General features: G+C 59.5%; 46 protein-coding genes (1 of these 46 only partly in view). 15 read left to right on the top strand and 31 right to left on the bottom strand.

Going from position 1 to position 57,671, the window contains the following annotated elements:
- A protein-coding gene (locus J7E24_RS06190) for a DUF58 domain-containing protein (RefSeq protein WP_215136213.1) crosses the window boundary here: on the top strand, positions 1 to 595 show its end. 758 nt of this gene lie to the left of the window's left edge; 595 of the gene's 1,353 nt are visible here — the last part of the coding sequence; the start codon falls outside the window, past its left edge; its stop codon occupies positions 593 to 595.
- A gap of 226 nt (positions 596 to 821) precedes the next feature.
- Positions 822 to 2,882: a beta-N-acetylhexosaminidase gene (locus J7E24_RS06185; RefSeq protein ID WP_215136211.1), complete on the top strand. Its 2,061-nt coding sequence runs from the start codon at positions 822 to 824 to the stop codon at positions 2,880 to 2,882.
- 11 nt (positions 2,883 to 2,893) lie between these two features.
- Here the strand turns inward: J7E24_RS06185 and J7E24_RS06180 are convergent, their stop codons facing one another.
- The 20 genes from J7E24_RS06180 to J7E24_RS06085 all read right to left on the bottom strand — a co-directional run bounded on the left by J7E24_RS06180 (position 2,894) and on the right by J7E24_RS06085 (position 29,425).
- On the bottom strand, positions 2,894 to 3,568 hold the full coding sequence (locus J7E24_RS06180) for a hypothetical protein (RefSeq protein WP_215136209.1): 675 nt from the start codon (positions 3,566 to 3,568) through the stop codon (positions 2,894 to 2,896).
- A gap of 26 nt (positions 3,569 to 3,594) precedes the next feature.
- Positions 3,595 to 7,539, bottom strand: coding sequence for a hypothetical protein (locus J7E24_RS06175; RefSeq protein WP_215136207.1), 3,945 nt, complete (start codon positions 7,537 to 7,539; stop codon positions 3,595 to 3,597).
- A 157-nt stretch (positions 7,540 to 7,696) separates the two neighbouring features.
- Positions 7,697 to 11,443 (bottom strand): sensor histidine kinase, encoded by a 3,747-nt coding sequence (locus J7E24_RS06170; protein WP_215136205.1) that lies wholly within the window; start codon positions 11,441 to 11,443, stop codon positions 7,697 to 7,699.
- A gap of 110 nt (positions 11,444 to 11,553) precedes the next feature.
- The gene (locus J7E24_RS06165; protein ID WP_251047047.1) at positions 11,554 to 11,973 is read right to left on the bottom strand and encodes a DUF983 domain-containing protein; all 420 of its coding nucleotides are present in this window, start codon (positions 11,971 to 11,973) and stop codon (positions 11,554 to 11,556) included.
- A complete protein-coding gene (locus tag J7E24_RS06160; protein ID WP_215136203.1) occupies positions 11,963 to 12,238 on the bottom strand; it encodes a hypothetical protein in 276 nt (91 codons plus the stop codon). The genes J7E24_RS06165 and J7E24_RS06160 overlap by 11 nt, the downstream gene beginning before the upstream one ends.
- Positions 12,239 to 12,308: 70 nt before the next feature.
- Positions 12,309 to 12,869, bottom strand: a complete 561-nt coding sequence (locus J7E24_RS06155) for a DUF420 domain-containing protein (RefSeq protein WP_215136201.1) — start codon at positions 12,867 to 12,869, stop codon at positions 12,309 to 12,311.
- Entirely contained in the window at positions 12,856 to 13,518 is a 663-nt protein-coding gene (locus J7E24_RS06150) for a hypothetical protein (RefSeq protein ID WP_215136199.1), read from the bottom strand. Before J7E24_RS06150 ends, J7E24_RS06155 begins: the two co-directional genes overlap by 14 nt.
- 3 nt (positions 13,519 to 13,521) lie before the next feature.
- Positions 13,522 to 13,851, bottom strand: a complete 330-nt coding sequence (locus tag J7E24_RS06145; protein WP_215136197.1) for a cytochrome C oxidase subunit IV family protein — start codon at positions 13,849 to 13,851, stop codon at positions 13,522 to 13,524.
- 71 nt (positions 13,852 to 13,922) lie between these two features.
- A complete protein-coding gene (locus J7E24_RS06140) occupies positions 13,923 to 14,696 on the bottom strand; it encodes a cytochrome c oxidase subunit 3 (protein ID WP_215136195.1) in 774 nt (257 codons plus the stop codon).
- A gap of 25 nt (positions 14,697 to 14,721) precedes the next feature.
- A complete protein-coding gene (locus J7E24_RS06135; protein ID WP_215136193.1) occupies positions 14,722 to 15,309 on the bottom strand; it encodes a heme-copper oxidase subunit III in 588 nt (195 codons plus the stop codon).
- A 155-nt stretch (positions 15,310 to 15,464) separates the two neighbouring features.
- Positions 15,465 to 16,316: a heme o synthase gene (gene cyoE / locus J7E24_RS06130; RefSeq protein WP_215136191.1), complete on the bottom strand. Its 852-nt coding sequence runs from the start codon at positions 16,314 to 16,316 to the stop codon at positions 15,465 to 15,467.
- A gap of 56 nt (positions 16,317 to 16,372) precedes the next feature.
- Positions 16,373 to 17,455, bottom strand: a complete 1,083-nt coding sequence (locus J7E24_RS06125) for a COX15/CtaA family protein (protein WP_215136189.1) — start codon at positions 17,453 to 17,455, stop codon at positions 16,373 to 16,375.
- 252 nt (positions 17,456 to 17,707) lie between these two features.
- The gene (locus J7E24_RS06120; protein WP_251047046.1) at positions 17,708 to 19,558 is read right to left on the bottom strand and encodes a cbb3-type cytochrome c oxidase subunit I; all 1,851 of its coding nucleotides are present in this window, start codon (positions 19,556 to 19,558) and stop codon (positions 17,708 to 17,710) included.
- Positions 19,559 to 19,582: 24 nt separating this feature from the next.
- The gene (locus J7E24_RS06115) at positions 19,583 to 20,659 is read right to left on the bottom strand and encodes a cytochrome c oxidase subunit II (RefSeq protein ID WP_215136187.1); all 1,077 of its coding nucleotides are present in this window, start codon (positions 20,657 to 20,659) and stop codon (positions 19,583 to 19,585) included.
- A gap of 93 nt (positions 20,660 to 20,752) precedes the next feature.
- The gene (locus J7E24_RS06110; protein ID WP_317195616.1) at positions 20,753 to 22,117 is read right to left on the bottom strand and encodes a quinol:cytochrome C oxidoreductase; all 1,365 of its coding nucleotides are present in this window, start codon (positions 22,115 to 22,117) and stop codon (positions 20,753 to 20,755) included.
- A gap of 9 nt (positions 22,118 to 22,126) precedes the next feature.
- The gene (locus J7E24_RS06105; RefSeq protein WP_215136185.1) at positions 22,127 to 22,870 is read right to left on the bottom strand and encodes a c-type cytochrome; all 744 of its coding nucleotides are present in this window, start codon (positions 22,868 to 22,870) and stop codon (positions 22,127 to 22,129) included.
- On the bottom strand, positions 22,870 to 23,394 hold the full coding sequence (locus tag J7E24_RS06100; RefSeq protein WP_116940980.1) for a DUF3341 domain-containing protein: 525 nt from the start codon (positions 23,392 to 23,394) through the stop codon (positions 22,870 to 22,872). The genes J7E24_RS06105 and J7E24_RS06100 overlap by 1 nt, the downstream gene beginning before the upstream one ends.
- Entirely contained in the window at positions 23,387 to 24,841 is a 1,455-nt protein-coding gene (gene nrfD / locus J7E24_RS06095) for an NrfD/PsrC family molybdoenzyme membrane anchor subunit (RefSeq protein WP_251047045.1), read from the bottom strand. The genes J7E24_RS06100 and nrfD overlap by 8 nt, the downstream gene beginning before the upstream one ends.
- Before the next feature lie 114 nt (positions 24,842 to 24,955).
- A complete protein-coding gene (locus J7E24_RS06090) occupies positions 24,956 to 27,985 on the bottom strand; it encodes a TAT-variant-translocated molybdopterin oxidoreductase (RefSeq protein ID WP_215136183.1) in 3,030 nt (1,009 codons plus the stop codon).
- Between the two features lie 162 nt (positions 27,986 to 28,147).
- Positions 28,148 to 29,425, bottom strand: coding sequence for a cytochrome c3 family protein (locus tag J7E24_RS06085; protein WP_215136181.1), 1,278 nt, complete (start codon positions 29,423 to 29,425; stop codon positions 28,148 to 28,150).
- A gap of 467 nt (positions 29,426 to 29,892) precedes the next feature.
- Here J7E24_RS06085 and rpsF point away from each other — a divergent pair, with 467 nt between their 5' ends.
- The 5 genes from rpsF to priA all read left to right on the top strand — a co-directional run bounded on the left by rpsF (position 29,893) and on the right by priA (position 36,855).
- On the top strand, positions 29,893 to 30,264 hold the full coding sequence (gene rpsF, locus J7E24_RS06080) for a 30S ribosomal protein S6 (RefSeq protein WP_092738889.1): 372 nt from the start codon (positions 29,893 to 29,895) through the stop codon (positions 30,262 to 30,264).
- 10 nt (positions 30,265 to 30,274) lie between these two features.
- Positions 30,275 to 30,526 (top strand): 30S ribosomal protein S18, encoded by a 252-nt coding sequence (gene rpsR / locus J7E24_RS06075; protein WP_019947036.1) that lies wholly within the window; start codon positions 30,275 to 30,277, stop codon positions 30,524 to 30,526.
- Between the two features lie 96 nt (positions 30,527 to 30,622).
- Positions 30,623 to 31,066, top strand: a complete 444-nt coding sequence (gene rplI, locus J7E24_RS06070) for a 50S ribosomal protein L9 (RefSeq protein WP_215136179.1) — start codon at positions 30,623 to 30,625, stop codon at positions 31,064 to 31,066.
- 294 nt (positions 31,067 to 31,360) lie between these two features.
- A complete protein-coding gene (locus J7E24_RS06065) occupies positions 31,361 to 33,988 on the top strand; it encodes a GSCFA domain-containing protein (protein ID WP_215136177.1) in 2,628 nt (875 codons plus the stop codon).
- Positions 33,989 to 34,308: 320 nt separating this feature from the next.
- Complete coding sequence (priA, locus tag J7E24_RS06060) at positions 34,309 to 36,855, top strand: primosomal protein N' (protein ID WP_215136175.1); 2,547 nt, start codon at positions 34,309 to 34,311, stop codon at positions 36,853 to 36,855.
- Positions 36,856 to 36,890: 35 nt separating this feature from the next.
- Here the strand turns inward: priA and J7E24_RS06055 are convergent, their stop codons facing one another.
- Both J7E24_RS06055 and J7E24_RS06050 read right to left on the bottom strand, forming a co-directional pair.
- On the bottom strand, positions 36,891 to 37,601 hold the full coding sequence (locus J7E24_RS06055) for a hypothetical protein (protein ID WP_215136173.1): 711 nt from the start codon (positions 37,599 to 37,601) through the stop codon (positions 36,891 to 36,893).
- Between the two features lie 297 nt (positions 37,602 to 37,898).
- Complete coding sequence (locus J7E24_RS06050; RefSeq protein ID WP_215136171.1) at positions 37,899 to 38,498, bottom strand: hypothetical protein; 600 nt, start codon at positions 38,496 to 38,498, stop codon at positions 37,899 to 37,901.
- Between the two features lie 234 nt (positions 38,499 to 38,732).
- On the opposite strand from J7E24_RS06050, the gene J7E24_RS06045 reads away from it, so the two are divergent.
- The 3 genes from J7E24_RS06045 (at position 38,733) to J7E24_RS06035 (ending at position 41,437) form a co-directional block, all read left to right on the top strand.
- On the top strand, positions 38,733 to 39,500 hold the full coding sequence (locus J7E24_RS06045; protein ID WP_215136169.1) for a class I SAM-dependent methyltransferase: 768 nt from the start codon (positions 38,733 to 38,735) through the stop codon (positions 39,498 to 39,500).
- A gap of 136 nt (positions 39,501 to 39,636) precedes the next feature.
- On the top strand, positions 39,637 to 40,863 hold the full coding sequence (locus J7E24_RS06040) for an S-adenosylmethionine:tRNA ribosyltransferase-isomerase (RefSeq protein WP_215136167.1): 1,227 nt from the start codon (positions 39,637 to 39,639) through the stop codon (positions 40,861 to 40,863).
- Positions 40,864 to 41,083: 220 nt separating this feature from the next.
- Positions 41,084 to 41,437: a hypothetical protein gene (locus J7E24_RS06035; protein ID WP_215136165.1), complete on the top strand. Its 354-nt coding sequence runs from the start codon at positions 41,084 to 41,086 to the stop codon at positions 41,435 to 41,437.
- 83 nt (positions 41,438 to 41,520) lie between these two features.
- Here J7E24_RS06035 and J7E24_RS06030 read toward each other — a convergent pair whose 3' ends face one another.
- Positions 41,521 to 44,151, bottom strand: coding sequence for a M14 family metallopeptidase (locus J7E24_RS06030; RefSeq protein ID WP_215136163.1), 2,631 nt, complete (start codon positions 44,149 to 44,151; stop codon positions 41,521 to 41,523).
- A gap of 147 nt (positions 44,152 to 44,298) precedes the next feature.
- Between J7E24_RS06030 and J7E24_RS06025 the strand changes: the two genes are divergently transcribed.
- Complete coding sequence (locus J7E24_RS06025) at positions 44,299 to 46,239, top strand: CocE/NonD family hydrolase (protein WP_215136160.1); 1,941 nt, start codon at positions 44,299 to 44,301, stop codon at positions 46,237 to 46,239.
- Positions 46,240 to 46,375: 136 nt separating this feature from the next.
- Here J7E24_RS06025 and J7E24_RS06020 read toward each other — a convergent pair whose 3' ends face one another.
- Positions 46,376 to 46,636 carry a hypothetical protein gene (locus tag J7E24_RS06020; protein ID WP_215136158.1) on the bottom strand — a complete coding sequence of 87 codons (261 nt, stop codon included), beginning with the start codon at positions 46,634 to 46,636 and terminating at the stop codon, positions 46,376 to 46,378.
- Between the two features lie 167 nt (positions 46,637 to 46,803).
- Between J7E24_RS06020 and J7E24_RS06015 the strand changes: the two genes are divergently transcribed.
- Complete coding sequence (locus tag J7E24_RS06015) at positions 46,804 to 47,274, top strand: hypothetical protein (protein WP_215136155.1); 471 nt, start codon at positions 46,804 to 46,806, stop codon at positions 47,272 to 47,274.
- Positions 47,275 to 47,370: 96 nt separating this feature from the next.
- Positions 47,371 to 48,540 carry a ribonuclease D gene (locus tag J7E24_RS06010; protein WP_215136153.1) on the top strand — a complete coding sequence of 390 codons (1,170 nt, stop codon included), beginning with the start codon at positions 47,371 to 47,373 and terminating at the stop codon, positions 48,538 to 48,540.
- A gap of 106 nt (positions 48,541 to 48,646) precedes the next feature.
- Here the strand turns inward: J7E24_RS06010 and J7E24_RS06005 are convergent, their stop codons facing one another.
- Positions 48,647 to 48,973 carry a nucleotide pyrophosphohydrolase gene (locus J7E24_RS06005; RefSeq protein WP_215136151.1) on the bottom strand — a complete coding sequence of 109 codons (327 nt, stop codon included), beginning with the start codon at positions 48,971 to 48,973 and terminating at the stop codon, positions 48,647 to 48,649.
- 43 nt (positions 48,974 to 49,016) lie between these two features.
- Positions 49,017 to 49,457: a D-aminoacyl-tRNA deacylase gene (gene dtd / locus J7E24_RS06000; RefSeq protein ID WP_215136149.1), complete on the bottom strand. Its 441-nt coding sequence runs from the start codon at positions 49,455 to 49,457 to the stop codon at positions 49,017 to 49,019.
- Between the two features lie 112 nt (positions 49,458 to 49,569).
- Between dtd and J7E24_RS05995 the strand changes: the two genes are divergently transcribed.
- A complete protein-coding gene (locus tag J7E24_RS05995; RefSeq protein WP_215136147.1) occupies positions 49,570 to 51,189 on the top strand; it encodes a hypothetical protein in 1,620 nt (539 codons plus the stop codon).
- Here the strand turns inward: J7E24_RS05995 and mltG are convergent.
- The 5 genes from mltG to J7E24_RS05970 all read right to left on the bottom strand — a co-directional run bounded on the left by mltG (position 51,150) and on the right by J7E24_RS05970 (position 55,731).
- Positions 51,150 to 52,184, bottom strand: coding sequence for an endolytic transglycosylase MltG (gene mltG, locus J7E24_RS05990; protein WP_215136145.1), 1,035 nt, complete (start codon positions 52,182 to 52,184; stop codon positions 51,150 to 51,152). The two genes, J7E24_RS05995 and mltG, sit on opposite strands and share 40 nt — an antisense overlap.
- 144 nt (positions 52,185 to 52,328) lie before the next feature.
- On the bottom strand, positions 52,329 to 52,691 hold the full coding sequence (locus J7E24_RS05985) for a hypothetical protein (protein WP_215136143.1): 363 nt from the start codon (positions 52,689 to 52,691) through the stop codon (positions 52,329 to 52,331).
- A 46-nt stretch (positions 52,692 to 52,737) separates the two neighbouring features.
- On the bottom strand, positions 52,738 to 53,160 hold the full coding sequence (locus tag J7E24_RS05980) for a hypothetical protein (protein ID WP_215136141.1): 423 nt from the start codon (positions 53,158 to 53,160) through the stop codon (positions 52,738 to 52,740).
- Between the two features lie 69 nt (positions 53,161 to 53,229).
- A complete protein-coding gene (locus J7E24_RS05975) occupies positions 53,230 to 53,925 on the bottom strand; it encodes a carboxypeptidase-like regulatory domain-containing protein (protein WP_215136139.1) in 696 nt (231 codons plus the stop codon).
- Between the two features lie 318 nt (positions 53,926 to 54,243).
- Positions 54,244 to 55,731 carry a helix-turn-helix domain-containing protein gene (locus tag J7E24_RS05970; protein WP_215136137.1) on the bottom strand — a complete coding sequence of 496 codons (1,488 nt, stop codon included), beginning with the start codon at positions 55,729 to 55,731 and terminating at the stop codon, positions 54,244 to 54,246.
- Positions 55,732 to 56,011: 280 nt separating this feature from the next.
- On the opposite strand from J7E24_RS05970, the gene aceB reads away from it, so the two are divergent.
- Positions 56,012 to 57,637 (top strand): malate synthase A, encoded by a 1,626-nt coding sequence (gene aceB, locus J7E24_RS05965; RefSeq protein ID WP_215136135.1) that lies wholly within the window; start codon positions 56,012 to 56,014, stop codon positions 57,635 to 57,637.
- The last annotated feature ends 34 nt before the right edge of the window (positions 57,638 to 57,671 follow it).

Raw genomic sequence — 57,671 nt, 5'->3', positions numbered from 1 at the left:
GGGCCGGGTAATGCGCATGCCCTTCGAGGGCCTGAGTTTGCTCGATTACGCCATCAACGCCACGCTGGTCGTCAGCAACATTGCCCTGCGCAAGCACGACAAGGCCGGGCTCATCACTTTCTCGCACCAGCCCGGCACGCTGGTGCCCGCCGACCGCCGCAGTGGCCAGCTGCGCCAGCTGCTGGAGGTGCTCTACCGCCAAAAAACCAAGTACCTCGAAACCGATTACGAGCGCCTTTACCTCACGGTGCGCCACCAAATCAGGCAGCGTAGCCTGCTGATTATGTTCACCAATTTCGAGACGCTCTACGGCATGCAGCGCCAGCTGCCCTACCTGCGCCGGCTGGCCAAAAGCCACCTGCTGCTGGTCGTGTTCTTCGAAAACACCGAGCTGAGCGCCTACCTGAACGCCCCCGCTACCACCACCCAGGAGGTGTACAACCAGACCGTAGCCGAAAAATTCGCCCAGGAAAAGCGCCAGATTGTGCGCGAGCTGAACCAGTACGGCATCCACGCCCTGCTCACCGCCCCGCAAAACCTCACGGCTAACACCATCAACAAGTACCTGGAGTTCAAGGCCCGGGGGTTGATTTGAGGGGATTAGGGATTAGGGATTAGGGATTAGGGAAAGAACGTCATTCAGAGCGAAGCGAAGAATCTCGCTTGAGTCGTTTATCGGTAATCGTTCAACGAGCCCGAGCGAGATTCTTCGCTCCGCTCTGAATGACGTTCTCCTAACTGACAACTGGCAACTGACAACTGGCAACTGGCACCCAGCAACTGATAGCCTAACTTCGCAGTACCACCCGCCTGCCTTGCCCATGCGTTCATTTCTGCTGCTGCTTGTATTTCTGCTGGCCCGCCCGGGGTTCAGCCAGCCCACCGCCGATACCCGCAACCTGCTGCCGGTGCCCACCACCGTGCGCTGGGGCACGGCCACGCTGAAGCCCAAAACCGCGCTGCGGCCGCAGTTTCAGGGCCCGCCCGACTCGCTTACCGCCGCCGCCGTAACCCGCACCTTGGCGCGGCTGGGGCTGAACGTGCCAGCCAGAAATCAATCGGCGGCTTCGCTGCCGCTGCAAATCAACTTTGGCAAGGTGGGCCGGGCCGAGCTGTTCGACGAGGAGCGCTACAGCCTGCGCGTAACGCCCAGCGGCATCACGATTGACGCGCCCACCAGCCTGGGCGTGCTGCGGGCGCTGGCCACGCTGGAGCAGCTGCCCCAGGCCACCGGCCGCAACGTAGTGCTGCCCGAAGTGGACATCCAGGACCAGCCGCGCTTTGCCTGGCGGGGGCTGCTGATGGACGTGGCCCGGCACTTTATGCCCGTCAGCGTTATCAAGCGCAACCTCGATGCCATGGCGGCCGTCAAGCTCAACGTGCTGCACTGGCACCTTTCTGATGACCAGGGCTTTCGGGTGGAAAGCAAGACGCTGCCCCGCCTGCACGAAGTGAGCGGGCAGTACTACACCCAGGATGAGGTGCGCGAGGTGCTGCGCTACGCCGCCGCCCGCGGCATTCGGGTGCTGCCCGAGTTCGACGTGCCCGGCCACACCATTGCCTGGCAGGCGGCCTACCCCATTCTGGCCTCCGGCGACACGCTCTACAAAACCGTGTACCAGAGCTGGCGCTTGGCCAACGTGGCCTTCGACCCCACCAAGGAAACCACTTACAAGCTGCTCGATACGCTGTTTGGCGAGATGACAGCCCTGTTTCCCGACCCCTACTTCCACATCGGGGGCGACGAAAACGACGGGCGGCAGTGGCGGGGCAACCCGCGCATTATGGCGTTTGCCAAGGCGAAGAAGATGCTGAAATCCGATGGCAAAACCCTCGACAAGCACGCGCTGCAAACCTACTTCAACCGCCGGGTGCTCACCATCCTCACCAAGTACCACAAGCAGATGGTGGGCTGGGACGAAATCCTGGGCCCCGGCCTGCCCAAGAATGCCGTAATCCAGAGCTGGCGGGGCAAAAAGGGCCTCTACGACGCCGCCAAAGCCGGCAACCCAACCATTCTTTCCAACGGCTACTACCTCGACCTGAACCTGTCGGCCGCCAACGCCTACGGCACCGACCCGCTGCCGGCCGACAACCCGCTGACTCCGGCGCAGCAGAAGCTGATTCTGGGCGGGGAGGCCGCCATGTGGAGCGAGTTTGCCGACAGCGTCATCGTGGATTCGCGTATCTGGCCCCGCGCCGCCGCCGTGGCCGAGCGGCTATGGTCGGCCCGCGACGTGAACAACACCGCCGACATGTACCGCCGCCTGGCTGCCGTGTCGCGGCAGCTGGAGGGGCTGGGGCTGCAACACCGCAGCGCCCCCGAGCAGCTGCTGCGGCAGCTGGCCGGCCCCACCGACGTGGGCCCGTTGCGCACGCTGGCTCAGGTGCTGGAGCCCGTCAAGGAGTACAAGCGCCACTTCCAGGGCTTCACCTACACGCCCAGCACGCCCCTCAACCGCCTCGTCGATGCCGCCCCGGCCGAATCGGACGTGGCCCGCAACTTCAATTGCCGGGTCGATTCGCTGCAGGACGCCATGAAGGCCACCGATGCCCGCGGGCCGGTGTTTGCCATGCTAGCCAGCCGCCGCAACGCCCTGGCCATGCGCCAGCAGCTGCAAACCTGGCAGGCCAACAACTCCCGGCTCATTCCGCTGCTGGCCGCCTCCCCCACTCTCACCGAATACGCCCCGCTCTCAGCCGCCCTAAGCGCCGCCGCCGCCCTGGGCCTGGAGCGGCTGGCGCTGCTGGAGAAGCAGCAGCAACCCGACGCTGAGTGGCAGGCCAGCGCGCTGAAACAACTCAACGCGCTGAATAAGCCGGCCGGCCAAACGGAGCTGGCGGTACTGCCAGTTATTCGGCGGCTGGTGGAGCTGCGGTAGTTAAACTTAGTTTAATCAATGAATATCAGTTGCTTTAACGGATTTTCATTTCTCATAATATATTTTTTATTAATTTGCAAATTACCAATAATATCTTTAAACAAATCACCTTTGCATTTATTCAATCTATCATTTGATAATGCAATTTGATACTTATAAATAAATCTATCATCAACGTAAACTATGCAATAGCCTTTGTAGGCCATTGCATTATAAGTAAATTCAATGTTTCGTTCATATGCAAAATCATGTTGAAAAATTAGCTGTTTCAATGTATCAGCACCTTGAACAGCAAACCCATCAAAGGCTTTTTTACTTATTCCGCGAGCAAAAGCATTGTAATCGAGCGAGTCAATATCTTTTTGAATTCTAGCGAATGTTATACGTTCTATACTATCCCTGCTATTAGGTGGCAAAAGAGCAAGTTCATGTTCTCTAGGTTGAGCCTTCCAACCATAAGGAGCGCATATAATTTCTTGACCAATTTCAAATACGACCCAGTCTGCTAATTCAGGACTTTTTATTTCGTGTTCGACATTAAAAGCAGTTATATCAAGAGTATCACTCGCTGTTTGAGTTTGAACCGGCTGTTCCAATCTCACGTCTGGCCGACATTGTGTTAAAATAGTGAACATGAGTAGGAAGAATGCTCGTCTGGCCCAGCCGTTTAATTTGTTGTAATCCATAAGAGTGCGAGGTTCTATAATTCATCCTAAAACAGCACCGCCACCTGCATGCGGCCGGTGTGGATGGCGCTTAGGCCCTGAGGCTTGCGGCCGTCGTAGGCCAGCGTGATGTTGAGGCCGTTGCTTAGGCGCTGCTCCAGGTTCAGGTTCCAGGTGAAGTTGGTGCCGGGCCGCAGGGCATTGAGAATTTCCAGGCCCACAAGGCTCAGCTGGTTGCCCGTGAAGCCTACGCCTACGTAGCGCCCGGTGGCTGACACAGTACGCTTGCCCACCTGACTGATGCGGGTTTCGAGGCCCAGTTCGTGGAAGGTGCCCTTCGTGCCCACATCGGAGCCGGCCAGGTTGCGCTTGGTGCTGAACAGGTAGGTGGTGGTGAAGCGCCAGACGGTGGACGGCTGGTAGCTTACTTCGGGCGCCAGCTCGTACTGCTCGACCCGGAAATTGCGCGTTTCCAGGTAGCTGGATTGGTTTTCGCGGATGGCGCGGGTGCCGTTGAGCCGGCCCGTGAACGAGCGGGCCAGCGTGCGGCGCAGCAGCAGGTTCTGGCTGGCCAGGTTGCGCGTGTCGAATCCCTGCGTCAGCAGCACTTTCTGCTGGGTTTGCTGCACCGTGAACTCGGCCCCGAAAATGGGGTTCGAGCGGTTGAAGTACAGCGTGTTGCGCAGCAGCTTGTTGAGGCTCAGCAGCAGCGCATCATCAGTCTGAAAGGCGAAGGGGTTGAGGCGGGCGTTAAGCGTATTTTCGGTGCTTTTGCGGTCGAGCGTGACGGTGGTGAGCGTGCTGAAGCGGCCCAGCAGCTCGCGCCAGCCGCTAGCCTCGCGCCACTCGCGCGGAGCCGAGAGCGTGAGGCGGTAGCTGAAGCGGTTGGTGAAGGCGGGCAGGTAGTCGTCGGTGGGCAGAAACACCTTGATGTAGGTGCGGAACTGCGCGTCGGGCGTCTGGGCCTCGAAAAACTCGTTTTTCTGCTGCAAGCCGTCGCCGTCCAAATCGTTCCAGTAGTGGGTGCCCTGGCCGTTGGGCACTGCCAGGTAGGCGAAGTCGCGGCGCAGCTCGCGGCCGGTGGCCACGGCGTAGCTCAGCTCCGAGCGCAGCGTGTTCTGCCAGAAGCTAGCGTTCCAGTCGAGCTTGCCCAGCACCGTCCGGTCGCGCACGAAGCCGGGCGCGGGGGCGCCGGGGCGCGACTGGCCCACGGTGTCGCGGGCGCTCAGGTCGCGGTAGGTGGCCAGGATATTGAGGTCTTGGGTGGCACTCAGGTGCGAGTTGAGCGTAGCCTGCCAGGTGTGGGCCCGGCCCCGCTCGCGCAGCTCCGTGCGGTCGATGTTAGGCGTCTGGTCGCGGCGAAAGCTATAATCAGCCCGAAACTTAATGCGGGCCGTGTCGCGGCTCTGCACAAACAGCGCGTGCTCGTCGTAGTAGTTGGCCGACGTGAGCGAGTCGCCAGCGGGGCGGGCCACCCGGTTTTTGTCGAAGCGGTAGGCGTAGCCGGGCTCCAGGGCGCCGCCCACGTAGCGGGCGGCCGCCTCGCCCCGGGCCCAGCGCGATTCGCGCCGGCCAGCTTCCGAGTTCAGCAGAAACAGGTTGCCCCGCAGCTGCAGGCGGCCAAACTGGTGGGCAGCATCGAGCCAGTGCTGCACGCCGCTCACCTCGCCGGCCCGGTAGCGGCGGCTCAGGCGGTAGCCCAGGGCATTATTGGCATCCTTTATCAGCCCCAGGCCGGCATTAAAGATGTTTTCTTCGCGGGGCGTCTGGTTGTTGCTGATGAGCGTGTTATCGGTGCTCCAGTTGCGGTCAAACTCAATGTCGCGGTACCGGTCGATGGGCGTGAAGCGGCGGCTGGTGTACTCGTAATCGACGTTGCTGCGCAGCCGGTAGCCCGTGAGGCCCGGCAGGTTTACGGCGCGGTTCTGCACCACGTAGCCCACCCGCATGGCCTGGCCTTTCTCGCCCTCGTTGGCAAAACGGTTCAGCTCCAGCTCCGAGGAAGCCAAATCCACGAACACGGTGGCCGTTGAGTCGAGGGCGTAGCTGGTGCCTACCGTTAGCAGTTGCTTTTTGAGCGGCGTGGGCAGCACCCGCACCGGCTCGTAGCTGCCGCGGTTGGTACCCACGAAAGTGTACACGCGGCCGTTGGCGTTGGCCTCTCCGGGCGTGGTGCCCAGGTTGTACGAGCCGCGGCCGGGCCCCAGGTTGGTAAACTGCACATTGTACACCAGCGCCAGCGTATCGAGCGGCGGATACACGAACACGCGGGTGGGCAGGCCCGTGGCGGGGTCGGGCAGCGTTTCGCGGCGGTACTGAATCTGGCGCCGGTCGTAGGGCACGAGCGTGTCGCCGGGAGCCGTTACGCGGCTCACGTTGCCGCTGCGGCGCAGTAGGGCCTTCTGGCCGTCGTTGAGGGTGAGGTTGGGCGAGTTGTCGGGGTTGTCGGCTTCGCGGTAGAAGTTGGCGTGCACCTGCAGGCGGCCCAGCTGCTGGTAGTGGCTGGCCTGCACCAGCGAGCGGGCGTAGTTGAAGTCGGAATACTCGTAATCGACCTTGATACGGGTGTTGCTGGTGATGAGGTGGCGGGGCGAAAACGTGAGCTCGGCCTGGTTGTAGTCGATGATGTAGTCGGCATCGAACCCGCGCACCAGCAGCCGGCCATCGAGGTACACGCGCTCGGAGTTGGCCAGCACGATGATGAACTGCTCGCCGTTGGGCCCGCGCAGTCGGTACGGCCCCTGCACGTTCTCCAGAGGCGCAATATCGATGCTGGCAAACTTGCCCTTGGCCCCGCCCGCCGCCACCGAGGTAGTGGCAAATGCCTCGCCCTTGGCCACCGACAGCAGCGGCTGCCGCGCTCCGGCTTCCCGGCGCGTGGTTACGCTCTGGCTCTGGCTGGCTGCGTTGGGGCCGATGCCGTTGGGCGTCAGGGTCCCGTCCCGCGGCGCGTAGGGGTCAGGGGTGCCGGCTGGATTGAGGCCGGGCTGTTGCTGGCCCGAGCCGGCAGCCGGAGGCACGGTAGTCGGGCTCGTAATAAAGGTGCCGGTGCTGCCACCCGCCGCGTTGGGGTACTGGAACAGCTGCTGGTTGCTGATGCCCGCCCCGGCCCCGCCGCCGAAACCGCCGGCCGGCAGCTGCCCGAAATTCACCTCGCCGGCCCCGCCCTGGATGTTTTTATAGTAGCGCAAGAAGTAATCGGGCTTGTTGCGCAGCACCACGTCGCCGGCCGTCAGGCTCCAGCGTGGGTTGGTGAGGGTGATGTAAATCCGGTCGAACTCCTGGAGCTGCTGGGTGTTACCCTCGGGCTGAAAGGGCACATTCTGGTCGGATATGGCCGCCGTCAGGTCAATATTGTCGGTCAGCTTGCCTTCGAGCTGCAGGTTGAGCGAGGAGTTGACGAACACGTTCTGGGCATTACCAAACGAGACGCCCCGCGACAGATTACCGGTTTTGTTGATGCCCGGCGTGCTCAGGATCTGCTCCTTCACCGAGAAATCCTGCACACCGAACGCCGGCCGCCGCCACAGCTCGAGCGTATCGAGCAGGCTGCGGGGCCGCCGGAAGCGGGGTTCGGCCAGCCGCAGCGGCAGCACTCGGTAGCACACCCGCACCGAGTCGGGCCCGGCGGGCGGCAGCACAATATCGGGCCGGCCGGGCTCGGGGTTGGGGAAGCGCGAACTGGGCCGCACGTAGCGGTAGCGGTTGGTAACAGGGTCGTAGGCCACCGAGCGGCCGTTCAGGCTCACGGAGGCCGGCACCACGGTCAGCGTATCGGGCAGACTAAACAGCGTAGTATCCCCCTTTACGGCCAGCCGCACCCACACGCAACGTTGGGTACTGGGGGGCGCATCGGGGGTGGTAGCGGCGGGCACTGCCGGGCGCTGCTGGGCCAGCGCGGCAGCCGGCAACAGCAGCCACAGCAATGCCAGCAGCAACCTCCACAGGCGGCCGGTAGCGTTGGCACATGCTAATGCAGGATTAGAGGTCATCCATTCCAGAGGATTTTTCTGCGCAGCTATTACTTACTTAACGCCGAGTCGAAGGGCAACGTCTGCCAATGCGGATAAAATCCGTAGCTACTGCCGATTTGCTCCCGCCGCAGCGCAGGTCGGCAGCGCCAGCCCTGTTTTTCACTTTCCGCATCCCCTACCCCGCCAACGGCAGTTCAATATAAAAGCGGGTGCCTACGCCTTCCTCGGTTTCAAACCAGATGTGGCCACCGGCACTTTCGATACCGCGCCGGGCCACGGCCAGCCCAATACCCGAGCCGGTTTCCTTGGTCGTGAAGTTGGGGACAAATATCTGGGGCTGTACCTCAGCGGCAATGCCAGTGCCGTTGTCGGCAATGCAGATGCGCACCCGCCCCTGGCCCGGCTCGTCGCCTAAGGGCTCCAGAATAGCCACCACCTCGGGAGTACGCCCCTCCGGCACCGACTGCAACGCGTTTATAAGCAGGTTATTGAATGTGCGCACCAGCAGGCTTTCGTCGGCAAACACCACATACTGATCGGGGGCCGTAACGGGCGGCAGCGCGAGGCGGATACCGCCCCCGCCGGGCCGGCTTTGGTGCAGGTGCACGCAACGGCGCAGAATAGGCACCACGTCGAGCCGCTCGGGGCGCATGGCAGGCAGGTTGGTAAAATTGCTGAACGAGGTGGCAATATCGGTCAGCACATCAATCTGAGTGATAAGCGTTTGCGAAACTTTGGTAAGCAGCTCCTCCAGGTTGGGGCGCCGGTCCTGAATGGCACGCTGCAAGAATTGCAAACTCAGCTTCATGGGCGTGAGCGGGTTCTTGATTTCGTGGGCTACCTGCCGGGCCATTTCGCGCCAGGCGGCTTCCTTCTCCTGAATGGCCAGCTCCTCCTTGCTCTCGTCCAGCTTCAGCAGCATCTGGTTGTACTCGCGCACCAGCAGCCCAATTTCGTCCTCCGACTCGTAGGCCAGCATCTCGTTCTGGCCCGTGAGCGTGGTTTGGCGCAGTTTTTCAGTCAGCAGCTTGAGTGGCTCCGTTAGCAGGCGCGAAGCCAGGAAGGCCAGCCCCAGAAACAGGATAAACATGAGTGTGAAGATGTTGAGCACGGTGCTCACCAGCTCCGTCAGCTTGTTGTCGAGGTCCTTCTCCGAATCGAAAAACGGGATGCCCACGTAGCCGAGTACCGGCCCGGGGCGGCCATCCTGCACCACGCTGGAGCGCAACGGCAGGTACAGCGCGTTGAACGAGAGGGTACCGGCCTGCTCCGTAAGCAGGGCCCGGGGCTGCCCGTCTTCGCTGAGCTCCGTGATGGCCCGCGGGTTCATAAGGGTACTCAGCAGGCTGGCCTCAAAAATAAGCGGCTGGCTGCTCACGAGCAGTTCGCCGCGGGCGTCGTATAGGTTGAGGTCGGTTTCGGTGAGCGAGGCTACGTTTTCGGCCAGTTCCACGAGGTCGGCCCGGTTGGCATCTTCGGCCAGCAGGGCGCGGTTTTTCAGCAGGTTTTCCTGCACCGCCTGGCCCCGGCGCAGGTACGAGCGAAGCAGGTCGCGCTTGTACGAGCTGGTTACCTGGCCGGCAATGGCGGCACTTACCACCACCAGCGGCACCAGCACGCCCAGGTTCAGAAACACCTGAATTTTGGTACTGAAATTTGTGCGCAGCATGGAACGGTAGCGCCCACGGGCCAGCAGCACAGCCCCCATCAGCAGCAACCAGCAGAAGCTGTAGAGCAGGAATAGAAACGAGAAATTAGCCAGCCAGCCCGTAAATGAGTACGTGGCCGTCGTGACAACCACTAGCCGGTCGGATTTACCGGTCCCGCGCACGGCCAGGTGGTGGTAGCCATTCAGCACGAGGCCCGTGGTGTACAGGCGCGGATCATCAAAGAGGCGGGGCAGCAACTCGTTGACGTAATCGAAGTCGCCTTCGCTGTACACCAATTGGTTTTTCTCGAAGCCCGCATAGCTCAGGTCGGTACCCAGCTGGGGTTGAAAGAATTTCTGATCGACCAGTAGCTCGGGCACTACGCTATTAGCCGTCAGCTTTTTCAGCGTCAATTCCAGCGCAATCGTGCTGTTGCCCTGCTCAGGCTCGGGGGCGGGCACGGCAATAAAGGCTACGTAGCGCCGCGAATCGAAGGCGCGGTTGCCGTCGCGCACCAGGTAGATGTTGGGGTAGTCGGTGGGGCTGGCGTTGCGCAGCAGATAGTCGCGGGTCGTTTGCAGGTTGCCCCCAATGGCCACGCCCCGCCCCTCGGGCCGGAACAGCAGCACCCGCACCTCATACTTGTCGAAGTAGTCGCGCAGGTAGTACTTTACTACCTTTTGCTTGATGAGGTCGAGATTGACAAAGGGGCTGGCCAGCATCGTGCGCAGTACTGGGTCGCGGGCCATTTCACCACCGCGCTCCACTAGCAGGTATTCACCCTGCAAATCGTTGTCAGTTAGTAGGTTGGAAGACAGACTTTGCTTGTTGAGCGTGAGTTGACGGTTGAAATGCTCGTAGAGGGCCAACGCCCCCACAGCCGAGCTGAGGCCCAGCAGCACAAACACAAACAGGTATACCTGGTAGGGCAGCGCAGCAGCGGCCGGCACCAGCCCTGTGAGCCGAAGTCCCAGAAAAAAGGCGAGAGTGAACCCCAGCAGCGTACTGTGTACCAGTTGTAGACCCAGGCCAGCCGCCAGAAACACCACGGCCGAAAGCAACAGCAGCCCCGCTCCTAGGTAGCGCGTGGAAGGCCGCACCACCCGCACAAACACCTGCGACAAAAGATAAAAGCCTACCACGTAGCTGCCGGTATGCAGCACAATAGCCAGACCCAGTACTACCTTAAACGGGCTCACCTGAATGTCCTGGGTGATATCGAGCAACAGTTGCGAGTTGCTGAAGCTGCTGCTGTAAAAATCGTAGAGCAGTTCCAGCAGCCCATAGAAGCCCAGCACCGCGCCGGTACCCAACGCCACGCGCAGCTGCCAGCGGTGCAGCCGCTCTACCCGGCGCGGCAGGCCGTAGCGCCGAAACAGCCGCAGCCCGTACCAGGCGGCTCCGGCGAGCAGCAGCGCGTTCAGCAGCAAGTCGCCCAACGAAGGAGAAAGCCAGGAGGCGGCGTACACCCGCGGATCGAAGAGCCGGAACTCCAGCAGCGAAAACGGCAGACTTAGCTGCAGCATGACTGCGCGCAGGGCCAGCACCGGCAACAGTACCAGCAATACGCCGGCCAATGCCTGGCCCCGGGCAAACTGCCGGCGGGCCCATAGCAGCCAAGCCGCCACGTAGGCGCCTACGCCCAGCAGCAGCAGCGCCAGCGGCAGGTATTTGCCCGTAATGGCATCGGCCTGCAGGCTTTCCACCGAAAACAGGTAGTTGCCCTCGTTCGATACCACCCGGGGGCGGCCCGTATCGGTTTTCTCTACCACCAGCCGCACGCTCAGGCCCTGGAAAATACCCTGGCCGTTGCCGTCGCGCAGGTAGCGGTTACTGATGCCGTAATTGATTTCGAGCGGGATGTACGTTAGCAGCACGTACGGCCCCTCGGCGTGGCGCAGCACCAGAAACTTACCGAACCGGGTTTCCAGCAGCCGCTCGTGGTAACGTTGGGTGGCCTGCTCCACATCAGGGCGCACCGCGTGGTCGGACCAATACAGCAGCTGCTCGTTGCGGAACACGAACGTCGGATAGGTCGTGTGGCTCGTCAGGCTGCGGAAGTCCACCCGGTCGGTAGCCAGGCGCTGCAGTACATCCGTCGACTCCCGCTCGCCCGTCATCTCGGCTTCCATCAACACCTCCTGTAGCCGGGTAGCCGAGGCCTGCAGTATCAGCTTGGGGTCTTGGCCGTAGCGGTTGCTCGCGTACGCCCCCACAAAGCACAGCGTTGCCAGCAACAGCAGCCAGCGCGGAAGATTACGACGAAGTTTCAAACAGTTACCATAAGTAAGGTAGTGCAGTAAACCTACAACCTTAGGGCCAAAAAAAACGCCCCCCGAAGGCGGCGTATAGTTTAACGGTTTTGCCGGCAGTAACTGTACCGCTAGCGGCCCGGGCCGGCCTCAGCATAGCCCGGGTTATACTCCACACCACCAAACAGATAGAGCATCAGTGTACGGGAGTAACGCAGGTTAAAAGGCGTCATCAGCACGGCTACCACTGCTACGGCCGTAACGTACACCCACGTATCGGGGTCGCCGAGTAGGTAGTATACCAGCGCGCCAATCACAAGCATCATACCCGTCGAGAAGCCAAAACTGATGTACATGGCGCCCCAGTAGAAACCCGGCTCGGGTTCGTAGGCCTGGCCACATACCGGACACTGGGCGGGCATTTCGGTGAAATGGGCCAAGTTGAGGGCCGAATGCGTGAACAGTGGGCCACGGCGGCAACGCGGGCAGCGCTGCTGCACAACGCCCGCCAGCATCGAGCCAGCTGCCACCGGATATTCTTTATAGGCCATCTTGAGCGGCTTTTTTCTTCTTCTGCTGGACAGTATGGCGGTACCAGAAAAAGCCCACGCTGCCAATCAGCAGGTACGGAATGGCCATCAGGTACACAATGCCCTTGTTGAGGCCCGTGGTATCATAGCTATCCTTGTCTTTGCCACCCGATACCAACTGGGTTTTGCACAGCGTGCATTGGGCCTGGGCGGGCGCGGGCACCAGCACACTCAGCAGCAAGGTTACCAGCAGAGCTAACAGCCCCGTTACAGCAAATTTCTTCATGGCGTTGAGATGATAAACGTGTCTTTGTATAACTCTGAAACCTGCCCCGAAGGTTCGGCCGAAACTCCTTCTAAGAACTGTAGTAGGGCGAAATCATGAAATACACAATCACCCCGGTCACCGACACATACAGCCACACCGGATACGTCCAGCGGGCAATACGGCGGTGTTTCTGAAACTGCTCGGTGAGGGCGAAATAGAGCGTGAACAGCACCAACCCCACCGTAGCGGCGGCCAGCACAATATGCGTCAGCAGAATGAAGTAATATATGCCCCGAATCAGGCCCTGGCCCCCAAACGTGGTGCTGGTCACCTGCGAATGGTAGGCCACATACGACACCAGAAATAACGAGCCCAGCAAGAAAGCCAGCCCCATCATGGCGCGGTGCCGGGTCACCTGCTTGTTGCGGATGAAGTAATAGCCCAGCATTAGGCAAACCGCCGTCAGCGAATTGAGCCCGGCATTTACGGCGGGCAATGCTTTCACGTTGAGCCCCGGAATAACGAATACGCCGGGAAAAAAGTACAGCACAGCTACTGCCAGGGGCACAACAGCACCGAGCACAGCGGCCAGCACTTTGTACTTGGCAGCACCAGCAGCAGAATTGACAAGCGGATCAGGGGTGGTCATAGATGTACAGCAGTACGCTGATTTCAGTGATGAGCCGGTTCATATCCCGCTCGCTGGTGCCATTGTAGCGCCCCCGTACGTAGCCGTCGCGGTCTACAAGCAACACAACAAGTGGGTAAGCACCGGCACTGCTACTAGTGGTGGAAGGCAGGAGCTGCAGTTCCTGGTTTAATAACCGGTTTACTGTGCTTTCGTTTCCGGTCAGAAAAAACCATTTGCCGGCAATAGCCCCTGCCTGTTCGGCATAGCGTGCGGCGGCAGCCGCCGAGTCGGGGCTGGTGAGCACCGAGGCCAGACGCACGCGAGGTTCCTGCCGGTATTTCTCCTGCAGCCGCACTAGTTGGGCCGTCTGGCGCTGACAGTCGTTCGGGCAGCCGGGAGGCAGGGCGCTCAATACGTAAAGGCCCTGGGCCTTTAGCTCGGCACCGGTTACCTCGCGCCCGCCGGCACCTTCGCGCAGCCGAAACGGCCCAAGTTGGTGGTAAACAGTATCGCGCTGCCACTTTCCGGCCACCAGCGTCGAATCAACGCGTTCGGGCAGATAAAAGGGCAGCGCGTAACGGTTGGTACCGAAGCCTTTCAGAAACAGAAAAGCCAGGACCGGAACCAGCAACATCAGGCCCAACAGTAATACTTGTTGGGGCCGCATAGGCTAGAAAATAGCTTCGTGAATGGCGTTACCCTCGGTAATGAGTGCTACCAGCAGCCAGATCAATAGGCCCATCGGAATCAAAATCGTCCAGATCAGGCCTTTAGTTTCATGCTTTAAGTGCATGAACTCGGCCACGATGAAGAAAGCCTTGAAGATAGTCAGGATGATGAAAATCGAGTTGCGCAACGTGCTTGCAGGCATAACGAAGGCAATCAGGAATTCCAGCGCCGTAATGGCCGTGATAATCCAGAAGGTTTTCCAAATCCAGGCCGTGTTGGGCTTCGGAATCTCGCCGGGATGGGCCGGCATTTGGGTGGTGTGATTAGCCATGAGCGTAGAAAGAAACACAGCTGCCGACTAGCCGCCCCAGTGGGGGCCAGTCGGCAGCAGAGTCAGGAAAATTAAACCAGGTAGAAGAAGGTGAAGACAAACACCCACACCAAGTCAACGAAGTGCCAGTACAGGCCGATTTTCTCCACCATCTCGTAGTGGCCACGCTTCTCGAACGTACCGTTGGTGGTAGCGATAAAGCAGTAGATCAGCAGGCAGATGCCTGAGAATACGTGCGTACCATGGAAACCGGTGATGAAGAAGAACAGGTCGGCGAATAGCACGGGCCCATACTGGTTCATTGCCAGGTTGGCCCCGAAGAACCGCGTGCCGTCGTTCATCAGCGTACCCTCGTCGGTACCGGTGATGAAGTGGCTCCACTCCCAGGCCTGGCAGCTTACGAAGACAACTCCGAACAGGATAGTCCAGAGCAGCCACTTCTGCACGTCCTTCTTATCGAAACGCTGGCCAGCTTCTACGGCCAGTACCATCGTTACCGATGAGAAGATGAGAATCATCGTCATCAGGGCCACGAAGGCCAGTGGCAGATCGACACCGTGCAGCCCCGGGAAGGAGTTGAATACCTTTTCCGGAATAGGCCAGTAAGCAGTCGAGAACTCGAACGCCTCGGGCGAGCCGGTGTAAGGCTGGTACCGGTGGCGAATAAGGCCGTAGGTGGTCAGGAAGGCAGCGAACGTGAAGGCGTCCGACAGCAGGAAGAACCACATCATCAGCTTGCCGTAGCTGGCATTGAAGGGCTCATTGCCGCCGTCCCAGGTGCCGGTGCGCGGCTTGTCCAGGGCGGAATCGGAAATTGCCTGCGTCGTCGGGGAAATGGTGGACATAGCGTGCGGGGGAGTTTACAACAATCTAGTGGTTCAAAAGTAAGAACAAATACAGGTACAACCAAAGTACGCCCAGGAAGTGCCAGTAGATGGTAACGTTGCCAATGGAGAGCATCTGACGGGAATGCACCTGATACTTAAAGCTTTTCCGCACCACAACCAGCAGAAAGATAAGGCCCGTAATGAGGTGAAAAGCGTGGACTCCGGTTAATACATACAGAAATGAGCCGGAAGGGTTGGAGTCGGTGCCCGCAAAAAAGATACGACCGTCGACTAATTGCCCCCAAAGCAGCCACTGACCCACCAAAAACGCCATGCCCAATCCGAAAGTAAGCAGCAACGCCAGCCGCACCTGCTTAAGGTCGTCGCGGCGGGCAGCCACCCAGGCCCACTGCACCGTAGCCGAGCTCAGCAGCAGCACAACCGTGGTGTATAGGAAACCGGGAGGCAGGTTGAATTCCAGCCAGTTGCCTTCGTTGCGGCGCACAATGTAGGCGCTGGTGTAAGCAGCAAAAATCATGAAAATGCTGACCATCATCAGCATGAGCAGAAACCGGGTCGGATGTATTCCGGTAGCCGGCTCCTTGGTATTCAGGGCTTCGTTAGCAAGCATATGGTTGAATGTGTGAGTATGAGAGGTGAGAAGTAAGCAAGGCGTCGGAACAGGGATTCTGGTGAATCCGGGACCTTCGCCTGTTTATTTTTAACACTGAACAAGAGTCTTTTGTCTCACTGTTTAGGTCGCAAATCTCACTTCCAGGCAAAGCGCTATATTTTATCCAGCACCAACGCAATCTGCACAATGGGCAGATATAGAAAGGAGCCGAACATGATGCTCATGGCCGCTTTCTTGCTGACAGTCCGCATCAGGTAAAACGTCTGCATCAGAAACAGCACTCCACATACCGCCGCTACCATCGGATACACGGTTCCGGTCATCCCAAAATAGAAGGGCAACAGGCTAAGCGGAATCAGCACCATGGTGTAAGTCATGATCTGGAAGGCGGTGCGTAAGTCCTTTTTGCCGGGCGAAGGCAGCATCTTGAATCCGGCCTTCTTGTAGTCGTCATCGAGCACCCAGGCAATGGCCCAGAAGTGCGGAAATTGCCACATAAACTGGATACCAAATAGAATCCAACCCTGCAGCCCCAGAAAACCAGTAGCTGCCACCCAGCCAATAAGCGGCGGCAATCCGCCCGGAATGGCACCTACCGCCACGCAAATCGGCGAAATAGTTTTGAGAGGCGTGTACACAAACCCGTACAAAATAAGCGAAAGCAGCGCCAGTGCTGCTGACAACGGGTTGAATACCAGCGCCAGCAGCGTCAGCCCCGCTCCGCCCAGTACGAGCGTGAATACCCAGGCCTCCAGCGGGCTAAGAATCCCTAGGGGTAATGGCCGCTGAGCCGTACGCTTCATTTGGCGGTCTAGGTCGATTTCGAAAATCTGGTTGATGGTGTTAGCTGCCCCGGTAACAGCCAAGCCGCCCACCATTACCAGTAGAGCCCGTCCCCAGTGTAGCTCGTTGGCGCCCAACAGATAGCCAATGGCGCTGGAGAAAGCCACCGTGAGGGCCAATCGGAACTTAATCAGCTGGAAGTACGCCTTAGCCTTACTCATTAACGGGAGAAAAACGGTGTATATGGCGGAAAACCACCCCTTGCGGGGCTGCAAAGCTACGCAACAACGACCGGAGTAACCTCCTGCGCCTGCCCTTTCGTAGCCCGGTTATAGGCTATCATCGCCTGAAACTGTGCCCCAAAGAGCACAGTAGCCAGCGTGAGATGGATGGGCTGAGCGAAAGCCGGAAAGGCAAAGTAAGCCAGCGTGATACCGGCTATTACTTCACCCACAACCAGCACCGCAATAACCGTAGCCAGCCGGTGCAGGCCCCTCGAAGGCACCTTGTATAGCTTATATACCAAGTAGGCATTCAGCAGCACGATGAGGATGGAAAACGACCGGTGTACCTTAAAGGTGGTACCCAACTGGTCTATCCAACCGGCGCGGCCAAGGTAGTGGTTGGCCGAAGCCAGCAAGTCGACCTCTTCACGCACCTGTGTACCCAGTACAATCTGACCAAAGCTGAATATAACTGCCACGACCAGCGCAGTTTTCAGGCCCGCCAACGGCTGCACTCGTTCCTCAACGCCGCTGCCCGGGCGCTGCGAGCGAATCACGGCATACAACAACATCCCTACAATCACGAGGGCCAAGCCCATGTGTATAGTTACCATAATGGGCAGCAGATTGGTTGAAACAACCAACGAACCCAACCAGCCCTGCACGCCGGTAAGCAGAAACGAGCCCAGTGCCAGCCAGAACACCGGCCGGTCGCGCCGCCAGTACGGAAAAGCAAAGAGCACAGTAGCAAATACAAATACTCCAATCAGTGCCCCCACCAAGCGGTTGATATACTCAATCCAGGTTTTTACCGGATTGAAATCCGTTTCGATGTACTGCGAGGGATGGTTGAAAATATCGCCCGCCACCTGATGAAAGCCCATGCTTTCGAGCCGGGTAGCCAGTTTCTTGTTCTTGGCTACCCGCTGGGCCAGGTAGATTTCCTTGTAATCGGCTGGCAGCTGGCTGATATGCGTAGGCGGCACCCAGGTACCGAAGCATTTGGGCCAGTCGGGGCAGCCCATTCCTGAACCGGTACTCCGCACAATACCACCTATCAAAATTAGAACGTACACGGCCGCCACGGTCAGGATACCTACGAACCGAAAGCGGCGCACAAAAGCAGGAAATACCATTAGTTGAAAACTGGTGGCTGTTAGTTGTTGACCAACGAAAAAAGCGGCCTGAGAAGCATCTAAAGGCTTACCGGGTAAATGATGCTTCTCCTACCCTTCCTTCTCTATATAACCGTTTTAAGGGTTAATTGCTTCTCCGCAGCGGCTATATTTATGCTTGATATAATCGTTACCAATAGGTGGGCATTGCACATAAAAACAGGCCGCCGTTGGTACGGCGGCCTGTTTTTATGTGCATGCACCTGGTGGTACTTACTCCATCTCCTTTTCGTAGGGCAAATTTGAAGATTGCGTCTGCGAGTAGGGCACGGTTTGAGGAATGAAGTCCTCTTCAGCACCGGGCTTGCTGTAATCATAGGGCCAGCGGTGTACAGCAGGAATATCGCCGGGCCAGTTGCCATGGCCGGGAACAACCGGCGTCGTCCATTCCAGCGTCGTCGAGTTCCAGGGGTTCTCGGTAGCCCGACGGCCGCGCCAGATGCTGTAGAAGAAGTTAAAGATGAAGATGAACTGACCTAGGAAGGCAATAATGGCTGCCACCGAGATAAACTTATTCAAGTCAGCAAACTGGCTGAATGTATCGAAACCAGTCCAGGCGTAGTAGCGGCGGGGGAAACCGGCAATACCCACATAGTGCATCGGCAGAAACACCAAGTATACGCCGGCGAAGGTTAGCCAGAAGTGCAGATAGCCAAGCTTCTCGTCCATCATACGGCCGAACATCTTGGGGAACCAATGGTATACACCAGCCCACAGGCCAAAGAAGGCCGATGAACCCATTACAAGGTGGAAGTGAGCTACTACAAAGTACGTGTTATGCAGCTGAATGTCGAGGGCGGCATTACCAAGAATGATACCCGTAAGACCACCCGCAATGAACAGCGAGACAAAGCCAATAGAGAACAACATAGCCGTAGTGAAACGGATGTTACCGCGCCACAACGTAGCCAGCCAGTTAAACACCTTCACGGCTGATGGCACCGCAATAATGAGCGTCAGGAACATGAAGACCGATCCGAGGAAAGGATTCATGCCGGTTACGAACATATGGTGAGCCCACACAATAAAGGAGAGCAACGAAATACCGAGCAGTGAGCCAATCATAGCGCGGTAGCCGAATACAGGCTTACGGGCGTTGGTTGCCAGAATTTCTGACACCATACCCATAGCAGGCATAATTACGATGTACACCTCAGGGTGGCCCAGGAACCAGAACAAGTGCTGGAACAGGATAGGCGAGCCACCGGTATTAGGCAGGGCCTGACCAGCAATGTAAATGTCAGACAGGAAGAACGACGTACCAAACGAACGGTCGAAGATCAGCAGCAGTGCGGCCGAGAACAGAACCGGGAACGAAAGCAGACCCAAAATAGCCGTCAGGAAGAAGGCCCAGATGGTGAGCGGGAGCTTGCTCATGCTCATGCCCTGGGTACGCAGGTTGATAACGGTAGTGATGTAGTTTACGCCACCCAGCAACTGCGAAATGATAAACAGCGCCATCGATACCAGCCAGAGCGTTTGACCCGCACCCGAGCCGGCAATGGCTTGAGGCAGCGCCGAAAGTGGCGGGTAAATTGTCCAGCCAGCCGCAGCCGGGCCAGTTTCGATAAAGAGCGAAGCGAACATAATCACGCTGGATCCGAAGAAGAACCAGTACGAGAGCATATTCATGAAGCCCGACGCCATGTCGCGGGCACCAATCTGCAACGGAATCAGAAAGTTGGAGAACGTTCCGGACAGACCAGCAGTCAGCACGAAGAACACCATGATGGTGCCGTGCATAGTTACCAATGCTAGATAAAACTCTGGGTTCAGTTTGCCAGCCTCAATCCACTTACCCAAAAACGGCTTAAGCCATTCCAGAGTAGCTTCGGGCCAGCCCAACTGCAGACGAAACAGGCTGGAAAGCGCACCACCAATAATGGCCCAGAAAATACCTGTAATCAGGAACTGCTTAGCAATTACTTTATGGTCGGTGCTGAATACATATTTCTGCAGAAAGCTCTGCTCGTGATGCTCGTCGTGGTGCGCGTGGTCGTGGCCCGGTTCGGTAGCCCCGATGCCACCCTGCACCTGCTCTTGCGTTGGAAAGTTAGCTGCCATAGGTAAATCGTGCAGTAAGAATGTTTAAAGCGAAGCCTTGGCAGCCGTAGGCGTTACCACCGCAGCGGCAGCCGGGGTAGCCGGTGCTTTATCAACCAATTTATCCGACTTCTGTTTGAAGCTGGCTAATACCTCCGGGTTTTGTTCTGAGAACGATTTCTGCTTGGCAAACCAAGCTACATAATCGTCCGGCTCATCCACGATGATGCTCATTTTCATAGCAAAATGCCCACGGCCACAGATCTGGTTACAGGCCAACTCGTAATTGAAATTAGGGTTGCCTGTTTGGGCCCGCATCTCATCGGTAGTCTTGGTAGGCGTAAACCAGAATTTAGTCGGCATACCTGGTACGGCGTACATCTGCACCCGGAAGTTTGGCATATATACCGAGTGTAGCACGTCGCGCGAACGGATGCGCAACAATACCGGATGACCTTTAGGAACGTGGATTTCTCCGGCTGTAAAGTCGTCAACACCATTCTGGTCGCTCAGATCAAATCCGAATTCGTTTACTGCGTCGATAAGCCGGTAATTAACCACACCCAGCTTCTGGTCGCGGCCCGGGTAACGTACCAACCAGTTAAACTGCTTGCCCATAACCTCCAGCACAACGGCATCTTTCGGAGCGGGGCCAGTGATACGCGTCCACTCCTTCCAGCCAGCAAACACCAAGGCAGCCATTACAATAGCTGGAATTAACGTCCAGATAACTTCAATCTTGTTGTTATGAGGAAAGAAGAAGGCCCGACGATTTTCCTTATGTTGATACCGGTATGAGTACCAGAACAGCAATACCTGCGTCAGCACAAAGGCTACACCCAGAATGGCCATCGACACCCAAAACATCTTGTCGGTAGCCAGGCCGTGCACGGAAGCAATCGGCGGGTTCATCTTGTCGAAGTTCTCGACGAACGACCACGCGAACCACGCGCCACCACCTAGGAGAAATACCATAAACAGGATGGCATTTACGCGGTTGCTGACGCCCACCTCCCGATTAGAGCTGCCTGAGAAAATGGAAGTCAGAATCTGGAGACGAAACAACAGGCCGAATACGACCAGTAACAACGCCAAAACCAGAACAATGCTCAGAGTAGTCATTTGCAAGGGTAGAAGTGAGTGTTGAGAGGCTAAGAACGAGCACCAGCTATCAGGCAGGGCCGTCTTCTTACTACTCAATACTCCTGTCTGAGATTAAGTAGTATGATGAACGCTTTCGTCGAGGAAGGGATGATGAACCGGGGTCAGCGAAGCCTGAGCCAAACGCTTAGTCATCAAAATAAGGAAGCTACCGAGGAAAATCAGTGCAATTCCAATCTCAATAATAAACCCGTTTTCACCCTTCATTGTTCCGGGCATGAACATCAAATAAAAGTCAGACCAGTGACCAATCAGAATGGCAATGCTCACTATTTTGAGCATGATCATTTGACGCTTTGCATCACGGGTCATCAACACTAGAAAAGGGAAGACGAAGTTGATAGCCAGGTTGGCGTAGAACAACCACGTATACTGGCCGTTGAAGCCGCCCAGACGCTGGTTGAAATACACTGACTCTTCGGGCATGTTGGCATACCAGATGAGCATAAACTGCGAGAACCACAGGTAAGTCCAGAAGATGCTGAAGCCGAACATGAATTTGCCCAAGTCGTGCAGGTGGCCATCTTTCAGCAGAGGCAGGTAGCCGGCTTGCTTAAGCAGGATGGCACATAGCGTAACCGCTGCAATACCCGATACCCACCACGAGGCGAAAACGTACCAGCCAAACATGGTGGAGAACCAGTGCACGTCAACCGACATTACCCAGTCCCAGGCCGACATCGACGAGGTTACGGCATAGAATACAAGGAAAAGAGCCGAAACATTGATGCTTTTATGGAAGTAGGCAGTACCACCATTCAGGTCTTCGGCCAGCGACAGATCGCGCAGACGCTTCGTGAAATAAATCCACAGGCCCAGGTACACCACCATTCGAATGACATAAAACGGCACATTCAGAAATCCTGATTTGCCTGCAATGATGGCATCGTAGTTGGCATCCCCCTTGTCCATGATGCCGGGTACCGTCCAGTGAAACAGATCGTAGTTGATGAAGTTAAGGCCGAATACAACCAGCATAATCACCAGACCGGGCACCAGCCAGGCACTGAGGGCCTCATTGATGCGCTTTACCACAACCGACCAGCCCGCGTAAGCCACGTACTGAATAGCCATGAACACGGTACCGATGGCCGACACACCTGTGAAGAACACGTTGTTGTGCCATAAGCTCACAATAATACGCTTGAGCCAAGGTGCGCTGCTGTGGTGCTCGCCACCACCATGCGCAGCCGCAGCCGTATTGCCAGCCGTTGCCACACCGTGGCCCGCGGTTGCGCCGTGGGCGGCGGCGGCGCCTTCAGCGGCCTCGTGGCCACCACCGCCGAACAGCGAGACGATTACGCCCACTATCAGCAGAACCACGCCGGCAATGATGATAAGCATGAAGTTCTTACGAGTGCCCGGGGTTACTTCCAGGTATTCCGCCGTAACACTTTCCTGATGCGTCAGAGTTGCCATAGCAGGGGATTAAATAGCTTCGCCGTTACGTGCCGGGTCGCCCGCGCCAGGGTTCTTCGACATCTCGTTCGACCCAGCTTTAGTGGGATTCTGTTTCATCTGGCCCGACGTCATGGTCGAGTCGGCCGTGGGTACGTTGGCGTCGGCGCCGCCAACTTTTACCATGTCTGCCAGCCCATCCGGGCCCTTGCCGAGCTGGAGAGCCCGCACATACATGGCAATCTTCCAACGCTCCTCAGGGTTTACCTGTGAGCCGTGCGGCATCATGCGGCCCTTGCCCCACTGAATGACGTGGTAGATATGGCCGTCGTTCTGGGTTGGGTAGGTTCCGGTGGCGTAGTTGGGTACACCTTTGAACTTGATGCCTACCGGGCCTTGTCCGTCGCCCTGCTCACCATGGCAGTGCTGGCAGTTACGCGAGTACAACACTTTGCCTTGCTCTAAATGCGTTTTAGAGTAAGCGTAGGGGTTTTTCAGTGTTGTTTCAGCCGTAGGAATATCGTCTTTGGCGATATGTGTGTAATAGGCCAGCTTGCCGCGCGGTATGGTTCCTACCGCTGGCGTGCGCTGGTTGATGCCCATGGGGTTAACACGGTTGGCACCTACTTGGCTTAGCGGCTCGTACGGGATGGAAGTGTACATCTCAGGAGCATACTCCAGGCCCGGATCATTGGCCTCATTACAGCCCGTAGTCAGCGCCGCAGCCAGCAGCACCGCCGACGCTTGTAGCGATATTTTCAGCGAGTGCATCATTAGAACTTGGACATTTCTTTTTGATTGACCTCCGATGCGCCGTTCTCGCGCAGAATCTGCGTGAGCTTGTTCATATCGGTGTTCTCGTTTACTTCAATGGCCATCACGAACTTGTCGTCGGTCGAGCGCACATCCAGCACTGGCGTTTTCCAGCGCGGGTAGAGCTTGCTGATGGCATAGAAGGTAATAACCATACCGTGGCAGCAGAAAAGCACGGTCAACTCAAACGTTACCGGAATGAAGGCCGGCAGTGCGATGTGGGGCTTACCGCCGATAATCATCGGCCAGTCGAAGCCCAGCATATAAATCTGCATCCAGAGCGCAAACGACAGGCCAGTGAGGCCGAAGAAGAACGCGGCAATGGGCAGGCGCGACCGTTCGATGCCTAGGGCATCATCGATGCCGTGGATGGGGAACGGGGTGAAGACTTCGTAGATTTTAACGCCGGCTTCCCGAACGTTTTCCACGGCGTGCAGCAGCACGTCCTCGTCTTCGAAAATACCGAGGGCGAAGCGCTTAGTCATGCTTATCGTAGTTTACCGGGGCCGAGGCAGGCACTCCGTGGGTGGTAACGGGTTGAGGGGCGTGGTGCGGGTCGCGGCCAGTATAGGTCGGGCCGTTATCCACCGTGTACTTGAGCACCGACTTCACTTCGGCCATGTTGATAACCGGGAAGAACTTAGCAAACAGCAGGAACAGCGTAAAGAACAGACCAATAGTGCCTACGTAGATACCCACGTCGATGATAGTTGGTGAGAACATAGCCCACGAAGAAGGCAGGTAGTCGCGGTGCAGCGAGGTGACGATAATTACGAAACGCTCGAACCACATACCAATGTTCACGATAATCGATAGCACGAAGGTCAGCGGAATGCTGTAACGCACCTTACGGAACCACACCAGCTGCGGCGTAATTACGTTGCAGGTCATCATAGCCGCATAAGCCCACCAGTAAGGACCAGTGGCCCGGTTGATGAACGCGTAGGACTCGTATTCCACCTGCGAGTACCAGGCAATGAAGAACTCGGTGATATAAGCCACACCTACGATGGAGCCGGTAACCATCATGATTTTATTCATGAGGGCAATGTGTTCAATGGTAATGTAGTCTTCCAGCTTAAATACGACCCGGGTAATGAGCATCAGCGTCAGTACCATGGCGAAGCCCGAGAAGATAGCACCAGCCACGAAGTAGGGCGGGAAGATGGTAGTGTGCCAGCCCGGTACTACCGAGGTAGCAAAGTCCATCGATACAATGGTGTGTACCGAGAGTACCAGTGGCGTCGAAACGCCGGCCAGAATCAGCGAAACAGTTTCGTAGCGGCTCCAGTGCTTAGCCGAACCTTTCCAGCCCATGCTCAGCATGGAGTAAGCTACTTTGGCAATCGGACCCTTAGCCCGGTCGCGGATAGTGGCGAAGTCGGGCACCAGACCTGTGTACCAGAACACCAGCGACACGGTGAAGTAAGTCGAGATGGCAAACACGTCCCAGAGCAGGGGCGAGTTGAAGTTTACCCACAGCGAGCCGAACGTATTCTGTAGTGGGAACACCCAGTAAGCCAGCCAAGGACGGCCCATGTGCAGTACCGGAAACATGGCCGCGCAGATTACGGCGAAGATGGTCATGGCTTCGGCAGCGCGGTTGATGGAGGTCCGCCACTTCTGACGGAACAGCAGCAGTACGGCCGAAATCAGGGTGCCGGCGTGGCCGATGCCTACCCACCACACGAAGTTGGTGATGTCCCAGGCCCAGCCAATGGTTTTGTTCAGGCCCCACTCGCCGATACCGTACCACAAGGTGCGGTAAACGGAATAGAAGAATACGCCGAGGAGCAGAAGGGCGACGCTCAGGGCGGCCATCCACCGAATATTCGGGGCGGCTTCTACCTGGCGGCACACGTCCTGGGTGACGTCGTGGTACGTTTTCCCCCCGGTTACGAGCGGCTCCCGTACAGGTGATACGTGCTGCATAGTGGTTGAATTTGGTTGTTGGGGCTTCAGGAATTCGGGGACTTGGCTTCGTGGCGAATGAACTGGCGCTAAAAAACCAACTCCCTAAATCCCCAACAAGCTAAGCACCGATAATTAAACGTTGAAATCGAGTTGATCCGTATTGCGGATTTTGGTCAGGTACGTGATGTTAGGCTGCACATTGATGGAGCTCAGGGCGTGGAAAGCCCGCTCACCATCCTCGCGGCGCAACAGCTGAGCTATGCGTGACTCCGAGTCGCGCATGTCGCCGAATACGATGGCCTGGGTAGGACACGACTGGGCGCAGGCCGAAACGATTTCACCATCCCGTGGGCGGCGCTTCTCTTTCTTTGCTTCCAGCTTACCCAGCTGAATCCGCTGCACACACATGGAGCACTTTTCCATCACGCCGCGGGCTCGTACCGTTACATCCGGGTTGAGCACCATGCGTCCCAGATCGGTGAACATGTGGCCGTTTACAGTTTCGAACTTCTCATTGGAGTAGTACGAGAACCAGTTGAAGCGACGCACCTTGTAAGGGCAGTTGTTGGCGCAGTAACGGGTACCTACGCAGCGGTTGTAGGTCATCTGGTTGAGACCTTCCGAACTATGGGTAGTCGCCAGTACCGGACACACCGTTTCGCAAGGTGCGTGGTTGCAATGCTGACACATCAGGGGCTGGAATACTACTGCGGGGTTAGCCGAAGGATCTTCCATAGCCGCGTAGGTGTCAAGCTTGCCCTTCTCGTCGAACTGCTCTTTGTTAGCGTCGGAGCTATAGTAGCGGTCAATGCGCATCCAGTGCATCTCACGGCGGTTGATAACCTCCTGCTTGCCCACCACAGCCACATTATTCTCGGCCTGGCAACCAATCACGCACGAGCCGCAGCCGATGCACGAGTTGAGGTCGATGGCCATGCCCCAATGGTGATTCTTGTACTCGTAGTCCTGCCACAACGACACTTTACGAGGAGCTTCCAGACCTTCGGGGGTCGCAATCTTGATGTAATTAGTAACCTCCTTAGGATTCTTCTGGTATTCTGCCAGCGACGCTACCTGCACCACTTCCTCGCGGTCCATGATAGTGTGGTGAGTCTGGGTCTGGGCAATTGGCGACTGGGTTCCGGTACCCTCAATCTGCACCGAGGTAGTATAGTTGATGGCTCCGTTGCGCATTGTCAGCAGTGGCAGCACATTGGCGCCAACCTGATCGGCAACCTTACCCGCTGCCTCGCGGCCGTAACCGATAGCAATACCAATGGTGCCGGCAGCCTGGCCGGGCTGAATCAGGACGGGTAGCTGAATGCTCTTGCCATTAGCCGTCACTTTCACCACATCACCCTGCTCCCACTTCTGCTCCAGAGCGTAGGCGCGAGGAACAGTTACGTAGTTGCCCCAGGTAGCCTTCGAAATCGGGTCAGGCAATTCCTGTAGCCAGGGGTTGTTGGCTTGTGCTCCATTGCCGAGGCCAACTTTTTCGTAAACAGCAAGCTCAATACCAGTGCCTTTGTTGGCACGAATAGCACTCATAGCGCTGTTTGCATCCATTGCGGGCTCTAGTTGGGCCGCCGGAGCAGGCAGCGCCGAGCCACGGGCTACACCGTCGTGTACAGCCTTGTCCCAGGCTTTTATGAAGCCTGCGCTGCCTAATACTCCCTGCCATTGCTGGCGAAGATAATTGTAATAGGTAGTTGGATTACCGGCCCAGGTCAGGAGCGAATCTTGGGCCTGACGGGTGGCAAACAGAGGCGTGATGACGGGCTGAGCTAGGCTCAGATAGCCGCGCTTTGGCTCGTAGTCATTCCACGACTCCAGGAAGTGGTGGTCGGGAGCAGCGTAGAGGCATAGCTTGCCGGTTTCGTCGAGCCGGTCGTTGAGCGAGATGCTCGTTCTTACTTTACCGGCCTGCAGCGCTTTACCTAGCTCGGCACCCATCGGGTGGTCGTACACGGGGTTGGCACCGTAGAAAATTACTGCGCCAATCTGGCCCGCAATAATATCCTTGATCAGGCGAGCCATACGGGCGTCGTCGCCCTGACGTACGTAGGAAGGGTTGGCCGTATCGACGGCGGCTGAGCCGAGCGTCTGGTTGATAGCGGCTACCAGCGTTTGGATGCCGGGGTCGTTGATTCCCGAAACCACGAGGCCACGCGAACCCGCCCGACGCAGAGCAGCAGCGGCCTCGGCAAGCTTCTTGGAAGCTGGGGCCGCGCCCCCGCCTACTACGGCGTTGTACAGGTCGGCCGTTGCCGCACCCATAGCCGAGGGCTTCAGCGACTCGCGCACATCGGCGTTGGAGCCGGTAAGCGAGAGGTTGGTTTCGAACTGGTAGTGCTTCGACATGGCACGCCGCTCGCTCGATACCTTGCGGTTCTCTACGTACTGGCGGGCAAACTCTACGGGCGAAATCCAGGTGCCCAGGAAATCGGCATCGAGGCCTACGATAACGTCGGCCTTACTGAAATCATAAGCCGGAAGCACGCCGCCGTTGGCCCGGAGTAGCGCCGACACCGAGTTCACATCGTACATCACATGCTCACCTCCGCCGAAGCGGGTAGTGAACTCGTTGATGACTTTTTTGGTCGAAGGGCTGATAATGGTCGGCGACACGATGGCCACGCGGCCAGCGCCGGTCAATGCGGCCCGTACTTCCTGGTCGAGCTGGTCGGTGGCAATGCGCTGGCCCTTTTTGGTGAAGAACTGCAGCCGGGCATTGTCATACAGGCCCAGCACAGCAGCCTGGCCGCGAGCCGAGAGGCCACCGCGGGTAATAGGCGACTCGGGGTTGCCTTCGAGCTTGATGGGCCGTCCTTCGCGGGTTTTAACCAGTACGCTGTTATAATCCTGGCCGTTGAAGAACGTGGAAGCGTAGAAGTTGGCGATGCTGGGGTCTACTTCCTCGGGCTTGTTGAGGTAGGGAATAGCCTTCCGAACGGGCGCTTCGCAGCTGGCCAGCGTCGCGGCGGCCAATCCGAAGCCCATTAGCTTCAGAAAGTCGCGGCGTGGAGCAACTGTTGCATCCGTCGAACCATGGCCTTCCTTCACCGGCATGAAGTCGGCAAACTCGGTCATGGCGTTCTTAATGAACTCCGGCGAGTTTTCCAGCTCCTCAATTCCCTTCCAGTACTTGGGCGACTCTTGCATTTGTTGGGGGCTTGGGGTCTTGCGCACCGGGGGTCTTCTATTCGACGCCCTGCGTGCGCAAGAGGGTGCTTATCTTGACTTGGGAAGTTGTTTGTTGGTCTTATTGCGCTAAAAGCGGAAGCGAGTAGTCTTCATTGCTCGCCAAGCTTACGCACTAAGCGCTTAATAGTGGCACTTCGAACACTCGGTGCCGCCGTTCGACGATACCGTGAAGGGAACTGCCCCATTCTTGGAGTCGTGCAGCTTCACAAGGTTGTCGTAGTAGCCGTTGCCCTTGGTGTTGAGCGGCGTTTCGCGGTGGCAGTTGATGCACCAGCCCATCGTGAGGGCCGAGTACTGGTAAACCACTTCCATGTTCTCGATAGGACCGTGGCAGGTTACGCACTCGAGGCCGGCTACCTGGGTATGCTGGGAGTGGTTGAAGTAGGCCAGATCGGGAATGTTGTGTACCCGCACCCACTGGATGGGCTGCTTACGCTCGATGGCCCGGTAGATCTTCTTGATTTCCGGCGACTCTGTTTTGATCTGCGAGTGGCAGTTCATACAGATGTTAGGCGACGGGATGTTGGCCGACTTGCCTTTGTACACCGAAGTGTGGCAATAGGCGCAGTCGATCTGGTTTTCGCCGGCGTGCAGCTTGTGCGAGAAGGCAATAGGCTGGGTGGGCTGGTAACCCTGGCTCAGGCCTACGCCCATAGCTCCCTGAATGGTTTCGTAGAGTACGGCAAGCACAAATACGGCACCCACGATACCGCGCACGGCCGTCGACTTGTAAATGCGGCTGTAATCGAAACGCTGCTCAATCTGCTCCCGGTCGCGGCCGTCGAGGTCCTTGCGGCCCCGCAGCACATCCTTCATGATGTTGGCAATAATTACCAGTGTTACCACCAGCACAATCAGCACCACCACCAGCACAATCAGCAGGATGTTCATGGAGCTGCTGGCCTCGCCGCCGGCAGTGGCAGTGCCATCTACGGCCGCCTGATCACCCGACTTAGAGTCCAGCCCCGTGCCCACAGCAACAGTTTTGGTTTCTGCATCGGTAACGTAAGCAATAATCGAGGTGATTTCAGCATCCGAGAGCTGGAAGCTTGGCATTTGCTGCTTCTGGTACTCGTTGAATATTTTCACGGCGTACTCGTCGCCACTGGCTACCATTTTGCTGGAGTTCTTGATCCAGGGAATGAGCCACGACATGGGCCGACGCTTGGCAATACCGGCCATGGCCGGACCTACTACTACGTCGTTGATGGCGTGGCACTGGGCGCAGTTGGCTTTAAACAGGGCATCACCGGCGGCAATGGCGGCCGGGTCGGCGGTGGTGGTGCCGGCAGCAGCAGCCGGCGCGGCGGCGGCAACGGTGCCGGGCGTAACGCCAGCCTCGCTGGGATTTTTAGAGGTACCTACTTCGCCGGCTGCTGGCTGTGCACCTTGCGCCATGGCATAGCCAAAGCTGACAAAGAACAGAAGCAGAGCAAGAAAGAGGCGGGGAAGGGAACGTAGTCGGATGCTATCCATCGCACAGATTAGCTAAAAAAAAGAAACGCGGGGGTGCTTCAAGGCCACAAATGTAGCTTGGGAAAGCCAGAGAACAAACCAACGGGGGCGATTTTTCGCCCTTCGCGGCAAGCTTAGATTCATTCTAAACTCTATTATTTTGCGGCTTTTTAGCAACTCAGCACCTGCCTGCACACCCCAACTCAGACTCGGCCGCCGCACAGAGGCTGCAAGCTGCCCGGCTCAGCAAAAAAACCCTTACTATAAGGAGAAGGTTTGGGGCCAGATGGGCAATAAGCTGTGGTCCAAAACTTTCCCTGTAATCTACTTGAATATAGCTGGTTATTGCGGCTAAAAAGCTTACCTTTGCCCCTCATTTATTTTTTCACATCATATTCCACCCCGTCGTAATGGCAGTAAGAAATTACGAGACGGTCTTCATTCTGACTCCCGTGTTGAACGAGAGCCAAGTGCAAGAGACGGTCGAGAAGTTCTCGCAGGTGCTTAAGGAAAATAGCGCCGACATCATCAACCTTGAATCGTGGGGCCTGAAAAAGCTGGCTTACCCGATCGAGAAAAAAAACACCGGGTATTATTTCCTCGTGGAGTTCACCGGTGAAGGCAACATCGTAGATGTGCTGGAGCTGGCCTTCCGTCGTGATGAGCGCGTCATCCGTTTCCTGACCACCGTACTCGACAAGTACGCCCTGGAGTACGCTGGCCGCCGTCGCAAAGGCGAAATGAATCAACCCAAACCTAAAACGTCCGAAGCAGTTGGCTAAGCAACGTAAAATGAGTCTCGCCAACGAGCGTCTGCACAAGCAGGACGCTCGTAAGAAGTACTGCCGCTTTCAGAAAGCTGGTATCAAGTACGTCGACTACAAAGACCCGAACTTCCTGCTGAAGTTCGTCAACGAGCAGGGCCGCATTCTGCCCCGTCGTATTACCGGCACCAGCCTCAAGTTCCAGCGTAAAGTAGCCCAGGCAGTAGCCAAGGCGCGCCACCTGGCCCTGATGCCCTACGTAACCGACTCGTTGAAATAAGTTGTCAGTATTTAGTTGTCAGTTGTCAGTTGTTGGCTGAAGCAACGCTTTTGAATCTAACAACTGACAACCAACAACTAATAACTAAATAAACTCATGGAAGTATTTCTGAAAGACGACGTTAAGGGCCTCGGCTACAAGAACGACCTCGTGACGGTAAAGCCCGGCTACGGCCGCAATTACCTGATGCCCCAGGGCTTGGCTGTACTGGCCGATAAAACCAACAAGAAAATCGTTGCCGAGAACGTCCGTCAGGCCGCTCACAAGGCCGACAAGGTGAAGGGTGATGCCCAGAGCCTGGCCGACCAGATTGGCGACATGGTGCTCGACATCCCGGCTAAGGTGGGTGAAAGCGGCAAAATTTTCGGCCGCGTAACCACCCTGCAGCTCTCCGACGCCCTCAAGGCGAAGGGCATTGAGGTAGACCGCAAGCGTCTCTCGTTCGACACCGACCCCACGTCGGTAGGCGAGTATACTGCTTCGGCCGACCTGCACCGCGAGGTGAAGCACAAGATTCGTTTCAACGTAGTGGCCGAGTAGGCTATTGCTGAAACGCCATTGAGGCAAACAAAACGCCCGGTTGCTTTAGCAGCCGGGCGTTTTGTTTATGGACCACGGCATAAACTGCCCTACTTATTACGACCTTTGTTCGTACACTCGTCTGGCTTGCTTCCTTCATGGAGTCTGTGCCGGTCTTCTCTCCCATCTTAAAGGCAGCAACTGAGCCGCGTTTCCATATAGGCGATGCGCCCCGCCGACCGGTCCGTTTGGCCGAAAGCGGGCGGTTGAGTAGGTTGCCTGCCCGTTGGCCCGTTCGGGGTCTAATTCAGCCCAATGTTTCGTACTGAAATCCCGCTTACGCCCCTCCCCCACCAGCTGCCGCCTTCGGCCCGGGTGCTCACGCTGGGGTCCTGCTTTTCGGATGCAATCGGCGCGCGCCTGACCGAGTTCAAGGTCGCGACGCTGGTTAACCCGTTTGGCACTGTATTCAACCCCATCTCGGCCTGTAAGCTGCTGCGCGCGGCGGCCGGCGAAGATGTGGACTGGCAGCAGCACTTAGTAGAGGCCCGTGGCCGCTGGCAGAGCTACGACCTGCACGCCGAAATCGGAGCCGATTCGCCGGTGGAGCTACTGCAACATATCAGCCAGCTTACCCGCGAGGTGGGCGTGTTTCTGGCTACGGCCGATGTGGTGGTACTCACGCTGGGTTCGGCCTTTGCCTACCGCCTGCGTGAAACCGGTGAGCTGGTGAGCAACTGCCATAAGGTTGGGGCCGACCAGTTCGATAAGGAGTTGCTGACGGCCGATGAAATTATTGCAGCTGTGGCCGAAACCCATGCGTACCTGCGCCGGACGAACCCCAAGCTCCGCTTTGTACTGACAGTAAGCCCCGTCCGCCACCTCAAGGATACGCTGGTGCTGAACTCGGCCAGCAAGGCGATGCTGCGGGTTGCCTGCCACTATCTGAGCGAGCTACTGCCCGATGTTACCTACTTCCCGGCTTACGAACTGCTGGTAGACGACCTGCGCGACTACCGCTTTTATGCCACCGATATGCTGCACCTCTCGGAATCGGCCGAGAACTATGTGTGGGACAAGTTTACGCGTACTTACTTCGACGCAGCTTTCGGGCGCTTCAAAAAGGAGTGGGAAGGCATCCGGCAGAACCTGGGCCACCGGCCTCTGCATCCGGCAGCTCCCGAACACCGTGCCTTTCTGGAAAGCACGCTCGAACGCCTGCGCAAGCTCGGCGGCACGGCCGACGTGCGCATGGAGCTGCTGCATGTGGAGCGTGAGCTGGCCAACCTGCCCGAGCCCAAAACAACGGCCCCGGCCCCAGAAGAGGTGTACGACGACGGTGAAGAGCGCATCGACATTGGCTCGTTTGATGACCAGGCCGCAACTTCTAAAGTGCAGCCCGCCGCTCCGGTAGTGGCCACCGCCACTGAGGCCGACACCAAGCCGGAGGCCGCGAAAAAAGGCGCCGCAAAAAAGGAAATTAACCGGGCTGTGTTTGCCAAAACCCGGCTTACGTCTCAGGCTAGCCTCATCCGGCCCGGTGCCGGCCTGCTGGTAGAGGATGCCGAAGAGACCGAGCCAGAGGAAACTGATACCACCGACGTAACCGAATCGGCTGATTCGACTGTATCGGCCGAATCGGCTTACGACCACGCCTATTCGCCTACCATCACCGATCTGACGGACGAAGCCGAAACTGACGAAGACGAGGCGGACGACAACGAAGAAGTCAACCCGGACGAAACCGTAGAGGAAGCAGCCCGCCGCAAAAAGCGCCGCTCGCGGGGTGGAGCCAAACGCACCAAGCGCAAGCATGCCCGCCTGGCCGCCGAGCAGGGCAATACCGAAGGGCAGCCCGAGGCCAGCACCGTAGCTACTGCCCCCGCACCACTGCCCGATGCACCACTGCCCGGTACTCCGGCCACTATTGCTCAGCCAGATGACGAAGAGGAGCTGGCTTCGGAAGTGGTGTACATAACGGAGGCGCAGCTGCGCCAGCCCCGCCCGCAGCCGACGCCCCCAGCCAGCGGCCCGACCGAGCCAACCAGCACCGACGACACTGAGACGGCCACACCGGAAGCCGACGAAGCAGCGCCGGAGGCCCGCCGTAGCCGGAATAACCGTCGGGGCAACAAGCGCGAGCAGGCCCCCCGTTATGGTGGCCGCCCCGGCCGCCAGCCGCTTTACGCCCTTGATACCAATGGCCCTGCGCCCATGCCGGCCGATATGGCACCCGAGGCAACCGCTACGCCCGCAGAAGGTAACACCACCGAGCCGGAAGTATCGAGCCCGGTGGTGCCGGCATCTGCTGAGGCAAGCGAGAAACCGGCCACCAAGCAGCGCACGCCCCGGCCAAAAGCAACCCGGCAGCCGGCAGCTGCTGTAGCTACTCCGGCCGAGCCAGCGCCTGTTGAAGCTACGCCAGAAGTAACTACCCCTGTAGTAGCACCTTCGGTAGCCACAGCCGCTCCTGTCGCTGCTGCAACGCCAGAGGCTGCGGCGGCCAAACCGGCGGCCCGGCCTAGCCGTCGTAAACCGGCTGCGCAACCTAAAGCGGCTCCGGAAGCAGCGGCGCAGCCAGCACCGGAACCCGTCAAGACTCCGGCCCGAAAACGAGCTGCCGCCAAACCAAAAGCGCCGGCCGCGCCCGAGGCGGCGGCAGCACTTGAGGCAGCAACAGTAGCCACCAAGTCTGCTCCGCCCAAGCCCGCTGCTCCTGCAAAGCCGGTTGCCAAGCCGAAAGCGCCAGCCAAAGCCAAGCCGAAGGCAGCTGCCGAAGCAACGACCAAAAAGCCCCCTAAAGCGGCGACCAAGCCTAAAGCAGCGGCCGACAAGGCTGCAGCTGTTCCAAAGGCTACTGCTGCTAAGTCGGCTCCGACTAAAGCCAAAACAGCCGCTAAGCCAACCAAGAAAGACAAGCCCGAAAAGCCGAAAGCGCAGTAAACACAAAACCCAGCCCTGCCGGCTGGGTTTTGTGTTCATAGAAAGTGTGTACTGGTTCTTGGGCGTTCCGATTTCAGGGCAAAGGGGCCGCGTAACGGAGCAGTTTCCCGCCCTGCAAGGTAATCGGCAGACACAACCGGCTACCAGTTCGGGCAAGCCTCTGCCCCATTGCCTGAAGCCCTGGATGTGGTGACAGCAACGGGTGGAATTTGTGGCGGCAGCTTCCGCGGAGCCGGCTGGTGCCGTACCTTTACTACCTATTCCGCCGCCGCAGGCTACTGCCGGCCGGCCGGTGTTTGTTTTTCTGTTTTTGCCTTTTGTTGAGTCTTTCGTTTGATTTTGTGCAGCCAGCGCCGGAACCGGCGGCCGACCGCGTTACGCTGTTTGCCGACGTGATTCTGCCCTTGCCGCTGCCCCGCCTCTACACCTACCGCGTACCGTTCGAGCTGAGCGACCAGGTGGTTATCGGCGGGCGTGTGCTGGTGCAGTTCGGGGCCAAGCGCACGCTGAGCTGCATTGTGGCGGCCGTGCACCAAACGCCGCCCGCCGCGTACCAGGCCAAGTACATTCTCGAATTCATTGATGATGCGCCCGTAGTAACCCAGCCCCAGCTGAAGCTGTTTGCCTGGATTGCCGAGTACTACCTCTGCACGCTGGGCGAGGTAATAAACGCGGCGTTGCCTTCGGCCCTCAAGCTCAGCTCCGAGAGCCGGGTGCAGCTGCATCCGGCCTATGAGCCCGAAACGCACCCCTACCCGCTCGGCGAGCAGGAGCAGAAAGTAGTGAACGCACTGAACACCGGCGAAGAGGGCAAGTCGCTGACGTTTACCGAGGTGGGCGAGGTGCTGGGCATTGCCTCGTTCCATAAGTACATCAAGTCGTTGATGCAGAAAGACGTGGTGTTTCTGTTTGAGCACCTCAAGGATAAGTATGCGCCCAAGGTGGTGAAGAAGGTGCGGCTGACGCACCGCTATGTGGCCGAGGCGGCGCTGGAGGAGCTGTTCGGGCAGCTGGCCAGCAAGGCCAAGCAGCTCGACGTGGTGATGCGCTACCTGCAGCGCGTGCCGGTGTACCAGAACGAGCACGCCAACCACCGGGGCCTCGAAAAAGCGGCTCTCACGTCGGCCCCGCACCTGTCGCCCTCGGCAGTGAACACGCTCATCAAAAACGGCATTTTGGAGCAGTTCGACCAGATTGTGTCGCGCTTTCCGCTCGATGAGGACGACGCTGAGGCCAACATGCACTTCACGCTGAGCGAGGCCCAGACCGAGGCCCGCGACGCGGTGATGCGCGAGTTCCAGACCAAGGACATCGTGCTGCTGCACGGCGTAACGGGCGCGGGCAAAACCGAAATCTACATCGACCTGATAAAGCAGGCGCTGGATGGTGGCGGGCAGGTGCTGTACTTGCTGCCCGAAATTGCCCTCACGGCCCAGATTGTAACCCGCCTCATGCGGGTATTCGGCTCGCGGCTGGGCGTGTACCACTCCAAGTTCTCCGACAACGAGCGGGTGGAAGTGTGGAACGGGGTGCTGTCGGGTCGGTTTCAGGTGGTGGTAGGCGTGCGCTCGGCCGTATTTCTACCGTTTGATAATCTCTCGCTCACGATTGTGGATGAGGAGCATGAGTCGAGCTACAAGCAGTACGACCCGGCCCCGCGCTACAATGCCCGCGAGGTGGCTTTGATGATGGCGCACTTCCAGGGCTCCAAAACGCTGCTGGGTTCGGCCACCCCGGCCGTGGAAACCTACTACCAGGCCCGCGCCGGCCGCTACGGCCTCGTGAGCCTGACCAAGCGCTTCGGTGAGGCCGGCCTGCCTGAAATCGTGCTGGTGGACACCCGCAAGAGCCGGGAGCAGAAAACCATGCTCAACCACTTCACGCCCGAGCTGATGGCCGAAATGGAAAGCAAGCTGGCCCAGCAGGAGCAGGTGATTCTGTTCCAGAACCGCCGCGGCTACGCCCCGTTCATCAACTGCCTCGACTGCGGCTGGATTCCCAAATGCACCAACTGCGCCGTGAGTTTGAGCTACCACAAGCAGGCCCACGAGCTGCGCTGCCACTACTGCGGCCACCACGACCGGATGCCGACCCAGTGCCCCGCCTGTGGCTCGCGCAACGTGAAAACCGTGGGCTTCGGCACCGAGAAAATTGAGGACGACCTGAAGGTAATGCTGCCCGCCGCCCAAGTACAGCGCATGGACCTGGACACGACCCGCGCCAAAAACTCGTATCAGCAGATTATTTCTGACTTCGAGCAGCAGAAAACCAACGTGCTGGTGGGCACCCAGATGGTAACCAAAGGCCTCGACTTCGCCAACGTGAGCCTGGTGGGCATCATCAACGCCGATTCCATCATCCACTACCCCGACTTCCGGGCCCACGAGCGGGCGTTCCAGATGTTTGTGCAGGTGAGCGGGCGAGCGGGCCGCAAGGGCAAAAAAGGCCGCGTGATTATCCAAACCGCCGACCCCGAGCAGGTTATCTTCGACAAGGTGATGCGCAACGACTACCTGGAATTCTACGATTACGAAGTAACGCAGCGCCGCGAGCATGGCTACCCGCCGTTTATGCGCATCATTCGGCTCACGGTGAAGCATGTAGATGTGACGGTGGGCGAGCGGGCGGCGCTGCTGCTAACCCAGGAGCTGGTAGACCGGCTGGGCCGCGAAGCCGTGCTGGGCCCCGAGGCACCCTACATCTTCCGCATCCGTAATTTCTACCTCCAGGAAATCACCATCAAGCTCAGCCGCGAACACACAGTACTTAAAGCCGCCAAAGCCGACGTGATGGCCGCCATGGATATAGTACGCGACCAGAAGGAGTTCAAGCAGGTGCGCCTGGCCGCCGACGTAGACCCGATGTAGCGTAGCGCGTTGCCTGGCTTGCTAATTGGTCGCATTCAATTGCTGAAGGCAACCATGAATAGCCCGGTTAATATCAGCGCAATTGCCGGCAAGCCCAGCAGATATATACCGTAAGGCACTGCTACTCCCAATAGTAGCAGTGCGCCCCCCACGATAAGAATTACCCGGCCGGTTTTGCGCAAACCCGTTTTGAAGTTTTGGGACCGCATAGCTGCGGCTGTTGGAGCTACGGCTGCTTCGCGGGCCTCGCGCAGTTTTCGCATGCGGCCGTTCTTTCCCTGAAAACACAGCAACGCCACCCCCACAACCATTAAACCCAAACCGACTAAAATACTGGACTCCGGAGCCAGGCTTGGGGCGTCGGGCCTACCATCGAAACCCTTGGTAATCATTACCCCCAAACCAGCAGCCACTGTTACCCCTCCAACGATATTTACCGCTGTTGTCGAAGGATCGGTCGGGAACTTGGGTTGCTGCGGCGGCGGCGTCAGCAGGGTATCGGGGGCGGCGAGTAGCGGCGTAGCCTGAACGCGCCAGGATTTATTGGCTACCGATGGGAGTGGGTGTGCTTCCTGACGGTCTCCATCGACGGGGTTGGAAACGGGCAGCGCGGCCGACAACACTGGCTCATCAACGGGCTTGGCACACAGTTGCGGCGCAACGGCGGGTTGCGAGTGAACTGTGCCGTACTCACTGACTCGCGGGAGGGTTGGCGAAAAACGGGCACTTTGGCAGCCAGCCAGCAAGGCGCAGGTTAATGAGGCGGTTAGTAAAGTGCTTCTCACCATAAAATTTGAGCGTAGATATTGGTCGTATGAAAAGGCCGAAAGGGCTACTATGGCGCGTATGCAATTGATGTTGAAAACTACTACAATGTGAGGTAGTATCTACTCCTCTTTCTCACAGATCAGACTTTATAAACCTACCCTGAGTGCCGGATAATACTGACTACAGCACTCCAGTCTATGCTCAAATCAGACTTTACAAAAAAATCCCCGGCTGCCAACTGACAACCGGGGATTCTCCATGTGAAAGCAGTGCGCTTATATCTCGTCGAGCAGGTACAGGATAACCAGTACCACACCGATGATGAAGATGATAGAGCCCAGAATGGAGAAGATGGCACCGATAGTACCACCTATTACGCCAAGCAGACCTACCAACAGGCCCACCAGCATCAGAATCAGGCCCTGACGCAGCTTGCCTTCGAGGCGGTCGGTAGCGGCCGTTTCCGACGACTTCTTCACGATGCCAGCTTTGGCCGCCAGCTTGTCCGCTTGCTTGGTGATTTTGTTTACCAGCGCCTTCTGCACGAGGTTCAGCTTGGGGGCTTTGGCAACCTTGGCCGGAGCAGCAGCAGCTACGGGAGCAGCCTTGGCAACTGGTGCGGCTGTGGCTACAGCAGCAGGCGCCGCTACAGGTGCAACTGCCTCGGGCGTTACCACTGCCTCAGCGACGACCTGCGGGGCTACTGCAACCTCGGGGGCCGGGGCTGGCTTGATAATGGTGGACCGCTGCGTGCCGTGGTAAGCCGACGACGTCTTAGGCAGCATAGCATACTCGGCGCGGTTGCAGCTCGTTAGAGCAATACCAACGGCCGCTACAGCGGTGAGTTTGCGCAACAGATTGGACAAGTGTTTCATAATAAAAGAAGGAAAAGTGGAAAATGTGAGAGCGTTTTGTACGGGCTAAATTAGGAAATAAGCATACATAAACAGAAATATTATCCAATTATGCCCCGCCCAACGGGGGCTCTGACCAAGTAGCCAAGGGCTTACTGCTGCCAGCGCCCGCCAACTGAGGCCATATCGAACCGTTCCACCGGCCTTTCTGTTAGCAGCAAGTCCGATATTTGCCTTCCGTTTATGGTCAACCAAATGAGATTATTCCTGCCTATTAGTGCGCTGGGAGCCCTGCTGCTCGGCATCGGAGCCTGCACTCAGTCGCTGAGCGAGGGAACGGCTGCCCAGCTCACGGAGCAGCGCCGCGCCAACGCTGCACCCGATACCAGCGGCTACGAGCGGCGTGCCCCGCAGGATATCAATGGCATCGGCAAATACTATATGGGCCGCCAGATTGCCCACGTAATGGGCCATGAGGGGGCCTCGTGGCTCGACCGCTCCAGCCGCGCCCGCGAGGAAGACACCGACCAGTTGTTGCAGGCGCTCAAGCTGAAGCCCTCTGATGTGGTGGCTGATATCGGAGCTGGCACGGGCTATTTCACTTTCAAGATGAGTGCGCTGGTACCCCAGGGGAAAGTGCTGGCCGTCGATATTCAGCCCGAAATGCTGGCCAGCCTGCGCGAAACCACGGCAAAACTAGGAGCCAACAACGTGATTCCGGTGCGTGGCACTACCCAAAACCCCAACTTGCCCGCCGGCCAGGTTGATCTGGTGCTGCTGGTAGACGCCTACCACGAGTTCGACTACCCCCGCGAAATGGCCCGTGCCATTCGTCAGGCCCTTTCGCCCAACGGTCGGCTGGCGCTGGTCGAGTACCGGGCCGAGGACCCCAACGTTCCCATCAAGCGCATCCATAAGATGAGCGTGGCACAGGCCCGCCGCGAAATGGCGGCCGTAGGCCTGCGCCTCACCGACTCGGTAGAGACCCTGCCCCAGCAGCATTTGCTGTTTTTCCAAAAGTAAGCTTTGAGCGGCAAGCGTTAAGCCGCAAGCTGCAAGCCTGTTCGGGCGGCTGCCTGCTTGCAAGAGGGCTTTTTTCGCGTTGCTGAAAAGCTAAAAAAGCTTGCAGCTTGTAGCTTGCGGCTTACAGCTCTACAAAATGTCTGACCCGCGCCGGCTTTCCATTCACGATTTCACCTACCAGCTTCCGCCCGAGCGCATTGCTCCCGAGCCGCTAGCCAACCGCGACCAGTCGCGGCTGCTGGTGTACCAACAGGGGCTGCTGGGCGACCGTACCTTCTGCGACCTGCCCGCGCTGCTGCCGCCCGACAGCCTGTTAGTATTCAACGATACCAAAGTGGTGCGGGCTCGGCTGTTTGCCCGGCGGCCAACGGGCGGTATGGTGGAGCTGTTTTGCCTGGAGCCGGTAGCGCCGCACCGCGCTATCGAGCTGGCTATGCAGCAAACCGGCGCCTGCGTGTGGAAATGCCTGGTGGGCAACGGCCGCCGCTGGAAAGATGGCCCCGTGCTGGTGGAGTTTGAAGCCCACGGCCAGCCGGCCACCCTGCGGGCCGAGCGCACCGAGCAGCACGACGGCTACGCCCTCATTGCCTTCGGCTGGGAACCGGCCGAACTGCCGTTTGCCGAAGTGCTGCGCGCCGCCGGCCACCTGCCTCTGCCACCCTACCTCAACCGCCCCGATACCGACATGGACGCCGTACGCTACCAAACCGTGTACGCCGCCCACGAGGGCGCCGTAGCCGCTCCTACGGCCGGGCTGCACTTCTCGGATGCCGTACTGGCCGAACTGGCCGAGCGCCGCACCGCCGCCGCCCGCGTAACGCTGCATGTGGGCGCGGGCACGTTTCAGCCGGTGAAGGCCGACCATATGGCCGACCACCCCATGCACGGCGAGCCGTTCAGTGTATCGGCCGACACACTGCGGCGGCTGCTGGAGCATCTGGCAGCGGGCCACCCCATTATTCCGGTGGGCACTACCAGCCTGCGCACCCTCGAAAGCCTGTACTGGCTTGGAGCAGCGCTGGTACAGCAACCGGCCCAACTACCCAGCTGGCACGTTAGCCAATGGCAACCCTACGAACCCGACACCGAGGTATCGACCCAACAGGCACTGGAGGCACTGCTGGCCCAGCTGGCGCTAACCGGCTCCGATACGCTGCACGCCACCACTCAGCTACTAATTGCGCCTGGCTACCGCTTCCGGCTGATTCGTGGCCTCGTCACCAACTTCCATCAGCCCGAGAGCACCCTGCTGCTACTGGTGGCGGCCTTGCTGGGCCCCGACTGGCGACGCGTGTACGAGCATGCCCTGGCCCACAACTACCGCTTCCTCAGCTACGGCGACTCGTCATTGCTGCTGCCCTAAATAACAGGCAGAGCTACCAGCAGCATAAAAAGGCAGCGCAGCATCACGTGTACTGCCTTGTTCAGGAGGACAGCCTATGAAGCACCAGCTCAGGAGGGTAGCCAGATGAACCTACTTGTTGACGAAGGCTGTTTATTAGTTTATACAGCTGATTTTCCGCTGTCTCCGGTGTTTCGTCGTATAAGGCCTCAAATCCTTTTTTTCCATCTGCCTTTCCATTATGAAAAAGTTATTTCTGACAGCTGCTGCCCTGGTTTTCGCTACGGCCGCTGCTTTTGCTCAAAGTACCCCAGTAACGATTACCCCCGCTCCCACTGCCGATGAACGGACCAAAGCAGGCGAAGTAATCCAGGACGCCAAACAGGGCACTGTGGAGGCTGCCCAGGCAACGGGCAACGCGGTAGAAACCGGCGCCCGTGCAACCGGCAACGCAGTAGAAACCGGTGCCCAGGCAACGGGTAACTTCGCCGAAAAAGCCGCCAAGAAAACAGCCCGTGCTGCCAAGAAAGCTGCCCGCGCCACCAAGAAAGGCGCTAAGGCCGTTAAGAACAAGGCCGTAGACGTGGTTGACTAAACGTACCCCGTTGCCTTCACAAAAAAAGAGCTTGCCCGAAGGCAAGCTCTTTTTTTGTATTCCTAGTCGGCTGTAACCGATGCTTATAGGATGAAAACAGCATTGCCAAACAGCAGCTTACCGCCCTGCCAGAAGGCCCGGAACAGCGGGTTGTCGGCCAGATAGACGATTTGGCCACGACCTAAGTCCTGAGTACCCAGCACAAAGCTGTCGGTGAGGCCGGTGCGGGTTTTGCGGCCGGCAAAACCGGAGGCGTAGCTGTTCTTTTTCAGGACGCCCACATTCCAGCCACCTTCGGGCAAGAACGTATAGTTGGGCGCTTCGCGGAGCAGGGCAAAGTAGGTGTTGCCGTAACCGAAGGCCAGCGGGTGGGTGTTGTCGAGCTGCACCCGGAACACGCTGCCCTGCACCCGGCCGTTGATACCGTCGCGCTCGGCGTCGGCGTAGCGGCGCAGGGCGGCATAGGGCGCTTTTTTGCTGGCGGCTGTCGAGTCGGAGGGTTTGGCTTTGAGCAATAGGTCCTTCTGGCCGGCCAGGAAACGTGAGGCTCCTTCGAGGGCGATGAGACGGCCGCCCCCGCGCACCCAGGTTTTCACGGCGGCCAGGGTTCTTTCGGTCATGATGTCGTCGTAGCGGCCATCGGGCAGTATCAGCACATCGAATTTGCTAAGCGGTACGCCACTGAAATAATCGGTGCCCAGCACCGTGACGGGGTAGCCCACCTGCTGCTCAAAAAAGTGCCAGACTTCGCCGAAAGCCGTGGCATCTACACCCGGGCCAGCCAGTACGGCTACGTTGGGCGTGGCCAGCGGCCGCACCGAGCGCGAGCCCAGGTCGCCACCGCTGGTAGAAAGGCCCGACTGCACGGCCTGCACCAGCACGCCCGCCGAATCAGCCTGAGCGCGTACCAGCTGGTCGAACCGTGCGCCGAGTCGCTCGTTGCCGGTGCGGGCAATAATGAGCGTGCCGCGGCCGTACTTCTGCCCCTCGGTTTCAAAGGGCTCCTCGGCCACCCGCAGCTTCACACCCTGCTGTAACAGCCGGCTCAGAAAGCGCACGTCCTGCAGGTTGTTCCAGCGGGCCAGGTAGGCATAGGGGGCGTTGTTGGTTGTCAGTTGTTGGTTGTTAGTTGTCAGGTTGTTTTTACCGCTTGGGCTGACAACTGACAACTGACCACTAGCAACTGAATTAACTGACAACTGATTTTTCAGCGCGTAGCCGTTCAGGCCAAAGGCGTAGGGCAGCGACCAAGCGGTGAGGTCGTAGGTGAGCGAGTCTTCAAGCTGGGCCTGGGGCTCGAACAGCACTTTTACCAGCGTCGATTTGGGCTGATACATGCTGATAACCACGTCCTGGGGCTCAATCTGCACGGTTTCGGTTTGGCCGGTGGCGTAGCTGTAGCCGGCCTGACGGCTGCGTTTAGTCGCGAAGCCGTAGCTGATCTGCTGACGGTCGAGGTACTGCGTGAGGGCGCGCACCTGGCCGGGGTCGGAGGAGCCCGCCAGCACGTACGACTTGTACTCGCCTTTAGGCTTGGTGCGGGCATCGTCGTAGAACTTGCGGAACTCCCGGGTCAGGTCCTGGTGGCGCTCGGCAGCGGCCTGCAGCGTGGCCAGGCTGGTGGCGTGGTGGTGCTCGATGCGCTGGCTTAGCGTGAGCGTATCGCCGTCGGTTTTGGCGTAGGCAATGCCGGCCACGCCCCCGCCGCCCTGTTCGTAGGTTACGCCAATAGCGCCGTTGAAGCTCGGCCAGGTGTCGCCGTAGAAGGGCGCGAACAGGTCGTAGGTTTCGCGGGTGAAGTAGAGCCAGTTGTTCTTATCGAACACCCGGCGGTTGTAGTCGCCGATGATGTCCTGGAACTGGCGCTGCCAGGCCGTGAGGTCGGCGTGGAAAGGCTTGGCGGCGGGCGAGAAGTAATAGGGGTTGTTGGGGCCCATCTCGTGAAAATCGGCATGTACCTGGGGCAGCCACTGGTTGTACACGGCAATGCGCTGGCGGCTCTCCTGCTGAGTTTGCCAGGCCCAGTCGCGGTTCAAATCGAAGTAGTAGTGGTTGTAGCGGCCACCGGGCCAGGGCTCCCGGTGCTCCCAGCTCAGGGGCGAGGCGTTGGTCTGCCGGTTGGCTACGCGGTTGTACCACTGCGCATACCGGTCGCGCCCGTCGGGGTTCACGCAGGGGTCCACGATTACCACCAGGTTCTGCAGATAGCTCTGCACGGTGGTATTGGCGGGGTTGGCGAGGTCATACAGCACCTGCATTACAGCCTCCGACGACACGGCCTCGTTGCCGTGCACGTTGTAGCTCAGCCACACCACGGCCGGCGTCGCGCCCTTCACGGCCCCGGTTTCGAGGCCCGCCAGCCGCAGGTTGTCGCGCCGGATGTCGTCGAGGCGGGTCAGGTTGGCGGCCGAGGCAATGTACACCAGCTCCAGCGGGCGGTTTTCGTAGGTGCTGCCGTAGCGCTCCAGCTTCATTCGGTCGGGGCTGTGGGCTGCTATGTGGGCTACGTAACGCAGCAGCTCGGCATGGGGCGTGAAGCGGGCCCCCAGCTCGTAGCCCAGAAACTGGGCGGGCGTCTGCAGCGGACCATCGGCCGGACCGGCCAACGGGTTGGGAAAGGCGGCCGGAGCCGGCGTCTGGGCCGAAGCGCCGAAGCACGTTAGCAGGCTCACTAGCAGCACCGAGGCCAGAGCCCGTAGCGTATAGTTTTTCATCAGGTGGCGGAAGTAAACCAGGAAAGGCAGAAAGTTTATGGCTCAAAGAAAGCATATTTGAGCAGGCCAACGACGCAACACTATGCGTTGCCACGCATCTTTCTCACAGCAGACTCCCCCCAAGTTCCCACGCCAACCCCACCAACTATGCCCCACTCCTACCTCCGCCCCACGTTGCTGGCGGCCCTGCTTGCAGCCGGCTCTTTTGCCGCCCAGGCCCAGCAGCCCGTTTCGTACCCGCTGCCTTCTGAAGCCGACCGGCAGCAACTGGCCCAGGTGCTGGCCGATACGCTCTACATTCAGCAGCACTACACCAAAACGGAACACCGCATTGCTATGCGCGACGGCATAAAGCTGTATACGGTGGTGTATGCGCCTAAAGACGCCGACAAGGTACGCTACCCTATTATGCTCAGCCGCACGCCCTACGCCGTGGGGCCCTACGAGGCGGGCAAGTACAAGAAAAGCCTCGGCCCCAGCTCCACCATGATGCGCGAAGGCTACATTTTCGCCTACCAGGACGTGCGCGGGCGCTATATGTCGGAGGGCGAGTTTGTGAATATGCGGCCCGCCAAGGATGCACCCAAAGGCAAAAACGACATCGACGAGGGCACCGACACCTTTGATACTATTGAGTGGCTGGTGAAGAAGGGACCGAAAAATAACGGCCGCGTGGGGCAGTGGGGCATCAGCTACCCCGGCTTCTACACATCTGTGGGCTTGCTCAGCCGCCACCCAGCCCTCAAAGCCTCCTCGCCCCAGGCTCCCATTGCCGACTGGTTCTGGGACGATTTCCACCACAACGGCGCATTTTTCCTGCCCCACGCCTTCAATTTTCTGGCCTCGTTCGGGCTGCCCCGGCCCGTGCCCACACCCACTGGCAACCCCGGTTTTAAGCACGGCACGCCCGACGGCTACGACTTCTTTATGAAGATGGGGCCGCTCAAGAATGCCGATGCCCGCTACTACAAGGGCCAAGTGGCGTTCTGGAACGAGATGATGCAGCACCCCAACTACGACGAGTTCTGGCAGGCCCGCAACCTGCGGCCCCATCTCAAAAACCTCAACAAACAAACTGCCGTGCTCACGGTGGGCGGCTTCAACGATGCCGAGGACTTGTTTGGGGCGCTCAAAACCTACGAGAGCATCGAGCAGCAGAATCCGGGCATGCAGAACGGGCTCGTGATGGGCCCCTGGGTGCACGGCGGCTGGGCCCGCGGCACCGGCGAGGTGGTGGGCAATGTGGCCTACGGCGAGTCGCCCTCGCTTTACTACCAGAAGGAGATTGAGGCACCGTTTTTCAAATCGTATCTGAAAGATAACAAGCGGCCCAACGTGCCTGAGGCTACCGTGTTTGAAGGCGGCACCAACCGCTGGCGCACCTTTGATGCCTGGCCGCCCAAACAGGCCCAGGAGCGCACCTTATACTTCCAGGCCGACGGTAAAATCGGGTTTGAGCCGCCAACTGGCGGGCAGGCCGAGTTCGACCAATACATCAGCGACCCGGCCAAGCCGGTGCCCTCCAACGAAAACATGGCCACGGGCATGACCCGCGAGTACATGACCGACGACCAGCGCTTTGCCTCGCGCCGCCCCGACGTGCTGACTTACCAGACCGATGTGCTGACCGAGGACCTGACCCTGGCCGGCCCCATTGAGGCGCTTTTGCAGGTAGCCACCACCGGCACCGACGCCGACTGGGTGGTGAAAATTATTGATGTATACCCCAACGATACCCCCAACAACCCGCGCCTGAACCCCAGCGTGAAGCTCGGCGGCTACCAGCAAATGGTACGTTCGGAGGTGATGCGCGGCCGGTTCCGCAACAGCTTCAGCCAGCCCGAAGCCTTCGTGCCCAATCAGGTAACGGCCGTGCCCTTTGTGGTGCAGGACCTGTGCCACACCTTCCGCAAGGGCCACCGCCTAATGGTGCAGGTGCAGAGCAGCTGGTTCCCGATGGTTGACCGCAACCCCCAAACCTTCGTGCCCAACATCTTCGAGGCCGACGAAAAGGATTTCCAGACGGCCAATCACCGCCTCTACCACTCGCCCGCCAAGGCCTCACAGCTGAAAGTGCGGGTTCTTTAACAGGAGTAAAGAAAAAACGTCATTCTGAGCGAAGTCGAAGAATCTCTACCGCAGTGCTAATCCTTTCGTTGAGTTAGCACTGCGGTAGAGATTCTTCGGCTTCGCTCAGAATGACGTTTTTTATTAGAATCTACCCTTACAACCGGCCGATGTTGCCGTAGTCGGGCTCGGGCGTGGTGTGGTAGATGTCGTGCTTCACTTTTTCTACTACGCCACGACCAAAGAGGCTGATGCCGGCGTTGAGCACGAGCAGGGCCGCAGTACCGGCGGCAACCCACTCGGTCGTCGATTCGTGGCGGCGTTTTTTATCAGCGGCCCATTGCACCAGGCAGGTGCCCAGGCCGATGGTCAGGAGGCCAGCCGGCGCAAAGGCCAGCCATTTTTCTTTGTGCGTCATGATAGAGCTACAGATGCTGAGTTGGACGGAACGAGCAGGAATCTGCTAAGATAACCAGTCGGCCGGCTTTTTGGCTACTGCCGCTCCTGTAATCGTACCTTCGTGGCCCAAGGTTCCCGTTTTCAAGCCAGATTCTCCGGATTAGTCCGGCGTTACACCTGCCGCCGATGCCCACATCTTCTTACCAGCGCCTGCTCGACCTGGCCTTTGCCGAGCCCGCCGCCGCCGCCCGTTACCTCACACCTGCCACCCGCGAGGCCTACCACCTCTTTGGACAGGCCGCCCCCGCCGATATTGCCTACCGTTTCGAGCGGGTGCGGCTGGGCGTGGCCCTGGCCCTACTGCGGCTGCTGGCCGAACTGGGCGACATGGAGGAAGCCCGCCAGGTACTCGATGTGCTGAAAAACGCGCTGCAAGCCCCCTCCGTAGCCGGTATCGACAAGGCCATGCAGAAAGGTGCCACCACCTTCGACCAGCTTTACGCCAACCTCTACGTGAACGAAGACGGCGAGCAGGTGCTGCACCTGTTCGAGCGCACTCTCGATGCCGACACTCAACGCCTCATGGACGATGTTATCGGGGAAGCGCTGGAGCTGGTGCCGATGCTGGATTTCAGTCGCGACGAAGAGGAGGATTAGCCACGTGCGGCCCCGGCAACGCTTTGTCGCCTGCTACTTACCTTTACTACCATTGCCCGCCGGCTGGTGCGGGCTGTCATTCTTGCCGATTACTTAATGCCCGATATTCAGTTTATCACGGACGCAGCGGCCGTAGCCGAGGCGGCCCGCCACCTGCTCCAAAGCTCCCGCATTGCGCTCGACCTGGAGTTCGACGATATGCGCCACCGCTACGGCCGCCACTTGGCCCTGATTCAGGTGTTCGACGGACAGACTGTTTACCTGATTGACCCGCTGGAGCTGGAAAACGAAGCCGAAGACTTGGAACCGCTCTGGCAGGTGCTGCGCGACCCGGCTATTACCACCGTATTCCACAGCTGCAAATCCGATATTCTGCTGCTCGATGAACTCTACGGCGTGCATGTGCGCAACATCGTGGACACCAGCGTGCAGCACACGCTGCTGGCCGAAGCCGACAACAACATCTCACTGGGCCGCCTCATTCAGGAGGAGTTGGGCCTGGAAGTGGACAAGGGCGAACAGAAGTCGAACTGGCTGAAGCGCCCGCTCACCGAGGCCCAGAAGCAGTACGCGGCCAACGACGTGCTGTACCTGTTCGAGCTGACTGACCGGCTCAGCGCCAAGCTGGCCGCTCTGGGCCGCACCGCCTGGGCCGAGCAGGAAAACAAGGCCCTGGAGGCAGTACGCTACTCGCGCGACGAGCGGCCCTACATGCGCCTGGCCGGCAAATACCGCATTCAGCCCACCGAGCTACCCATGTTCCGCGACCTGTTTTTGCTGCGCGATGAGGTGGCCCGCTACATTGACCGGCCTTCGTACATGATTGCCAGCAACGACCGGCTGGCCGAGCTCACGCGCCTGCCCGTTACCAGCACCGGCCATCTGCGCAACGCCAACGGCCTGCACCCCGAGCTTAAGCGCGGCACCTTCGCCGACCGTCTCGTGGCCCTGAGCCAGGAGGACCGGGTACCCGAGCCGCCGCTACCCGCCGACCGCCGGGGTTTCCCGTCGCGCCGCCGCCTGAGTGGGGCTAAAGCCGCCGAGGCCGACGCCCGTGAAGCCCTGCTGACCACCCTCAAAGCCCATCTGGCCGCCGACCACAGCCCCATCATGGCCAACCTCGTGCTCAGCAACCGCCTCATCAACGACATCATTGAGCAGGGCGCCGACCAGGTTCTGCGCCCTTGGCAGCACCAGCTCCTCACCGAAACTGCCCAGCAGCACAGCCTGGACTTTTCGAAAGTAGCCGGACCGTTTGAGAAGTAGGGTGTAGGGGCGGGGCTTGTCCCCGCCCGCCGTTCGGGCCGTTGAATGATTACCGTTAAAACGGCGCAAATGGCGGGCGGGGACAAGCCCCGCCCCTACGTCGTGCTTACTTCAGCTTGTCGTTGTTCTTGTGCCGCGTGGCGTCGCGCTGGGTTTTCTTGGCCAGGTTGCGGTTCAGGGCATCGGTGAGGTCGATGCCGGTCTGGTTGGCCAGGCAGATAACGACGAACAGCACGTCGGCCAGTTCGTCGGCCAGCTCCTTGTCTTTGTCCGATTCCTTGAACGACTGTTCGCCGTACTGCCGGGCAATGATGCGGGCCACCTCGCCCACCTCCTCCGTGAGCATGGCCATGTTGGTCAGCTCATTGAAATACCGGACGCCGGTGGTTTTAATCCACGCATCCACGGTTTGCTGGGCTTCTTCGATAGTCATGAATGAGGCATTTTGAGAGGTGCTGATGGGAAAGTGAGCAGTGCTAGCTGTCGAGTACAATGGTTACCGGGCCATCGTTGAGCAGCTCTACCTGCATATCGGCCCCGAACTCGCCGGTGGCTACGGGCCGGCCCAGCAGCCCGGCTACTACCTGCACAAACTGCTCGTAGAGTGGCACGGCCAGCGGCGGTGGCGCGGCCCCGGCATAGCTGGGCCGGTTGCCCTTGCGGGCGTCGGCCAGCAGCGTAAACTGGCTTACTACCAGCACCTCACCGCCCACATCCTGCACCGAGCGGTTCATCTTTCCTTCGTCGTCGGCGAAGATGCGCAGCTGCACCATTTTACGGGCCAGCCGATCGAGAATGGCGGCATCATCATCGGGCGCGAAGCCGGCCAGCACCAGCAGGCCGGGGCCAATCTGGCCGGTAACACGGCCCTCCACGGTAACCCGGGCATGGCGGACGCGCTGGAGTACAAGACGCATAATGTGAGGTGTGAGGTAGCTAGATGGTGAAGCCGCAAAGAACGTCATTCAGAGCGCAGCGAAGAATCACGTTCTTTGCTAGCTCGGTTTCTCCCGCTCCAACTACCACCTCTTGAACAGCCCGCTCGCCTGCTCACGGCCACAATCGTACTACCTCGGTCTGGCGCTGCTGCTGCTGGTGCCGGTGCGCCTGTATGGCCTCAGCGAGGGCGCGCTGCCTGATTTCGATTCGGTGCGCAACTGGCAGATTGTGCAGGAAGTGGCAACCGGCAACCTGCGCCACCTGTTCCGGCACGGTAGCCCGCTGTTTATGCTGCTCTACGCGCCGGTGGCCTGGGTCACGTCCGATTATCGGGTGTTTCTGGTGCTCAATGCGCTGCTGGCGCTGGCGGCCGTGGGGTTGCTGGCGGCCTTTGTAACCCGCGAAACCCGGCTGCCGGGCTGGCAAACCGGGCTGCTCACGCTGCTCATGGGCACGGCCACCTTCCTCACCTACGGCGGCCGCGACTTTACCATGAGTGCCGGCAGCCTGCTGTGCTTCGCTGGGCTGCTGGCCGCTTACTACCAACGGCTCCGGCAGCCGGGCTCCCCCACCCTCTATCGGGCCACCGTTTGGTTGCTGCTGGGCCTGAGCTTCAACTATAAATTCCTGCTCACGCTCCCCATTCTGGCCGTGCTGGAGTGGTACCAGGCCGATGGGCTGCTGCTGCAGCGGGGCCACTGGTGGCGCGTGGGCCTGCTGCTGGCCGCACCTTTCGTGGTATTGAGCACAGTGGGCTGGCTGGTGGGCCTGCGCTGGTATGCCTGGCTGGGCGTATTCTACAGCGTGCTGTTTCCGGGGGCCGCCAATGCCGCCGGCCGCACCGCCACACTGCACCTCGATTTGCTGTACTACTTCCGTTTCCTGCTCGATTTCGAGTCGTGGCTGGTGTGGATGGGGTTGCTGGGGCCGCTGGTACTGCTGGGGCGGCAGTGGCAAACGGGCCGTCTTGGCCGGGGCCGGCCGCTGCCCTTCGAGCTATACCTGGCCGCCTGGGGCTGGTGCCTGCTGGCGGGCATGTCGTTGCTGCTGAAGGCGCCGCGGGGGTTGCTGTGGGCCTACGGGCTGTGGTACGCACTAGGGCTGCTGCTACTGGCACGGCCCTGGCGCGGCCGGCAATTGCCGGCCCCGGCGCTGGCCGCGCTGCTACTGGCCGCGCTGGCCGGCAACCTCTACCGGCTTCAGCGCGAAGTGTATGCCTACGCCCGCCCCACCAGCTACCCGGCCGTGGCCGCGTGGCTGGCCGCCCACCACGGCGGCGGCCCCGTGGCCAGCACCGTGGGCCTGGCGCTGGCGCCCTTTCATACGGATACCGTGCGCTCAGTAGTAGACGAAAAACGCCTTCCCATGCTGGCCCGCCAGGGCTACCGCTACGTGCTGCTCGATGCCTATTGGCGCGTAACCAACGTGCAACAGTTCGACTCGCTGCGCCGCCAAAAGCCGCTGGCTGCCTGGCCCGAGCCGGCCCTCACCTCGCCCCTGCTCTTTCTGGAGCACTCTGAATACACCGGCCTCAGCTACCAGCAAACCCTGCACCTACAGCAGCAAGCCCGCCAGGATTCGGCCCAGCTGCGGGTATATGAGGTGGGAAATGAACATATGCAGTTCCGGCACGACGTCGTGCCGAAACCCGAATTCGCCGGATTACTCTTTCAACGTTTCACCCCTAAACTATCGAGGCGGCGCTGGTAGCGGCGGGCGTTTTGGAGGTGTTCGGCGTAGGTTACGGCGAAGTCGGAGAAGCCGCTGCCGTCGGGGCGGGCAACGAAGAACACGAACTTGTGGCGCGTGGGGCGCAGCACGGCGTCGAGGCTCTGGCGGTTGGCGGAGGTGATGGGGCCGGGCGGCAGGCCCTTGTGCCGGTAGGTGTTGTAGGGCGAATCCACCAGCTTGTCCTTGTTCAGCACGCGCTTCACCCCGAAGTTGCCGATGGCCCAGAGCAGCGTGGGGTCGGCCTGCAGGCGCATGTTGGTGCGCAGGCGGTTGAGGTAGGCTCCGGCAATGATGGGTTTGTCGGTGGGCTTAGCGGTTTCGCGCTGCACGATGCTGGCCAGTACGTGCACCTGGGTGGGCGAAAGGCCCAGCGAATCGGCCCGGCGGCGGCGCTCGGGCGTCCAGAACCGGGCGTGGGTGGCGGCGGCCGAGTCGAGCAGCTGCGGGGCCGAGGAGTTCCAGAGCAGGCGGTAGGGCCCGGGCAGAAACAGCGTGAGGATGGTGGTGGTGTCGAGCTGGTAGCGGCGCTGCAAATAGGCGTTGTCGTTCAGCAAGCGGCGCAGGCTTACCGAATCGGCCTCGAAGGCCCGCGCCAGCTGCCGGGCTAGTTGGGGCTTGTATTTGAAGGCGTTCAGCGTGAAAGCCACCGTGTCCTGCTCGCCGCGGGCCAGCATTTCTACCAGCGCCCGGTTGCCCATGCCGGGCCGCAGCTGGTAGCGGCCGGGGCGCACCTGCTGCGGGTAATTCTGCCAGCGCGCCACCCGGTCAAACGTGCTCTCATCGCGCAGCAACTCGTATTTGCGCAGCGAATCGAGCACCGCCCCGTAGCCCGTGCCCGTGCCAATGTACAGGTAGGCCGGCCCGAAGGCCGATTCGCGCACGTTGGGCCGCTGCAGCAGCCACCAAGCCGCCCCCAACCCCGCCAGAATGAGCAGGCCGAGTGTCAGTAGGAAAACAAGCCAGAATCTGCGCAAAACGATAATCAGAAGGTGAACAAGCAAAATCGTTCTGCAAAGAAACAGCATTTGGCGCAGGCCGGCGCCACTGGCCAATCAACAAAGAAGTCCTGCTACCCCGGAGGGCGGCAGGACTTTCAGACTTTGCAGCAGTTGGCGTGCTTAGTTGAGCGAAGCCGAGTGGGCCTTCATAATCTGGCGGGCCTGGGCCAGGTTGGTGTCGCGCGAGTTCACGGCCAGATAGATGAACTTGTCGCCGCTAGGCGAAAGCTTCAGCAGGTGCAGCTGGTCGGTGAGGGTAAGCAGGATGTCCTGCAACGTCTGGTTCAGCTTAAGGGCCTGAATGGCTTTGAGTTTGGCCTTTACCACTTCGGTGTTGTAGGCGGCGGCCGTTTCGATGTCGAAATCAGCAATATTGGCGTGTGAGGCCAGGGGCATACCCGTTTCGGTTTCTACAACGGCCACAGCTAGCAGTGTGGGCAGTTCTTCCATGATGCCCTTAACGGTGTCTTTGGGAGTTGACATTGAGATGGTAATAAAAGAGAAAAAAGTTGAGTTAAAAAAGTGGAGCCTACTCCGTGCTCCGCCGCAGAATATCCTTGGCCAGGGCCAGGTTCGTATCGGCGGTGTTCACTACCAGCAGGCAGTAGCGCTGGCCGTTGTCGAGCGGGCACAGCAGGTGCAGCTGTTCGTCGAGCAGTACCGAAATATCGGTTAGGGGGCCGCCGGGCCAGGCCCGGGTGGCCAGCGCCGCCTGCGCCGCCCGGAAAACCCGGGCGTAGCGCAGGCTGACGTGGTTGGGGTTGTAGTTGCTGTGCGCAGTGTAAGAGGCAATCAGTTTTCCCGATTGCACCTCTACCACGCAGCTGAGCAGCAGCTCGGGCAGTTCGCGCAGCAGGCTTTCCAGAATGGTGCGCGCCCGCTGGCCGGCTTCATCGGTGGTGGCAACGGTGATTTTCTTGACCTGCAGCCGGTTGAAAAACGGAAAATTCATGAAAAGCAAGCAAGTGAGAAGAGCCGCCGGGCCCGCCCGTGGCGGGCCCAACAACTTAGGCGGGCAGCCTTAGAAAAGCCACCAGCGGCGCTTGGCCTGCTCTTTGGCGCGCGGCAGCAGCGTTACGTTGTGGGTGGAAGCGCGGCCGCGCACGGCCACTTCCTCCTCGCTGTAGCCGCCGTAGCCGTACTGCAGCTGCGAAGCGCGATTGGCCGGAATCAGGAGCGTGTAGTTGCCGTTGGCATCGGTGCTCACGCCACGCTTATTCAGCTTGTCGAGCACGGTGGCGCCAACCAGCGGCCGGCCGTTCTCATCCAGAATGCGGCCCCGGATGGTGGTAAAGGCCGCGGCGGCCACTTCGGCTTCGGCCGGCGCCCCGGCCGCCTCGAGGGCTACCGGGGACTCGGTGGGCAGGTTGTCGGTCGGCAGGTTTTCGGTAGGCAGATTGGTACCGGCAAACACGGCGCCGCCAATCAGCAGGCCCACCATGGCAATGCTGCCGGCGCGCTTGCGGAACCGGGCCGGCTCGGTCCGGATCAGCTCGAACTGGTGCTGCAGCCAGCCTACCGGCCGCACCTGATGGCCTTGCTGCTTCAGGGTGTAGTAGCGCTGGAAAGCGGCATCACCATACGCGGGGTTGGCCTGCAGGTAAGCATCGACCAGCTCGGTGTTCTTACCCGATAAGTCGCCGCGCAGGTAGGCGTCGCGGTGGGTAGCCAACAGTTCGCCGGTGGCCGGGTGGAAGGGGTGCGTGGTTAGGGGCATAAGAAAGAAATGTGGGGTGATTGGAGCGTACAGGGGCAGGAACCGGCAGATAAAAATCCGTATTTATCATTTTGCCAATACAATATTACCCTACCGCGCCGCCGGCTCCTACAGATTTTCGACAGAACCCCCTCCATCCGCGACCAATGGCGCATCTCCCTCGTTGAACTCGTTTGCTTCTTTTAGGCCCTCCAAACCGGCTTTTTCCAGCTTAACAGCTTCATCCCCCGACTGATAATAGCGCAATCCTGCTCTACACCTGAGCTTCCCAAGCAGCCACCCATCACCATTGCTTACCAGCTGAACGAGGCTGGCCGTTTACGCCTCGTTCACCAGCGCGGCAATGGCGGCTTCCAGCTCCTGCTGGCGCTGGCGGCGCTCCACTTCGAGCGGGGCGGCGGCGCGCACTTCGCAATCGGGAATGGTGCATCGCTCGCAGGTTTCGTTCACCTCCTTTTGAATGATGGCGGGGTCGGCGGCGAAGCGGATTTTCTGGCTGAGCGTGTCGTCGCAGAGCAGGCCTACGGTTACGCTCACGGCGGGCTCGGTGGCCGTGCCGGCCCGCGCCAGCGTCAGGCACAGGTACTCGTCGCCGTTGGGGTAGCGCGAGCGTTGGGCCCCGAGCGTGTAGGCTGGCGCGCCGGTGGCCAGCGGCTGCTGGCGCAGCTCGGCCAGCAGCCGCACCGAAATCCAGCGGCGGCAGTAATGCTCGTGCAGCTCGTTGCCGTGGGGGTTGTGCAGGCGCGAGAGGTGCAGCTCCTTGGTCAGGCGGTAGTCGGCCGAGGCGTTGGCCTGGTCGAAGCGCAGGAAAAACAGACTCTGCAGCCCAAAATGGCGGGGCAGCAGGTTGGTGATGCGCTGCATGAACATCTCCGGCGACACGTCGTAGCGCGTGAGCAGCGCCAGCAGCGCGGCCGGCTCCCAGGTTTTAGCCGCGAACAGGGCCGTCAGGTCGCGCACCAGCGTTTCCTCATCCATGAGCAGCGCGCCGGCGAAGTACGAGGCCTTGAAGTTATTGAGTACCTCCTCGAACGAGCGCACCGGAAACGACGCATTCACGTAAGGCCGGTCTTTGAGGCCCAGGTAGTTGAAGGCCAGCTCGCGGCCCAGCACGAAGCCCTCCTGGGCCCCGCTCAGGCCCTGGCGCAGCAGCAGCCGCCGCGACTTGGGCTGAAATACCGACCGCAGCCGCCCCAGATGGGCATACTCGGCCAGCCCGCCCCGGTCGAGGGTGTAGCCGTACTGGGTGGTGAGCACCCGCTCCAGCTGGGTGCGGTCGAGGGGTGCGGCGGCGGCCAGGCCGTGCTCTACCACGAAGGTGCGGGCGTCCTGCTCCAGCTCCTCGAAGTAGTTGTCGTGCATCTCCTGAAAAGAGCGCAGCGCGGCCAGAAAGAAGTTTTCCTGACGCATTTCGTAGTTGCGCGCAATCTCAAACAGCGTGCTGATGAAGGCGTTCATCTTGGCCGGCGCGTTGGCAATCAGCTCCACGATGCGCAGCGGGTCGAGCCCGAACATCTCCAGCGGAAACTCCTTGAGCAAATCCGACTGCAGCAGCTCGGAAATGGGTTCGAGCCGCCGGCTCAACGTCAGCGACACCAGCTGGTCGTAGCTCACGCCCAGCACCTTACTGAGGCTCAGAATTTTATCGGCCTTGGGGTACTTCTTGCCCTTCTCGATTTCGTTGAGGTAGGACACCGACACGTCGCAGGCGCGGGCCATTTCGGCGGGCGTGAGGCCCCGCTCCTGCCGCAATTCGCGCAGCTTTAGCCCAAAAATCAAGCGGACAACCTGGCCGTGGCTCAGCATAGATGCACTGGTGAAATGGTGAGTTGGGAGGCGAATGCCCGGAACTGCCCGACGAAAGCACCGGCGCCGGTCTTATAGACCAACTCCTAACCGGCCAGTTGCCTGGGCTCAAGCCGCTTTTTGCCTTGGCTTTTCCTTTTACCCCAAGCCGGCAAAGCTACGGTTTTAGAGAGCCCAATAAAAATTAGCGAATATTCGCTTGATTGATAAAATTCGCTTTACTACATTTGATGCACTGCCCCTGGTAGCGTTCCTATCGTTTCCTGTAACTCCAATGCGTATGTCGCCTTTCGCCGAGCCCCAGACCGTCACCCCCACGTACCGCACGCCCGAGCGGGTGCAGGTAACGGGCGAATACTCGCCCGCCTATGCCGAAATCCTCACGCCCTCGGCCCTGGCTTTCGTGGCCGAGCTGCACCGCCGCTTCGAGCCCACCCGCCGCGGCCTGCTGCAACGGCGCACCGAGCGGCAGCAGCGGCTGGAAGCCGGCGAGGCGTTCGACTTTCTGCCCGAAACCAAGCTGCTGCGCGAAAAGCCCTGGACCGTGGCCCCGCTGCCCGACGACCTGCTCGACCGGCGGGTGGAAATAACCGGCCCTACCGAGCGCAAAATGATTATCAATGCGCTCAACTCGGGCGCCAAAGTCTTCATGGCCGACCTCGAAGACTCGACGGCGCCCACCTGGGCCAACGTGGTGGAGGGCCAGCGCAACCTGCGTGATGCCGTGCGCCGCACCATTTCCATCAGCACGCCCCAGAAAGAGTATAAGCTCAACGAGCAAACCGCCGTGCTGATGGTGCGCCCCCGCGGCTGGCACCTGCTCGAAAAGCACGTGCTCGTAGACGGTGAACCGGTGAGTGCCTCGCTGTTCGACTTCGGCCTCTACTTCTTCCACAACGCCCACGAGCTGTGCGCCCGCGGCACGGCGCCCTACTTCTACCTGCCCAAACTGGAGAGCCACCTCGAAGCCCGCCTCTGGAACGACGTATTCGGCTTCGCCCAATGGTCGCTGAAAATGCCCAAGTGCACCATTAAAGCCACGGTGCTGATTGAGACGCTGCCGGCGGCTTTTGAGTTGAACGAGATTCTGTGGGAGCTGCGCGAGCACTCGGCGGGCCTCAACTGCGGCCGCTGGGACTACATCTTCAGCTACATCAAGCGGCTGGGGCTAGGCGCCGAGCACCGCCTGCCCGACCGCGCCGCCGTGACGATGACGGTGCCGTTTATGAGCGCCTACTCGCAGCTGGTGGTGCAAACCTGCCACCGCCGCGGCGTGCACGCCATGGGCGGCATGGCGGCCCAGATTCCCATCAAAAACGACCCTGAGGCCAACGAGTGGGCCCTCGAAAAAGTCCGCCTGGACAAGGTGCGCGAGGCCCGCGCCGGCCACGACGGCACCTGGGTGGCCCATCCCGGCCTGGTGCCGGTGGCGCTGGCCGTGTTCGACGAGCTGATGCCCCAGCCCAACCAGATCGACAATAAGCGCGACGACGTGCAGGTAACGGCCCAGGACCTGATAGCCGCCCCCGAGGGCGACATCACCGAGGCCGGCCTGCGCCTCAACCTCGATGTAGCCGTGCGCTACCTCGAATCGTGGCTGCGCGGCAACGGCTGCGTGCCGATTCACCATCTGATGGAGGACGCCGCCACCGCCGAAATCTCGCGGGCCCAGGTGTGGCAGTGGCTGCACACGCCCGGCACCCAACTCTCCGACGGCCGTGCCCTCACCACGGAGATGTACCGCGAGTTGCTGCCCGCCCAACTGGAAGCCATCCGCCAGGAAATCGGCGACGCAGCGTACAACCAGGGCAAGTACCTCGAAGCCGCCCGCCTCTTCGACCGGCTGGTGATGAGCGAGCAGTTCATCGAGTTCCTGACCCTGCCGGCCTACGAGCAGCTGACGTAGCAGGCCGGCAGGTTAGAACGGTGTAGGGGCGGGG

Source organism: Hymenobacter sp. ISL-91 (assembly GCF_018613725.1).
In the GTDB taxonomy this organism is placed as follows: Bacteria; Bacteroidota; Bacteroidia; order Cytophagales; family Hymenobacteraceae; genus Hymenobacter.
The sequence above is the reverse complement of the archived record's forward strand: the minus strand, read 5'-3'. Positions and strand labels throughout refer to the sequence as shown.

Bases quoted from the DNA above. Each gene is read 5' to 3' on its own strand.
- J7E24_RS06145 (WP_215136197.1), bottom strand. From the start codon at position 13,851: ATGGCTAATCACACCACCCAAATGCCGGCCCATCCCGGCGAGATTCCG.
- J7E24_RS06175 (WP_215136207.1), bottom strand. From the start codon at position 7,539: ATGACCTCTAATCCTGCATTAGCATGTGCCAACGCTACCGGCCGCCTG.
- rpsR (WP_019947036.1), top strand. From the start codon at position 30,275: ATGAGTCTCGCCAACGAGCGTCTGCACAAGCAGGACGCTCGTAAGAAG.
- J7E24_RS05980 (WP_215136141.1), bottom strand. From the start codon at position 53,160: ATGAATTTTCCGTTTTTCAACCGGCTGCAGGTCAAGAAAATCACCGTT.
- J7E24_RS06010 (WP_215136153.1), top strand. From the start codon at position 47,371: ATGCCCGATATTCAGTTTATCACGGACGCAGCGGCCGTAGCCGAGGCG.
- J7E24_RS06150 (WP_215136199.1), bottom strand. From the start codon at position 13,518: ATGCGGCCCCAACAAGTATTACTGTTGGGCCTGATGTTGCTGGTTCCG.
- J7E24_RS06085 (WP_215136181.1), bottom strand. From the start codon at position 29,425: ATGGCGCAAGGTGCACAGCCAGCAGCCGGCGAAGTAGGTACCTCTAAA.
- J7E24_RS06165 (WP_251047047.1), bottom strand. From the start codon at position 11,973: ATGGCCTATAAAGAATATCCGGTGGCAGCTGGCTCGATGCTGGCGGGC.
- J7E24_RS05985 (WP_215136143.1), bottom strand. From the start codon at position 52,691: ATGTCAACTCCCAAAGACACCGTTAAGGGCATCATGGAAGAACTGCCC.
- J7E24_RS06100 (WP_116940980.1), bottom strand. From the start codon at position 23,394: ATGACTAAGCGCTTCGCCCTCGGTATTTTCGAAGACGAGGACGTGCTG.
- J7E24_RS06045 (WP_215136169.1), top strand. From the start codon at position 38,733: ATGAGATTATTCCTGCCTATTAGTGCGCTGGGAGCCCTGCTGCTCGGC.
- J7E24_RS06185 (WP_215136211.1), top strand. From the start codon at position 822: ATGCGTTCATTTCTGCTGCTGCTTGTATTTCTGCTGGCCCGCCCGGGG.
- J7E24_RS06020 (WP_215136158.1), bottom strand. From the start codon at position 46,636: ATGACGCACAAAGAAAAATGGCTGGCCTTTGCGCCGGCTGGCCTCCTG.
- rplI (WP_215136179.1), top strand. From the start codon at position 30,623: ATGGAAGTATTTCTGAAAGACGACGTTAAGGGCCTCGGCTACAAGAAC.
- J7E24_RS06105 (WP_215136185.1), bottom strand. From the start codon at position 22,870: ATGATGCACTCGCTGAAAATATCGCTACAAGCGTCGGCGGTGCTGCTG.
- J7E24_RS06040 (WP_215136167.1), top strand. From the start codon at position 39,637: ATGTCTGACCCGCGCCGGCTTTCCATTCACGATTTCACCTACCAGCTT.
- dtd (WP_215136149.1), bottom strand. From the start codon at position 49,457: ATGCGTCTTGTACTCCAGCGCGTCCGCCATGCCCGGGTTACCGTGGAG.
- J7E24_RS06125 (WP_215136189.1), bottom strand. From the start codon at position 17,455: ATGGTATTTCCTGCTTTTGTGCGCCGCTTTCGGTTCGTAGGTATCCTG.
- rpsF (WP_092738889.1), top strand. From the start codon at position 29,893: ATGGCAGTAAGAAATTACGAGACGGTCTTCATTCTGACTCCCGTGTTG.
- J7E24_RS06140 (WP_215136195.1), bottom strand. From the start codon at position 14,696: ATGTCCACCATTTCCCCGACGACGCAGGCAATTTCCGATTCCGCCCTG.
- J7E24_RS06025 (WP_215136160.1), top strand. From the start codon at position 44,299: ATGCCCCACTCCTACCTCCGCCCCACGTTGCTGGCGGCCCTGCTTGCA.
- nrfD (WP_251047045.1), bottom strand. From the start codon at position 24,841: ATGCAGCACGTATCACCTGTACGGGAGCCGCTCGTAACCGGGGGGAAA.
- J7E24_RS06065 (WP_215136177.1), top strand. From the start codon at position 31,361: ATGTTTCGTACTGAAATCCCGCTTACGCCCCTCCCCCACCAGCTGCCG.
- aceB (WP_215136135.1), top strand. From the start codon at position 56,012: ATGTCGCCTTTCGCCGAGCCCCAGACCGTCACCCCCACGTACCGCACG.
- J7E24_RS06015 (WP_215136155.1), top strand. From the start codon at position 46,804: ATGCCCACATCTTCTTACCAGCGCCTGCTCGACCTGGCCTTTGCCGAG.
- J7E24_RS06050 (WP_215136171.1), bottom strand. From the start codon at position 38,498: ATGAAACACTTGTCCAATCTGTTGCGCAAACTCACCGCTGTAGCGGCC.
- J7E24_RS06110 (WP_317195616.1), bottom strand. From the start codon at position 22,117: ATGGCAACTCTGACGCATCAGGAAAGTGTTACGGCGGAATACCTGGAA.
- J7E24_RS06115 (WP_215136187.1), bottom strand. From the start codon at position 20,659: ATGACTACTCTGAGCATTGTTCTGGTTTTGGCGTTGTTACTGGTCGTA.
- J7E24_RS05975 (WP_215136139.1), bottom strand. From the start codon at position 53,925: ATGCCCCTAACCACGCACCCCTTCCACCCGGCCACCGGCGAACTGTTG.
- J7E24_RS06155 (WP_215136201.1), bottom strand. From the start codon at position 12,869: ATGACCACCCCTGATCCGCTTGTCAATTCTGCTGCTGGTGCTGCCAAG.
- J7E24_RS06180 (WP_215136209.1), bottom strand. From the start codon at position 3,568: ATGGATTACAACAAATTAAACGGCTGGGCCAGACGAGCATTCTTCCTA.
- cyoE (WP_215136191.1), bottom strand. From the start codon at position 16,316: ATGAGTAAGGCTAAGGCGTACTTCCAGCTGATTAAGTTCCGATTGGCC.
- J7E24_RS06005 (WP_215136151.1), bottom strand. From the start codon at position 48,973: ATGACTATCGAAGAAGCCCAGCAAACCGTGGATGCGTGGATTAAAACC.
- J7E24_RS06135 (WP_215136193.1), bottom strand. From the start codon at position 15,309: ATGCTTGCTAACGAAGCCCTGAATACCAAGGAGCCGGCTACCGGAATA.
- J7E24_RS06090 (WP_215136183.1), bottom strand. From the start codon at position 27,985: ATGCAAGAGTCGCCCAAGTACTGGAAGGGAATTGAGGAGCTGGAAAAC.
- J7E24_RS05970 (WP_215136137.1), bottom strand. From the start codon at position 55,731: ATGCTGAGCCACGGCCAGGTTGTCCGCTTGATTTTTGGGCTAAAGCTG.
- J7E24_RS06160 (WP_215136203.1), bottom strand. From the start codon at position 12,238: ATGAAGAAATTTGCTGTAACGGGGCTGTTAGCTCTGCTGGTAACCTTG.
- J7E24_RS06030 (WP_215136163.1), bottom strand. From the start codon at position 44,151: ATGAAAAACTATACGCTACGGGCTCTGGCCTCGGTGCTGCTAGTGAGC.
- J7E24_RS06120 (WP_251047046.1), bottom strand. From the start codon at position 19,558: ATGGCAGCTAACTTTCCAACGCAAGAGCAGGTGCAGGGTGGCATCGGG.
- J7E24_RS06035 (WP_215136165.1), top strand. From the start codon at position 41,084: ATGAAAAAGTTATTTCTGACAGCTGCTGCCCTGGTTTTCGCTACGGCC.